The sequence below is a fragment of the Microscilla marina ATCC 23134 genome (assembly GCF_000169175.1).
Lineage (GTDB): Bacteria > Bacteroidota > Bacteroidia > Cytophagales > Microscillaceae > Microscilla > Microscilla marina.
In genome coordinates, this window is record NZ_AAWS01000047.1 from 1 (window position 1) to 57671 (window position 57671).

Below are 57671 nucleotides of genomic sequence, written 5' to 3' on the forward strand. Positions count from 1 at the left end.
CGAGTATTTACTAAGGCGTTTGGCACGTACCCGATAATAATACCTTGTTTTGAAGTCCAACCCAGTAACTTTATGTGAGTTGCCTAATACCTCCTTACTTTGATAGCCTACCACAAAGTTGCTAAAGCTGGCGTCGGTAGCCACATCCAGCACATATATATTAATGTCTGGTTGTGCTTGCCAGTGGGCGGTAAACTCAAATGCTTTGTGGTCGCTCATAGCGTTGGCAATGGGAGCAGGCAATAAGCCAGTCACTGTAGCAATGGTATTGGAATACTCAGATATTGCTCCCAGCCCTTGGGCTCTTACCCGGTAATAATAAGTAGTGCTGGCGTTAAGCGACTGTAGGTCTACAAAGTTGTCGATAACTGCCAGGTTGTTGTAAGTGGGCAAAATTTGACTAAAGCCCGGATCAAGTGCCACATCTACCAAATACGAGGCAGCATTGGCTACTGGTTGCCAATTGGCCTTAAACCCCCCACTTTCTACATTAGTGGCTACCGTGGCTACTGGAGCCGCCAGATTAATTGTATTGACAATGACCACTTTAGAATAGTTAGACCTGGTTTCGTTGTTGAGTGCCCTTATCCTGTAATAATATTTTTTGTTAGCATCGAGATTGACCACTACTAAACGATTGGCACTTACGTTTAAGTTGTTGTATTTGGGCAATATACGCTCAAAGAAAGGGTCAGTTGACACGTCTATTTGGTAGGAACTTGCCTCAGGCATTGCTTTCCAGTTGGCTATAAAGCTCGTATACCCTATCTCGGTAGCGGGTAGCGATTCGGGGCTGGGCAAAACAGTGGTAAACACTGATAAAGTATTTGAGTATTCCGACAATGAGTTGGATTGTTTCACCCTTACTCTGTAAAAATATTGTTTGTTTACAGTGACATTGCTGATGAGTAAATGAGTGTCTGCCACTATTTCGTGCAGGGCTTTCTTATAAAAACCCAATGGTCTTCAACCAGTTTAATAATAAGTTAAAATCATCCTGAAAAAGCTCTATTTGGGCGATATAACTTTTCATTGTTTTCTTTTTTAAAATTTTGATAGCCAGTGTCCTAAGCTCAGCCAAGGTCATTTGAACTGTCTTTTTTTTGACTTTAGTTGATCTTCGTTCAATGTCACATCTCTGATGTGGTTATTGACCTCGACACTCCAATGATTTCTTACTGCATCAAATATTCCCTCTTTTGCTGTTTCATTAGAGATGTAATAACTCACTTCTCTACTTATTTTCGCGTTTTTTTGATTGATGCGGGTTCTTTGAACTTTTACTAGTCTTTTAAAAGCTGTATTATCCCAACGTGGATCAAAACCCTGCTTACTTACATCATACAACCAATATTTTCTTTGCTCAACTCTCCCATGGTTGAAGTCAAAAGTCGTTTTTTGGTCAATAGGAGGCAATGCACAGTCAGTCATGTGAGCAAGCAATGTTGGCTGGTTTTCTTTAAGCCCAATCAAAAAAACACCTCCCGCCTTGGTAATCATCTCAGTAGTGCTAGGACAAAGGTGTAAAGCGTCCAAAGTGATTTTTTGACTCGCCAGGTCATCCTTGGAAAGTAAAGCACGTAAAGTAGGTATTTCACTTTCTTTTTGCCCATCGTAGTAATTTTGGGCAATCGCTTCTCCTGAATGATGGTGCACTATTTGAACCACGGCTTGTCCTCGTTTTTTGCCTGACTCAATGCTTCCACGCAACTCCTTGCCATCACCACTAAACCATTGCTTTTCCTGAGAGTCCAAACGAAAACCATAATGCGTAAATAACAAGTAATCAAAGACTTCCACATCTACCTTTTGTAGTAAAACAGGTAGGTGAGAACGAGAAACTACTGTGGTTTCTGGTATATCTAAAAAAGCACATAGTGCCGAGTTGGTATTGACCATGCTACGATGAATACTTGAGAGAACGCCATCTCGTTTGCGGAGTATACCTAATAACACGCCTAATAAAACAAAAGCTAGATTATGTATTTTGCCACGAGTATCTCTAAGATCTAATGCTGCACAATTTTGCATTTCTTCGTAAAAACTTCGTCCTTTGAATAACATGAGAGTAAGGGTTGGTTGTAATTGAGGTTGTGTCGTAACTCCAATTTTACAACTTTTTTCTTTACTCTCATTTTTTATAAGAAAGCCCTACTATTTCGTGCCCTTGGTAACCTTCTACAAACCTGGTAAAGCTTTCGTCGGTAGCCACATCCAATACATAAGCAGTTACAATAGGCATTTTTTTCCAGTGCAGGCGAAAACCAGTGGCTGAGATTTCGGTGGCTGGGTATACCAGTGGGCGACCTAATGCCTTGGTGGTAACAGTGATCACGTTAGAGTTTTGAGAGGTTTGATTAGATATATTTGCTCTCACCCGGTAGTAATAAGTGGTATTGGCTTCCAGGTTATTGAGTTGAACAGCTAGTTCGGAAACTCTTTTGGCGTGGTAACCAGGGGCAAACTGAGTAAAATCCTTATCAAGTGCCAGGTCTATTTCATAGCTTCCTGCCCCTGTTACTTTTTTCCAGTGTGCTGTAAAGCTCACTACCTCTACTTTACTGGCTTCTGTAGCCATTGGCGATGGCAGAATAAACTCTTTCTCAAACAAAGAACAACTATAGAATAAGCTACTAATGATAAGTATTAATAAATTTACTTTGATACCTTGATGCATTTGATCTTATATTTTATAAAAAACAGACAGACACTAAGCGTAGCTATTTGCAGGGTTTGAATTGGCTTGCCCAGAAAACTGAAGGTAGATGGATAGCTTTGTGTGGGCTGGTCAAAAGATCGGCGCAAATTTACAGTGTTCTCAGGTTTTTTTTCCCATACTTGTTTGCCACCAGCCTAATAGCAAATAAGTGTGGGTGTTTTTTTTGTAATATATCAATAGAATTGTAAAGTAATGAAAGGGAGAACCTTAAAAAATAGCCAAATATATGCTACCTCAGGCTGGGCTTTGTAACCTTTAGGGTGATTTCATCGCTTAGCCAAAACAGGTTGAAGTCTGATTGTGAGTTGATTAAAATGTTTTTTGATAGAAGCACGGCGCCCACTTTTATCTCTCAAAACTTTTTTATTGATGAATCAGGCATGTTAGTAATATTTATGAGTGAAAAAATCAGGTGTTGCCCACTAGTACTCTAGCTTCTAAGTAGGTAAAGTAACAATTTGGCTAAATTTTGTTCTTTGACGATCTTTAAAAATTGAGCATAGCCATAGCTACGCGATATTTTTTAAGAGAAGTCAAAGGGCAAAGGAAGCGAAATAGTGCTTTACATATTTAGTGTCTGGAGTACTAGAAACCTGAGTTGCAAATGATTGTCTGATAGCAAAATGTTACAATTTAACTTTTTACAATGAACTATTTGATGGGGGTGAGGGGCAAGTATGGCTAGTTTGCTAAAGACAGGGTAGCTTTGCAAGACAACCAGTTTTTAGGCGATTGCCTAACAAAACTTAAGTGGCAGTTTATTGGTTAGGCTAACAAATAATATACTTAATTATGTAAGCTTGCTATTTAAATATTAAGTAATGAGGTGTTTTAGATTGTTTTTATTTTGAAAAAAGCCTTGTGTGCGTGTTTGATACTATGCTGACTATTTTTTGTCTGTAGGTATAAAGCCCTTTTGCAAAGCTGTGAAAACTAAAATCTCTGATTATATTTGATTTTAAGGAAGTGTTATGCGTGCTTTCAAAGTGCATTTGTAACCTTCCCGCATTCTTTAATAATACTAACACGAATATCAATGCAAGATAACTCAGAACACTTTGAAACCAACGCTATTCGTACCCAGGTCACGCGTTCGGGAGAGCGCGAACACTCTGCGCCCATTTATGCTACCTCAAGCTTTGTGTTTAACGATGCCGAACACGCCCGTGCTTTGTTTGCCAACGAACAAGAAGGCAATATTTATTCGCGCTACTCAAACCCCAATAACGACGAGTTTGTCCAGAAAATGTGTTTGCTGGAGGGCACCGAAGACGGAATCGCGCTTGCCTCTGGTATGGCGGCTATGTTTTTGAGCATGGCGTCTTTTCTTAAGGCGGGCGACCACGTGCTGGCTTGTCGCTCGTTGTTTGGGTCTACTCACCAAATCATTACTCAGGTTTTTCCACGTTGGGGCATTAGCCATACATATGTAGACATAGACAAACCCGATAGCTGGGAAACTGCCGTACAAGACAACACCAAGGTATTATTTATAGAAACTCCTTCAAACCCTGCCTTAGATATTATAGACCTGGAGTGGGCAGGTAAACTTGCCAAAAAACATGAGTTGTTGTATATAGTAGACAATTGTTTTGCTACCCCTTATTTACAAACCCCAGTTCAGTTTGGAGCAGACGTAGTAACGCATTCTGCTACTAAGTTTATAGATGGGCAAGGACGCACCATTGGGGGCATTGTATTGGGTACAAAAGCAGCCATAGAAGAAGTACGTTTTATGGCACGCCACACTGGACCAGCCCTGTCGCCTTTCAATGGTTGGATATTGTCTAAAAGTTTGGAGACGCTGTCTATCAGAATGGAAAAACATTGCGATAACGCCCTGAAACTGGCGCAATATTTAGAAAAACACGAAGAAGTAAGTTTTGTGAAATACCCATTTTTACCTTCTCACCCTCAGTATGACCTGGCCAAAAAGCAAATGCGTTTGGGAGGTGGTTTGGTGAGTTTTGAGGTAAAAGGAGGCGTAAATCGAGGGCGTGACTTTCTCAATGCTTTGCAAATGATTTCGTTTACGGCCAACCTGGGCGATACGCGTACTATAGCCACTCACCCGGCGTCTACTACCCACTCTAAGCTCAGCGACGAAGAAAGAATGGCAGTAGGTATTAGCCCTGGTCTTATTCGCATTTCTACCGGGCTTGAGCACATTGACGACATTATTGCCGATATCGAACAGGCCATTCGTGCATCGGTGCCAGCCACACAAATACAGGGGTAGGCAAGCAACAAGTGCTTGGTACATTCTTAGCGTTTGTTGCCTGTTTGGGTTTTTGTCTAAACACATTGTTGGTTTCAATCATAAGCACTGGAAAGTACTACTCGAAGCCTTTATGTTGCATTTGAGTATTTATTGATTTTTGGGTGCAGGTGCTGGTGAATAGCTACCCCCAGTACCTAGCCCCTAGTACCTTATACCTTATATGAAGATTGCCAAGTTTAACGGAAAAGGAGAGATATTTTACACCATACAAGGCGAGGGTAAAAGCTTGGGTAAACCCACGGTTTTTATCAGAAGCTCATTGTGCAACCTGCATTGTATTTGGTGCGATACTGACTATACCTGGAACTGGAAAAACACACCCTACCCGCATGTGTTTGACCAAACGCCGGGTTATGAAAAATACGATAAAAAAGAGCAGATTGTAGAGCTAAGTACGGCACAAATTATTGAAGAGATAGCGCCGTATGCTTGCAAAAACCTGGTGCTGACCGGCGGAGAACCGTTGCTGCAGCAAAAAGCGTGGGTAGAGTTAATGGCTCAATTACGCAAGAAAGACGCAGGGTATTGGTTTGAGGTAGAAACTAACGGTACTTTGTTGCCTTCCAGCGAATTTGACGCTTTGATTGATCAATACAACGTATCACCAAAGTTGGAAAACTCTAATAACTCAATGAAAATCAGGGAAAAACCTGAGGCATACGCTTTTTTTAGGCAAAGCCCCAAGGCTTGGTTTAAGTTTGTGATTGCCCAACAAGCTGACCTTGAGGAGGTGTTAGAATTGATAAAAAAGTATGATTTGCCCTCCCACAAGGTATACCTGATGCCTGAAGGCACTACCCCCGAACAGCTCAAGAGCAAACAATCGTGGTTAGTAGAACAGTGCAAGCAATATGGGTTTCATTACACCGATCGGCTGCACATTCATATTTATGGCAGCAAACGTGGCGTGTAGAGTTATTTAACGAAAGCGCACATAAGTATTGGGTAAATGACGGTTTATTTTTTTAATTTCTTCGTGAGAGAAGTAATTCCCATAAAGGGTTATTTTTTTGAGGCGGGGCAGGCTGTATATTTCCTGAGGGAGTTGCGTAAGCTCATTATTGCTAAAACCCAGGTATTCAAGGCTTTGTAATTGAGCAAACTCCTGAGGAAGCGAAGTAATACGGTTGTTGCTTAAGCCAATGTATTGCAACTTGGTGAGATTGCCTATTTCGGGTGGCAACGTAGTTAATTGGTTGCCACTGAGTTTAAGCTCTTCGAGCTGGGTTAGCTTGCCTATAGTAGCAGGTAGCGAAGCAAATAAGTTTTCGCTTACATTGATCTCGCGGAGCTGGGTAAGTTGGGCTATTTCAGGCGGAAAGTCAGTTAACTGATTGTACTCAAGGTAAAGTTCACGTAGATTTTTGAGGTGTACAATGCTTGCCGGAATCTCTTTGAGTTCACAGTCCTCCCAGTCCAGACTTGGGATGTTAGCAACAATATCTAAAAAGCCATGCTCCAGGCATAATAATACTTTTTTTCCGGTCGATAGCATTTTATAAAGCTCAGGTGGCACCCCATTGCCCTTCAGTATAAAAAAGGCTAGTTCTATGTTTGCCTCGTCACGACTGTTGAGAAACTGTTTGATGCGCTGGATATAAACTTCAGAATATTGACTCCCTTGTTTAACTTCCATTCTTTTATGATAATTTAATGTTTTTTTTGAGCGTATAGTTGAATTTTACTGTCAGAGGGCACCTTTTAAACTCCAATTATAAATACTTAGGAACGTGTTCAAAATAGGTGTCCAGATTTTGGTTAAAGGCTCAAAGCTGACTGCGGCATTTAGCCTTTGGCAGAGCTCGGCAAAGCGAAGCTTTAGCCATCGGTTTTTGCGGGCAAGGCAACATCCGGGGGATGTTGAGCCAGACCGTGGGACGGTACCACGGACAATAAAAATAACAAAAGGCAGTAATGAGAACCACAGAACGAAGTTCAAGCTCTGCGAAGCTAATTTATTCTAAACCGGACAGCTTCAAAGTCCCGATTTCTTATCGGGGTTATTGTTGAGGGCTATGCCCGAAATCCCGTTTACGGGGCGAACATGTTCCTTAATACTAAGGCAGAACAAATTAATCAGTTTACACACACTCTCTTATATAATAAAAACCAAATAAAACGGTGGATAGTATACCTGTACAGGGAATAGGGTGTACCTAGAACCTATTTTCTAGAACCTTGTACTTGTAATAGGGTAAAACCTAACTCCTAGCCCCCATAACCCCTATACTATCAATATAGGCTTTATGGTCAAATATCCAATTTATTTTTGTGATTGTCAGTTCAAAGGGTTTTAAAAAATTGTTATTTTGGAAAAACTGTGTCATTACTTGCTCAAACTTTTTTTGTGAACGATCTGGTTGTTAGAATTAATCTGTTAATTTTACCAGAGAAGCAATATTGATCAGCAAGCATACACAATCGCGTGTATTTATAATGATTACCAATTTTATGGACAAAGACTTTATCGAAAACATCAAAGGACATCTCGAAAGCAGTGAAAGGTTTAATAATGAGCTTGCCTTTCAGATTTTATCGGGAATGGAACCAATGCCTGGAGAATTAAAAACTTATTTGACTGGTACCAGCGACAAATTGCTGCTTTGTCTTGAGCATGGGTTTATGGAAGTGCTGGAAGACATCAAAGAGATTGAGTTGGCAGGGCAGGACTTTACAGAAAAACCTGAGGTATTGCAAAATATTGAGCGGATGTTTGGGCTCGAAAAAATAAATCTGAGCAGTAATTTTTTGAGCACTATCCCTTTTGGACTTACCCACCTGCGCAACCTTAAGGTACTCAACCTTTACCAAAACCGCCTGGGCAAATTGCCCGATGCAGTGCTCAACTTGCGTAACCTTGAGGTGCTTAACCTTGGTAAAAACGGGTTTCATCGTTTCCCTGATCACTTCGATAAGCTCACAAGTCTTAAGTCTTTGGATTTGGGCGATAATTTTTTGACTGAAATTCCCCCAGAAGTAGGCAACTTGACCCTGCTCGAAGAACTCAATGTAAGTGTGAATCAGATCAAACACTTGCCGCCCGAACTGGGCAGGCTTTCGGCGCTTAAGTGGCTCAAAATACAGCAAAACCAAATAGTAGAACTGCCCGAAACTTTTGATCAGCTCGAAAACCTGGAAGAACTGCGCCTGGAGCGTAATAAGTTTACTCAATTTCCGGCAGCATTGCTTAAGCTACCCAAGCTCAAAAAGCTGTATATCTTTGACAACGAAATAGAGGCATTGCCCCCTGAAGTTAGCCAAATGACCACCCTGGAGCATTTGCAAATGTCGGGCAACCAGCTCAAAAGCCTGCCCTCAGAAATAGGCAGCCTGCCCCAACTAAAAATTGCGTACCTGGAGTACAACGAAATTGCCGAGCTGCCCCCTGAAATTAGCCAGCTGGAAAACCTGGAATACCTCTCGCTGGAGCACAATAAGCTCACTGGTTTGCCCCAAGGCTTAGAAAAGCTTGAAAAACTAGAATTTTTGCATTTACATCACAACAACTTGACAGAGTTGCCCGCCTCTATAGCACAAATGAAAGGGCTCAAAGAATTGGATGTACGCAATAACGAAGGGCTTGACCTGGCAAATGTGTTTAAAAGTCTGGAGCATATAGAAACGGTACACGTACAAGCCAAGCAATTTAGCAGTATTCCTGTGGACGCTGATCACTGGCAGTATTTGCCGTTTTTGACTTTAGATCAGCAGGGGCTGACCCAACTACCCAAAGCCCTGGAGCAAACGGTGTTGTTGACTGACTTAAGCATGGGTGATAATGAACTCACTACTTTACCCGAAACCCTGGGCAATCTTGTAAAACTGGAAAGATTTAATGTGCAAAAGAATAAGTTGGGTAAACTGCCCGATGCCTTGGGCAATTGCAAGGCGATGAAGTGGTTGCACGTGGGTAGCAATGCATTGACTGAATTGCCAACGGTGATAGGAGAGTTAGAAGACTTGCAAGAGGTGTATTTAGACAACAACCAGTTGATGGCATTGCCCAAAGAGATAAAAGATTTAAAGAAATTGATGGTAGTTAACCTTGCCAATAATCAACTGACAACCTTGCCTACCGAGATAACCGAGATACCCTATATTCAGTATTTGTACCTCAACAACAACCAATTGACCGATTTGCCAGAGGGGATAGAAAATTGGGTAGTATTACAGGAACTTAACCTGAAGGGCAACCCTATGTCAGAAGCTACTCAACAAAAAATACGTGAAAAGCTGCCCCGAACCCGGATTGCTTTTGGTGAAGGAACAGACCAAAAATAACTTTTAGTTGAGAATTAGGGAATATCATACAAACAAGCCCGTCTTTACTTGAAAGCATTGATGGGTTTTTTAATGGTCTATACGTCCAGTGTGCTTTAGAGGTTATTTTTCATTCGTCGACTTACTTTTTGTTGTATTTTCTCTATACATCGGTCAAGCATCGACTCAACTGAAATGGTACCAGTACTATATACAGGACAATCGGAGTAAGGGGAGTAGTCTTCGTAGATGCTTTCTTTGGCTACATTACAAAAATCCCATTTTTTGATCAATTGCCCGTTTTTGTGAAGAGCAAACGCTACATCAAGTCTTACTTTTTCGCGTGATACGGTAACAATGCCGCAGTCTTCGGGGCAGCGAATGGCAGTACCTGTTTTTTGTTCAAAGCGTATGCTGCGAATTGTTAACTTAAATGGAGTATTGACAAAAAGCCCTCCTTGTACCTCTACCCGGTTTTCTTGCATAAGTGTGGTGAGCTTACTTTCAACATAAGTCTTGGTATCGACCCGGTTCCAGTTGTTGAGGTAGTTGCCACTGTCAAAAGAAACAGCCACAGATGTTTGATCTAAAAAAAGAGGGGTTTCAACAGGTAGTTGTACTTTGCCACAACTGCTCACTAGAGGAAACAAAAGGCATAGCCATACCATTGATAAAAAAGAGTGGTTTTTCATTTTATCGAGAGGTTAGTAAAACGGAAAAAATAAAATGAGCCAAATATGGTGCAATATTTTAGTTTCAGGCGATTGAAAAAATATTTGCATAGCCAAAGCTATGGACATATTTTTTCAAGAAGTCTGGGGCTATAAGATTAGTCAAATGGCTCAGGTTATTTTAGTAGTTTTACTTATTTCACAAAAAAATTGATAAAAAAGTGGGCTACCCAGAACTTGTCAGCCTATACGCCATATCATTAGTTCTGTGTTTCAATAGGGCAAAAAAAACACCTGATGTGTTGAGTATCAGGTGCCATAGAAATGGAGATAATAATGTATGTGATAGTGAGGGTTGCACTACAACTGGTTTTAGTACCCGTTGTTGTAGCCTCCGCCTCGGTTATAGCCACCACCGTAGCCTCCGCCCCGGTTGTAGCCACCACCACCACCGCTAAATGCGCGATTGTTGTGCTGCTCACGAGGGCGAGCTTTTTTTACTACAATGTTTCTTCCTTCAAAATCACTTTCGTTCAAAGCATTGATTGCTTCAACTCCTTCTTCTTCGTTAGGCATTTCTACGAACCCAAAACGGCGAGACATCCCCGTATCGCGGTCATAAATTACTTTAGCTGATTCAACTTCTCCAAAGGGTTGAAATAGAGAATGTAAGGATTCGTTGGTGGTTTCGTCACTCAACTTAGCCACAAAAATATTCATGATAAAAAAAATTAAAAAAAAATAATAAACGTAAGAAATTGGTAAATGATTATCAGGTGTAGATATAAATAGCTAAAGGCAAGATATATTCATTGGTTGATAGTTAAGTACCAATATTTGACAAATATAACAAAAAACCAGACCTCTGCAAGAAAAGTGAAGATTTATTGTTTTTTTGTAATAGCTGAAAAAACCTCTTATAAGTATTTGATAATCAGGGTTGAGCCAAATATTCAGCTGTAGATAGTTTTCTTAAAGCATTTACTATTATACTGAGCAAATAACAAGCGATGAATAAAGGCTCTTTTTATAATGTGAGTAGCAAAAAATATAAAAGTTAGATGTAATAAAATGCCTTCGATGTGTATAAAAATAGGAATTATAATACTATTATCTTTATTTTAATACAATATACTGGCCTGCTATTTGATTCAGCTAGAACAATCAATGTAAAGCATATAAAATACTTTTCTTACACCCCTCAAAATAGTCAACGCACTGATTGTCCAGCCATTTAAGCTACATTAAATACACCCGTATTTATACGTGTTTTTAGTGATAAGTCCCAATTGTTTTTAGGTATAAATACTCATTTGAATTTGGGTTGATTTAGGTAAACTCCTAAAGGCGCTTGCCGTTGAACCTACTATGCAAACCTCAACTTGCATACCTTTTTCCAACTTTGATCAATTATGACTATGACAGCTAAAACAATCAGCCGTAAATCCCTTGTTGAAAATTTATTACCCGAAATTATTGTACAAAGAACATTGAGTCAATTGCCCTTAGAACTAAAAAATCTATACCTCGCCAAACAAGCAGAAGGCGTAGAAGTAAGCATTGGACTTGATATGCAACTTGGCTTTTATATGTTAGAACAAGCCAACCTGTTTCAAGCAGATTTGCTTTGGTGTGAAAACCAAAGTCGCAAAGTAGTGGCAGCTTAAGCCCTACTTGTTACAAATACTATCAAAATATTCACCTTGTAAATAGCTATACTATATTTTTTAAATGATAGTACCTCCTCAAAGCAACTTGGGGAGGTTTTTTTATATGTACTAGAGTGGTTTAATACCTTGGAATTTCGTTCAGGCGATTCCTTATGTTTTTGATGTTGACCTTTTTCTGGTAATCTTTTTTTACCTGTTCAAACTGTTGATTGAGTTTCTTTATTTTGGTTTGAATTTTTGCGGGGTTTTTACTCAATTTATATGCATTGGTCAATATAATCACGATGTTTTTGTGGTACTCTTCCAGGGCAGTCAAATATTCCGATGAAATCTGCTCTATTTCTCCTGTAATAAACTCTATTTTGTTGCGGGCAAGTATCGAATAGCCCACCCGGTCATCTCTTACAATGATGTGATAGCTTATTTGATTTGAGTTTGAACTGACATAGCTCTTTTCAATCTTTTCTATATGTCGCATCACCTGACTATAGGTGTAGTATTGATCTATAATATCATTGAGTGATTTATCTTTGAGCGTATTCATGTTTTGTGCATTGTACAACGTAGCCACCATCTCTTTGACAAACTCATTGGTAAGCTTGCGCAAAGCTTCTGTTTTTACTTTCAGATTTTCGTTGGTTACTGCCAACACCTTGTTCAAAGCCGAGAGGTTGTCATAGTGTTCTACATATTTACGCAAACCTTCATGAAAGCTTTTCAAATCTCCTGCACTTACTCCTTTGTGGTTTACCACGGTATTATTTACCAGGTTGGCTACCGAATAAATAGAGTTTACGGCAGGCACCGAAGATACCAATGATTGGGTGATGGGGTTACGTAAAATAGTGGAAACAACTCCTAAAAAGCGGTTCTTTTTGCGGCGCCTAAACCTTCTAAGTTTGCCTACCACTTGCTGGTTAATCAAGCCTACAATCTCGGTTTCCAGCGAAAACCCCAGTTCATTGTTTTGAGGATTATTCAGGCTGTTAATGGCATTGGCGTAGTCGGTAAACACCAGCGAAGCTTCCAGCCCATTGAGCCCGTTATTGAAGGCATAAATAAAATTTGCCGTAGTTTTTATACTTCTTATATTGGTTGTATAGCGGTTTTTGGCATCCAGCAAATCTTTTATTTTAATATCTTTGATCGCTTTTACCCCTACATTTACCTCTTGCCGCAAGGTATTGTGTCTTTTATAAATGCTGTTCAGCGAATCTCTCAATTCTTTACTCATTTGTTGGGTTTGGGCAAGGCCTTCTTTGCTTTTTTTGATGTTTACATTTACATTATTTAGTCTTTGCGCATTTTGTTGCGAGGTTTTTTGAATATTTAAAAATTGTTGATAAAGCAAGGCCAACGAATCTGACAAGACTTTGATGCGTGCCTGATCGGAGGTTGTTTTTTTTACATCAGGTGGGAAGGGGTTACCTCCTCCAGCCTTGATAGAGTCTCCCTTGGTGGGGAGAGGTGCTTGCTTTTTTGTAGAATCCTGTTGCGCCTGGGCTATAGTTCCGCATAATATCAAGGCAACAAATAAGAAGATTTTGACCATGTTCATTCCTGAGATTTAGTTGTGTGATTGCTACAGCAAATTATGCCAGAAATACCATATATACAAATAGCGCTTTCTTATAAAACCAGAGAATATAAAAACGGCAGGTTATTTTTGGAATACTACAGAGCAAAGCCCAGATACAATGCTGCGCCTGGATACTTGAGGGCTTGCCTGCTTGAGTTTTCAATAGTTCAACCATAAAGCATGGGCGCAACCACCCTTTGAGCCAATGACAAGGATAAAAGGCCTACTTCCAAGACTAAAAAAGCTAATGTGGCAATTTGTTGCGGAACAAGCCGTAAACATAAGTACCCAATAGTGCACTTGCCAACACCACTAGTATTACCCCAAAACCGTGTCCAATGAGCACATACAATGGTCCGGGGCAGGCACCAGTCATCGCCCAGCCCAATCCAAACAAAACTCCTCCAATAAGGTAACGGGGAATTGATTTTTTCTTGTCATTGAAGGCAATAGGCTGCCCTTGAATAGAGCGTAGGCGGAACCTCTTGATCAGAAAAGTAGCCAACATACCCAGTGCTACCGCTGAGCCTATGATACCATACATGTGGAATGATTGAAAACGGAACATTTCCTGGATACGATACCACGAAATTACTTCCGCCTTAGTCATGATAATACCAAACAGTATTCCGGCAAAAATATACTTAATCGTTTTCATTTTAATCAAACATTTGTTTGTATGTTCATTATTTCATTTATAAAGGCAAAAAAAATCAAAGTTGCAAAATAAGTGGCAAGAGGTAATGTGTCATGAGTAACCCTCCAACAAAAAAACCAATGACCGCAATGAGCGAAGGAAGCTGTAGGTTTGATAAGCCACTGATGGCGTGCCCCGATGTACAACCCCCTGCATAGCGAGCCCCAAAACCGATGAGAAAGCCTCCAAGTACCAATACCACCATTCCTTTGAGTGAAAAGAGTGCCTGCCAGCCAAACAAATCTGCGGGTGCTAACCCGGAGACATCTTGTACCCCCATTTTTTGCAAATCTTGTACTGTGTCTGGTGACACACTCACGGTAGGGTGCATCAAAAACTGGCTGGCAATCATACCACCCACTATCGCCCCTATTACAAACAATATATTCCAGCGGTCGGCTTTCCAGTTATAATGAAAAAAACTCGTCTTTTTTCCAGCACCCAATGCAGCACAGGTAGTGCGCAAAGTAGCCGATACGCCAAACGATTTGCCAAAAAACAGCAGCGCAATGGCCACCAATGCGAGCAGTGGTCCGGCAATGTACCACGCCCAGGGTTGTTTAATTAGTTCTAACACAATTTGGTTGTTTTGATTGTAAAACCACGAATTTTTCAATTATAAACTGACTGTTTCGTACAATACTCCGCAGTGATTTTAGTCAAGGTTGATAGCTGATTAACTTTGTTAAGCTCGCCAGAGGCTTGTTTATTAGTTGATGATGAATTTAACAACTATTTAACTGCGTGTTTAGGCATACAACCTGAACCCTTTTAAAAATAAAGCAAGCACAAAAATTTATATAATTCACTGACTTACAGATATTAACAGGGTAAACATTTACTCGAATCCGCTATGGACTATGGACTAAATGCTACGGACTATTGTTCGTACACTTGTAATTGAAAAATTCGTAATTACTTAGTTTAATTTAAAAGTCAATATGGGCTTGTACATATGGTTTACCAGGTTTTCAGAAATACTCCCCTTGATCAAATGATCCCAACCAGTACGCCCATGGGTACCCATCGTAATTAAGTCTATAGAATGCTCGTGGGCAAAATAAAATACCCCTTCTTCAATTTTGCTGCTGCTCTCTACGTGAAACTCTACATTTTCCAGCTGATTAAGTTCGGTAAACTTTTCCATCTGTTGAAACACCTCACGGTTAGTTTCTTTCCCCTTTTCTATTTTTAATAAGTGAATTTGCGCCTCAAATGCTTTTTGTAAGGTTTTTAATGCGGTTAAGTTTTCTATCTTTGGCTCTTTAAAATCATTGACCAGCAAAATCTTCTCAACCTCCCAATCGGGTTTATCACATTTGATCGTAAGTACCGGAACAGGAGAGTACCTTACTACCTTTTCGGCGTTAGAGCCCACAAACATTTCTTTCCAACCTGACGCCCCACTGGTGCCCATTACCACCAAGTCCATAGCATTGACGTTAACATACTCCACTATGTCGTCTATCATATTGCCAAACTTTACCACTACATGTACTTTTACTTTAGCGTCTTTGAGCCATTCTTTAATTTTAGCTTCATTCTCCATACGCTCCTTCTCAAACTTGGTCATGTCATAATCCTGGCAATTGAGCATGTTGCCTTTGTCGTCAAAATAAGCATCGCCAGGAGCAGGCAATACCTTCAAGGCGTGTATTTCGGCACCAAGCGAAGTTGCTATTTTTTCAGCCGTATGAAGGGCGTACTCCGATAATTCAGAAAAGTCAGTAGGTATCAATATCTTTTTCATACTATATAAGATTCAGTTCACTAAAATTTTTCTTCAAATTTGCCTGATCCTTCCATTTTTTGCTATGATTATTGTCATAAATGGACACTTGAAACTACGAATGATCTGGAAAAAATAAGATGTGCCAATTCAAGAAAATATATTGTTCTCAGACGATTCAAAAAAAACGGTGCATAGCCAAAGCTATGAAGCTTTTTTTTTGAGAAGAATGAGGGCAATAGATACACTTTAATGGCTCAAATTATTTATGAAAGATCACGAGCATTATTTTGTTTATATCCATAAAAAAACACAACCTTATCTTACTATGCCCTATACACTCTTTGCCAGGTAAAAACCCTTGAAAAAAGTGTGTGACTTGTGGGTTTTCAGTTTAGGAACATGTTCAAAATACGTGTCGAGATTGAGGGCGTATACTCGAGGCTGGCTGAGGCATTTTTTGCAGGCGTAGCCATAGCTACGGCGAAAACCGATGGCTGCAGCCCTGCTGCGCCGAACTCTGCCAAAGGCTAAAAGTAACGAAAGTCAGTAAAGAGAACCGCAGAACGAAGTTCAAGCTCTGCGAAGCTAATATGTTCTAAACCGGACAGCTTCAAAGTCCCGATTTCTTATCGGGGTTATTGTTGAGGGCTACGCCCGAAATCCCGTTTACGGGGCGATCACGTTCCTTAGTGCTAAATATTCGTGCTCACGCAATGGACGTATCTGGAGGCTATGCTGACATCCCGCTTGCGGGGCGCCTAGTGCACTGGAAACTAAATTCCTACTACATTAGCTTCGCAGAGCTCGCCACAGCAGAGCTGCCCCGATGAAATGAATCGGGATTTAGAAATAGGCTCGGTTATTCGGAGTCTTTAGCCCACTGACTTTACTTAAAAAAAACTTGCGTAGCTCCGGTTCCGATATGCATCGGAATTGTAAACTAACTCTGCGCGATTTTTTAAGTGCGTCAGAAAACAAAACTCATCCCAAATAATAGCGCATTTACTTAATGTTTAAGGTACTAGTCCCTAAAACCCTACCCCTGTCGTTTAGTAAAACAAAACACTATTTTTTATACTCTTCTAAAGAGCTTCATTCCAAGCCATTATACCACCAGCAAGATTATACAACTTGGTAAAACCCATTTCAGCCATCAGTGCGCAAGCCTTGCCGCTTCGGTTACCACTTCGGCAATACACCAAATAGGTTTTCTCCTTGTCGAGTTCAGCTATTTTGCTGGCAAAGTCAGGTTGCATAATGTCAATTAGTTGGTGGTTGGGCACACTGCCATCTTCCAATTCTATGGGCGAGCGTACGTCTAGTATGACAGCGTCAGGCTCTTGAGCTATTTTGTGTTTAAATTCAGCAACGTCGATGTTTTGAAAACTCATAATTTGTATAACTAAAAAAGCTTTTTTTTAAAAATCAATAAATTTGAAAACCTCGCTTATCTTGCCCCTTCAAAGCTGTCTCATAATTACTGGTGAAACAGCCTTAAAAGAACAATGAGGTAAATAAAACTCCTTTACCCAAATTTTGGTAAACACGTGCTTATGACAGGGTAGAAGGACAAACATATTCAGTTTTGGCAATGTCTGTTTTGGCAATTTCTCTAAATCCACCTTTTACTTCTATTACATTGGGGTAACCATGCTTCTTTAAAATAGATGAAGTAATCATAGAGCGGTACCCCCCGGCACAATGTATATAATAGGTAGCTTCTTTGTCAAGATCGTTTAAGTGCCCATTGATAAAGTCTAAAGGAAAGTTTTGTGCATCTACAATACGTTCCGATTGGTACTCAGTAGGTTTGCGTACATCCAAAATATTGATATTCCCACTTTTATTCAATGTGGCCAGTTCTGTTGCTTCAATAGATTTGATCTGGTCTACTGGCTTATTGGCAGTCTGCCAGGCGTCAAACCCTCCTTTAAGGTAGCCAATGGCGTTGTCATACCCCACCCTTGCCAGGCGTAATACGGTTTCTTTCTCTTTACCTTTGGGTGCCACCAGCATGATGGGTTCATTGAGGTTTTTGATGAGTGTACCCACCCATACCGCAAAAGTACCTTCCAGTCCTATGTTGATGGCACCTGGTACAAAACCTTTGTTAAATATTTGCTCGTGGCGTGTATCCAAAATCACCACTCCTTCACTTTTTTTGGTTTCAAACTCTTCAATACTCAATGCTTTCATACCTCGTCCGAGCACCTCGTCTACCTCTTCATACCCTTGTTTGTTCAACATTACATTTTTGGCAAAGTATTGAGGAGGAGGCAATATACCATCGGTTACCTCTTTCACAAACTCCTCCTTGGTCATATCAGCGCGTAAGGCGTAGTTGGTCTTCTTTTGATTGCCCAGAGAGTCAAAAGTTTCATCGCTCATGTTTTTGCCACAGGCCGAACCTGCCCCGTGTCCAGGGTAAACAATTACATCATCTGCCAAAGGCATAATCTTGTGGCGTAGTGAATTAAACAGCATGCCCGCCAAATCTTCTTTGGTCAAATCAGACTTTACGGCAAGATCGGGGCGTCCTACGTCGCCAATAAACAAGGTGTCGCCCGAAAAAATAGCGTGGTGCTTGCCTTCCTCATCAATGAGCAAATAAGTAGTAGACTCCAGCGTATGGCCAGGGGTATGTAAAGCCTTTATTTTTACTTTACCTATTTCAAACACATCTCCGTCCTGAGCAGAGTATATGTCATAGCTTGTTTTTGCTTCTGGTCCAAACACAATCGTAGCCCCTGTTTTTTTGGCAAGATCTACATGCCCCGACACAAAATCGGCGTGAAAGTGGGTTTCAAAAATATATTTAAGAGTAGCACCATGTTGAGCCACTTTGCGGGTATAAGGTTCAGTTTCGCGCAAGGGGTCAATAATAGCTGCTTCTCCGTTAGACTCAATGTAGTAGGCAGCTTCTGCCAAACAACCTGTATATATTTGTTCTACCTTCATGTTGTTACTTTTTTAATAATGTTAGTTAAAATACTTTTAAATTATAGGCTGGGTAACAAGCGCTTAAAAAACGTGACTGATAACTAATTGATTGATGTAGGACAAGGATTTACTAGCCATTGTCTAAAAATATCATCGTTACAAAAATACGGTGTAATTCAGTGTTACTTCAAAAAAACAATGATAAATCTAATTTTGCCTCATCAAATGAATATATGTTAATTTATTGTTTTGTTTTTCTAAAAAAAACTCGGATATAGGGTGAGCAAAAGCTTGCAACGCTTTATCCGAAAGTTTTTGCAAAAAGTAGGGGAGCTTTTATATAAAACTACACTTCTCCATACAATCAAAAATATTGGTAATGTGATCATCAACCAGTGCATAGTAAATATTTTTACCTTCCCGATTGGCTCTCAGCACTCCTTTATCCTTCATTTTAATCAAATGATGTGACAGTAACGATTGTTCAGTTTGGGTTTTTTCCTTTAAGTCTGAAACTGTTAACCTGCCGTGGTTTTGTAATACTTCCAAAATGCTTAACCTTACCGGGTGGGCAATTGTTTTGAGCACTTCGGCTACTCGTTCCAGTTTTTCTGCGCTGATGTTACGTTTAGTTGTTGTCATACTTTTTCTAAATTTAATTACCTTACTATAGATGCCTTGATATTGTAACGCAAATATATGAACATATTTTCATATAATCAAATCCTAACCTTTAACTTTTGGCAAGCTATGAAAAATCAATGAATTTGATGCCTTACAAGCGAGTATATCCTTATAATATTTACATTTCAGCATTTTTTTGTTACAAAAACTTACATCAAAATCAGTAGTTAAATATTTTGACTATTTATGTTTAATTGGGGTAAAATGGCGTGATAATAACTTAAAAGCCAATTTTGAACTGTTTTGGCACGAAAAAATATGTTTTTCCCTGTTAAAACACAGCTTCGGTTTTGAAAATAGGCTTAAACCTTTCACGTGTGATATTACCATTTTGAATACATTTTGGCTGAAAACCGTATACAGTAACAAACACTACCCTACCTACAACTTATTAATCACGCATTTATAAATAATTATATAAACACTGGATGTTTATATAATACCATATAAAATACTAACCACGCCTGTACAAATTAACATACTACTACTACATTTTACATAAGTTTAAATATAGGATACTTTAACTATTATTAATTTCATGTCAAAAATTACGAACGTACTTCTTGTAAGCTGGGTGTTTGTACTGGCTTGTGCATTGACTACCCAAGCACAAACTGTTGCTACCTGGAACCCACCCTCTGCTGGGTCAACATCAGGAGGTTTTTATTCTGACCTCAAAGAGTTTAATTGGCTTGATCCTGCTAACTGGTCTTGGACTGTGGGTGGAGCAGGAGCCGACCCTACAAATCCTGCGGTACCTGATAATGGGATACCAGACGAAAACACCGAGGTGATAATTCCGGCTGGAACACCTGTGTGTTGGATTCCGGAAGACTACACCAATTATTGTATCGACAAAACTACTACCCCGGCAAGCCCTACCGTGGGCAATGCCCCATGCGCAGGCAACTTTGAAGCTGTTACCCGCCCTACTTGTAAAAAAATCACTTTGAACGGTGGATTATACAATCAAGCTAGTTTGAACAACAACAACGATACTAAATCGCTGTATGTAAAAGACGTAAATGGTACTTCCGACGGAGACTTTATTATTGCTAGTGGAGGGGTTTACCTTTCCGAAGCTTTTGTTACTCAAGTAGAAGGCAACTTTGACCTTCAGGCAGGGGGGCATTTGGTAGTGTATAACAGTGACAACAGCATTCAGGTAAGTCGGGACCTCACCATCAATGGTAACATTACCAAGCAAGCCCTAATCACTGGGCGAACCCTTACTTTTGACTTCAGAGGTAAAGAAAGTTCCATCATTAATGGAAACCACCTCACCAACCGCATATCTACTGCTCAGGCGAATGTAGCACCTTACATGAACTTTACTCATTATTATACTTATGGAGCTATAGACAACCTCATCATTAGCAAAATAAAAAATGACCCTTTGAATACGGCTGCGGCTGATCCTACGGTGAGTAACCACGCCAGCTTTCCTATTTTGGTAGGAGTAATGGACAACGCGGGTACTGGGTTAACAATTGGTGGTTCGGGAAATGTAACCATTAATGGAGGTGCCTTGATAGTAAAAAACGTGACCGCCGGAGGGTTCAATCTGGGGGCAAGCACCTTTAACGGAGTAGATAACTGGAATTGGGATATTCCGGCTTCAGACATTAACGTAAGAGGTAAAATATTTATTGCCAATGCCAATGTAGGTACAGGTACTTATACGGGGTCTAGCCTTGACCTGACTGGAGGTTCGAGCGACCCCCGGTCTATTTGTATGCATTTGGGGGGCAACTTTGAGGACTTAAACATTGTAGAGCCATCGGGTAGCAATGGGGTTCGCAATGGTTTTTATATCAATGGATCGAGAGTGAGCTCTCGTCAAGACAGAAGACCTACTGTAGTGTTTAATGGGGTAGGAGATCAAGACATTCGTGGAATCAACGGAGTAGGGACTACTTTCTGGCTTCGTGACTATAACGACAACCCTACCGAGGGCATAGGCATTGCTTTTCCAGAAGTAATTATTAATAAAGCTGCTGATAAAAAAGTATCCATCAACGCCAGTTCTAACTTGCGTATTTTTGGCGATTTACGTTTGTTGTCAGGTATTTTTGATGTCAATGGGCGTACCTTTCTTTTTGGCGACCGTTCGGAAGCTAACCAATATCATGGGCAAACCAATGCCAATGGTGACGAAATTAATATTTATGGAACATTGAATGCGCCTGCCGGATCGGTGATAAAAATGAACACAGGTAAGCAACACCGAGGTACTATTATGCGGGTGCGTGAAGGTGGTTTACTCAAAATCATGGGTACTGCCAATAATACCAATATCTTAATTCGTGATGGTAGGGTAGGTACCTATTACAGAGTAGGTGTATATGGAGGAGGCAAGGCGGCAGTAGTCAATACATTTATTCAACAGCAAGCTGGGCGTTCCAACGACTTTGGGTTAAGTGGCACCAACTATGCCACAGATGCCAGCGGCAGTGCGGGAGGTAATAATAGTGTAGGGGGATTTAAAACTTACTTTAACGCGTCATTGCTTCATTTCAAAGAAAACGTACTTACAGGAGAACTTGAGTTGGTAGACATGAACAACCCTACCTTCTCTAACGAAAACCCTACTACTTACGATGCTGACTATAGTAGCTTTAGCTATTGTGGCTTTGCCGGAATGGGGGGAAGTGGCGCCCACCTGACCATTAATACCGGGCAGAAAATGAGGATTTTAAACACAGGTTTTGGAGGTAATGGAGGGAATACTGCCAGAAATATTGTCAACAACAATACCAGTGGATTGGTTATCACAGTACAAAACTCTTCGGGACAAGCCGGAGGAGTAAATGGAGAAAGCAAAGATGGTGGATCGGCTGATGATAAGGTAGTATGGGTAAGCCCTACGCCTGTGTATTGGTGGGGACCACCTGTAGCCAGAGGTTATGACCAACAATGGGATACTGGCTCTAAAGGAAAATCGGGTAGTTATGGTGCATCGGGAGCAGGTAGTGCCACTTATATTAGTAATGACCCTTATGACAGTTATTATGGAAGCAACCCTACTTTGCCCAATGGCTCAAACACTTATCTATACCACGCGGCACTTTGGTCGTCTGCTGATGCCTTAGGTGTATCCAATGTGTGGTCGCTCAACGACCTTGTATGGGAACCTTTACCTACTGGGGTAGTGCCCGGAACCGCCGGAAACGAAGATTATACTGCTTATATTTTGGCAAGAGCTACCCGAAGTTGTTATGTAGATGGAGACTATACTTTGGATGGAAGTATTTATGTACATCATAATGGAGCCAACAATGGGGTGACCCGCCAAAGTAGAAGGGTATTATACTTTGACAATACCACCCCCCACACAATGATAGTAAAAGGAGAAATTCAAAACTCTTCTTATAGTCGCGATGGACGCATTTATGGAGGACAAGCAACTGTACAAGTGGGTAGAGACCTTTTTACTCAGTTTGCTTATTTTTACCCACAAACTTCGCATTTTATTTTCAATGGAACTTCATCGCAGGAAATACGCATAGGAACCAACTCTTTTTATAACCTGACCATCAATAAAGCCTCTGGTAGTGCCCGTATACAGGGAATTGGAGGGATAAGTGGTGCCAACAAAAACACCTTGGTAGTACGCAAAGATTTTGTGTTACAATCGGGTGAAGTAGCCTTGGTATCGTCTACACCTATGTTGGTGATGGGTGATTTTATTCAAACGAGTGGGCATTTCAAGTTTATCAAGTCTCCGGTAAACATTCAGGGAAACCTGAACATATCTGGTGGAACCAACGACGATGGTGGTACAAGTACAGCAGCATTGATTTTTACGCCCAGCGATAATACTACCCGTACGATCAAAACCAGTGGGTTGAAGTTTAGCAACATCTACTTTAACAAGAAAATTTACAAAAGTGGTAAAGTGGGACATGGCAGTGATACCAACCCCTTTGGAACCACCTCAAACAAAGATATCAAAGGCGAAAAAGCCAAAAACGAACCCAGTGATGTGGTATACCAGGTCACAGATGACCTGGAGTCACTCAACGGCATAGAAATAGATGAAAACCGTATTTTAGAGGTTGTAGGAGGTAAAAAAATCATCAGTGCCGATATGATCATCCGCAACAAAGGGCAGTTGATTACAGGAACCGCCACTCAGATTCAGGTAAAATCAGGCGGAAAGTTGCACATACAAGACGGAGGTTTTATGCAATTGATGGGGTCTTTCTCAGAGTATACCAAGCTTACTCATGACCCTTCTAGTTCTGGTACTTATAAGTTTGATGTAGATGGTACCCTCAAAGCCCGTTACTTTTTGCTGGAGTACATGGACAAAGACGGGGTAAACATAGATGCCAACGCCAAAATATTGAGCCCTGGTACTATAGTACAAGGTGGAGGAGGAGAAAACTACTCTAATTCGCCAGATGTAACTATAGCTGGAGGTGGTGGTTTGGGGGCTACCGCCAGTGCCACAGTAGCCACTAGTATTACTAAAATAGACTTGGCCGATGGTGGATTGGGCTACTTGACCAACCCCACGGTAACCATTACTGGAGCAGCTACTACCCCGGCTACTGCTACAGCAAGCATTGCAGGTGGTGTAACAGGCATATATATTACCAACCCTGGCGGTGGTTATAGCGAAATGCCCACCGTGGCTTTTACAAATGGTGCAGGCGTAAGTGCAGTAGGCAAAGTGACCGGAAGTTTGGATGTGCTAAATATTACCAATGCGGGTAGTGGATATACTACTGCACCTGAAGTATCTTTGGTAGATGTTTCGGGGGCTACCTTGGTAGCAGGTACTGCTACAGCCACCATTACCGGGTCGGTCACGGCAATAAGCATAGACAATGCAGGAGCAGGTTATGCCACTTTTCCTACGGCTACTATAGACAATACCGCCACCAATGGCACCGGATTGGCAGTAACTCTGAAAGGAAGTGTTACTGGTATTACAAACCTGGTAGGAGGGTCGGGTTATTCTTCGGCCACGGCTACTATCAGTGCCCCAGGCGGAGGAGGAACTACTGCTACTGCCACTGTAAATATATCGGCAGGCTCGCTTACCGAAATGACAGTAACCGCAGGAGGAACCAGTTATCTGTCAAGCGGCAATGGTACCTTTGAGGTATTGATTAGCGGAGGATCAGGTACAGGTGCTACTGCCACTGCCAGTGTATTGAATGGAGAAATTTATGAAATAGAAATTACCAATGAAGGAACAGGGTATGCCAGTGCCGATGTATTAACCCTTGATTTTGCTACCAATGGAGGGGGAGGGTCAGGTGCCACTGCTACCTATACTATAATAAGTGCCGGAAGCATTACCGGGCTTACGTTTACCAATAGTGGTTCAGGTTATACCTCTATACCCACGATTACCCTTTCGGGTGATGGCAGCGGTGCCAGTGCAGACGCTACATTGAGCATAACCGAGGTAGACATTACCAGCGGAGGGTCAGGGTATAACAGCACGCCTACCATTGCTCTTGATGATCCTACTACTATAGAAGGGGTAACTACTGAGCTGACCCCCGTAATCTCAGGAACAGTTACTGCCCTTACTATAGGTTCTGAGGGGTCGGGTTACGAAAAAGCTCCTTTGGTATACATTGCTTCTCCTGCTGCCAACGCTGACGCAACAGTGGCGGGGGGTACTATTACCGGGGTGACCATTACTTCGGGTGGCTCAGGTTATACTTCGGCTCCTTCGGTTACTTTTGTAGACCCTAATGGTACCGGAACTGGCGCTACCGGAACCGCCACTATAGTCAATGGAGTGGTGACTGCAATTAACATTACCAGTACTGGTAACAATACTTACTCTGACTTGACCAGGGTAATCATAGGCACCCCGGCTGGTCTGACCAACGCCATTGGCGAAGCCAAACTAAAGGTGACTCGTGGAATAATGTCGAACCCTGGTACTAACTACACGGGTGGTTTTGACTTGATTTTTACAGGGGGAACCCCTACCGTAGCTGCTACGGCAAAAGCTACGCTAAGTGTAACTTCTATTAGCTTGACCAATCCTGGTGATGGTTACACTGCTGCACCTACAATTACACTGGGTGCACCCGATGCGCCAGTAAGCTTTCCAGGAGGAGTGGGCGATGCAGTTACAGCTACTGCAAGCGCAGCTACCATTGGTAGTATCAGTAGTTTTACTGTAACTAACAATGGCACTGGATATACAAATACCCCTTTTGTGATTATAAAAGATGCTACTGGACGTGGTGCCGAAGGGCAAGCAATACTTGGAGCTACTACCATTGATAGGGTGCTGGTATTGGATGGGGGTAAAAACTATACAGCAACCCCCACAGTAACCATTACTGGTGGAGGCGGTACCGGAGCCACGGCTACGGCTGCTATTTCAAGTGGTGAAGTAACCAATGTGGTCATTAACAATGGAGGCTCGGGTTATGGAGCTCCGCCTACTATTACCTTTACAGGAGGAGGCGGTACTGGTGCTACTGCCGAGGCAGTAGTAATTGGAGGCAAAGTAGTAAGTATAGGAATGGTAAACTATGGGTCGGGTTATACCTCAGCCCCTACCATTACCATCTCTGGTGGAGGTGGTACCGGAGCCACGGCTACTGCCGAAATAGGCGGAAGGGTGATCAGTGTGACACTAACGAATCCTGGATCAGGCTATACCGGAACTCCTGCTGTGGAGTTTAGTGGGGGAGGAGCTACCGCTATCAGTGCCATAGCCGCTGCTTATCTTACGCCTACCACATTGGTTGATATAGTACCTACTACTTCTAAGGTGTACCCAGTAGCAACTTTTAGTGACGCAATTTTTACCAATGCTACCGAAGATGGTAGTACGTTTATTACTTTTCCGCAAGAGTACAGTGTATACCGCAATGGGTCAAATGACTATAGTACCACAGATGCCTTACCCGCCAATGTGACCCATGACTATAGTACTTCACCAGCAGTAGATACGATTTATAATGCGGTGTTCCCAAGTAATCCTGACCCTATTCTGACTTTTACCAACGCACCAAGTAATGTAAAGCGGACTGGAACCTCTAATGACCCCCGAAACCGAGTGGTATTTAAAGACGCCATTGGTACTTTTTCAGGGGAGGATTTTGACAGTGAAAACACCATTGCTGATAACAATGACAATAGTTTAGGTATCAATCCTTTTGGGATAAAAACTGACAGTATGATATTGTGGAGAGAGCCTAATGTAGTGCGTTGGGATGGAGGATTGACTGGCGCCGGAACGGCCTGGAATGACCCGACCAACTGGCGCCCTGACCGGGTACCCGGACCAGGTGACTTTGTGATTATCGACCACCGATTGTTGTTCTTGCAGTGGAACTTGCTCAAAGGACCACCCGATGTGATTTCGCCTTCAAACTTTGTGGTAGATATGAACCTAAGCTCTAATACCAACCCTATTACCTGTAGAAGTTTGACGATAGAGACCTTGTTGCCCGAACCCAATGATGGCTCACAACGCAACCCGATTACTATTGAGGTAAATCAACCGCTGACGGTGTTGGAAAACCTGACCATTTCGAAAGATGCCACGGTAAAAGTAATGAACAATACCGCTACCATCAGCGTAGGAGGAAGCTGGAGTAATGAGGGGACTTTTGAACATGGCAATGGTACAGTAAAGTTTAATCAACCTTTTACAAGGGTAATCAAGGCAATTACCTCGTCGGTAAGTTTTGACCCTAACACTCAGATAGGGATACCAGCTGCCAACCTGAATGCTTTTTATAACTTAGAGATTGAGGACGGTACCACTGACTTGAACTCTTATATAAGGGTAGAAAACGACTTGACAATTAAGAATACCAATACCAAGTTGAGGTCGTCAAACAACCCGATTGAGCTATGGGGTAACTGGCAAAACGAAGGAACGTTTTCGCCTGACAATGGTACCGTGTACTTTGGGTCTAACCTTACTCAAACTATAGGCACAGGGTACCGTACGGAGGCCACCGCTACCGCAGCGCTCACTGGCGATGCGGTAAGTAGTACATTTACCATTACCAACCCTGGCGATAAATATGCCCAGACTCCTATAGTAATGATAGAAGGAGGGGGAGGCACCGGAGCCACTGCTACAGCTACTATTAATGGCGATGGGCAACTCACTGGCATTACTTTAGACACGCCAGGCTCAGGGTATACCTCAGCACCTACGGTAAGGCTGGTAGCTCCCGAAACTGAGAAGTTTTTTAATATGACGGTGAGTAAGATTGTTAACAATGTGGTGACCAAAAACCGGATTGAAATTCAAGATGCAGGAGCACTGTCTTTGAGGGAGCAAAAAGTGATTTCGAGCGAAAATGCCGAAGTAATACTGGGGCTAAATGCTACCTGGACCAGAGTAAATGGCTATGTAGACGGACCAGTAGGGAGTGTATACAACTCCGCCTCTTCTTTGACGTCTAAGTCATATCCAGTAGGCAAGGGTGATGTATACCCTGGTGATAATAACGGGGTAAGGCTTGATATTCAATTGACGGCTACCCCAGATGCGCCTACTTCATCGGTGATGTACATAGTAGAGCAGTTTGAGAGCGCGGCAGTAGATGGACGAACGTTTCCGCCTGATCCGAGCGATAATATAAACTACTTGTCACGCAGTAGACATTGGAAAGTCCGTCAGGCACGTTACCCAAATATCAACTCGGCTTTCCCTACCGTTTTAGGAGCAGAAGTAAACTTTAGCAAGGCTGTCATTGGTTTGCCCTTTAGTGGCGCCAACGAACGGGCTGACGATCAAATAGCAGCTTTGTTGGCGGCGAACCCTGGTTTGCCATTGGGTACCATGGTCAATGACTTGTTATTGTCGCAGCTAGATGAACTCAGGATATTGAAAGATCCTGGTTTGACTGGACCAGCCAATGCTACTAACAATGCGAAGGGTTTGTTGGCCGAAACCCCTACTTTGGACACTAACGGAGAGCGCTGGAGCAATATAGGTGGTGGAGTAAACGACATTACCAATTTTAGTATAGGAGCTGCTACCCTGGTGTCTAATGAGTTTACCAGCTTGGGTACCGGAACTTTTACCCTTGGTTGGAACTATACCGCATTGCCCATTAACTTGTTGTCGTTTGAGGCCAAATTGATCAAAAACAATCAAGTAAAACTTGATTGGGTGGCTCAAAATGAAGAAGAAGTCAAGCAATACAATGTAGAGCGAAGTACAGATGGGGTAAATTTTAAAACCATAGGTACAATCAAAGCAAGCGAGAGTGAGCAAAGTACCCAGAAGTACGAAATGATAGACCCATCGCCCGAAATAGGGCTTAACTATTATCGCATTCGTCAGGTGCAAGCGCACGAGTCTTCGCGTCGTTCGCGGATGGTAGAGGTAAAAGTAGCCGTGGCACGCAAGATGGAGGTATACCCCAACCCTGCCACCAAAACTGAAGATCTACAGGTGTTGGTGCCTGCCGATGCTGGCGACAAGGTAGCGGTGAGTATACTGGATATTCAAGGAACCCAAATGTACAATAAAGTCTATGCTGACTTTGCCGGGGCTCCGGTTACCTTTCCTCATTTGCAATTGCCCAAAGGCATATACATTATCAAGGTGACCATCAACGATGGGGCTGGAGGAGTGAAAGAGCAACGGATTGTGATTCAGTAAAAAAACTGATTTTTGGAATGAAAACGCGTCTTCTTCTTGATAAGAGGGCGCGTTTTTCTTTGGTAGTACCGTCATCGCCTCAGATCGTGTCTCGACGAGCTGATCGAAGCTTTGAAAAAGCATTGTTCCCAGGCTCTGTGACGGGGCGATTTAGCTTTGCTGAGCACCGACATTCATCGGTATCTAAGGACTCGTAAACTCGGTTGTAGAGATACAAACCAAGGCGAAAAAAAAAGTAGTTAGTCCAACCTGATAGGATTCTAAAAAATCTGATCAGGTTTTCAGGGACAACTCAAGCCAAAAATAGCCTCCTCGTGTTGGCATTAAGGCTTCAGTCTGATCATTCCAAGCCACATACCTACCCAAAAACTTGTACACCAGTCGTTTTTCAAAGTCTTAGGTTAGCATTGCTCAGGTCACCCTGCGGTAAGACCTTCGCGGGAGGTAATTGTTTAAGTTGAATTTGGAGATACAAACCAAGGCGAAAAAAAAAGTAGTTAGTCCAACCTGATAGGATTCTAAAAAATCTGATCAGGTTTTCAGGGACAACTCAAGCCAAAAATAGCCTCCTCGTGTTGGCATTAAGGCTTCAGTCTGATCATTCCAAGCCACATACCTACCCAAAAACTTGTACACCAGTCGTTTTTCAAAGTCTTAGGTTAGCATTGCTCAGGTCACCCTGCGGTAAGACCTTCGCGGGAGGTAATTGTTTAAGTTGAATTTGGAGATACAAACCGAGGCGAAAAAAAAAGTAGTTAGTCCAACCTGATAGGATTCTAAAAAATCTGATCAGGTTTTCAGGGACAACTCAAGCCAAAAATAGCCTCCTCGTGTTGGCATTAAGGCTTCAGTCTGATCATTCCAAGCCACATACCTACCCAAAAACTTGTACACCAGTCGTTTTTCAAAGTCTTAGGTTAGCATTGCTCAGGTCACCCTGCGGTAAGACCTTCGCGGGAGGTAATTGTTTAAGTTGAATTTGGAGATACAAACCGAGGCGAAAAAAAAAAGTAGTTAGTCCAACCTGATAGGATTCTAAAAAATCTGATCAGGTTTTCAGGGACAACTCAAGCCAAAAATAGCCTCCTCGTGTTGGCATTAAGGCTTCAGTCTGATCATTCCAAGCCACATACCTACCCAAAAACTTGTACACCAGTCGTTTTTCAAAGTCTTAGGTTAGCATTGCTCAGGTCACCCTGCGGTAAGACCTTCGCGGGAGGTAATTGTTTAAGTTGAATTTGGAGATACAAACCGAGGCGAAAAAAAAAGTAGTTAGTCCAACCTGACAGGATTCTAAAAAACCTGATCAGGTTTTCAGGGACAACTCAAGCCAAAAATAGCCTCCTCGTGTTGGCATTAAGGCTTCAGTCTGATCATTCCAAGCCACATACCTACCCAAAAACTTGTACACCAGTCGTTTTTCAAAGTCTTAGGTTAGCATTGCTCAGGTCACCCTGCGGTAAGACCTTCGCGGGAGGTAATTGTTTAAGTTGAATTTGGAGATACAAACCGAGGCGAAAAAAAAAGTAGTTAGTCCAACCTGACAGGATTCTAAAAAACCTGATCAGGTTTTCAGGGACAACGCAAGCCAAAAATAGCCTCCTCGTGTTGGTATTAAGGCTTCAGTCTGATCATTCCAAGTCACATACCTACCCAAAAACTTGTACACCAGTCGTTTTTCAAAGTTTTAGGTTAACATTGCTCAGGTCACCCTGCGGTAAGACCTTCGCGGGAGGTAATTGTTTAAGTTGAATTTGGAGATACAAACCGAGGCGAAAAAAAAAGTAGTTAGTCCAACCTGACAGGATTCTAAAAAACCTGATCAGGTTTTCAGGGACAACGCAAGCCAAAAATAGCCTCCTCGTGTTGGTATTAAGGCTTCAGTCTGATCATTCCAAGTCACATACCTACCCAAAAACTTGTACACCAGTCGTTTTTCAAAGTTTTAGGTTAACATTGCTCAGGTCACCCTGCGGTAAGACCTTCGCGGGAGGTAATTGTTTAAGTTGAATTTGCTTGGATGGACACACACCAGTTTCAACCTGGCAGGATTCTATGACAACGCTAAAAAATCTGGTCAGGTTTTCAGAGAGTTGTCGACCTACAAAGTTGTCGTCCAAAGTGTTGCTATTAAAGCACTAACCAAACCAACACTTGCCTTTTAAGTTTCGAACTAAATTACTCAGGTCATTATTCGGTAAAAATCCTCGTTAGGGGACAGACTCGGTGTAAGGACCGACGACTTGTCGCTTGAAGCTTTTTGCTCCTATGAGGGCACTTAACTAAAAATCTTTATTTTTTTGAATTTAGAGACTGCTTTACGTAATTTTGTAGGTTATACCAGGGCATTCACCCTAAGTTTTGCGCCGAACCCTTTTTGACAAAAAACACAGGATCAGAAAAATACTACATGATAGAATTTATATTAAACGACACCTCTATAGCTACCCCCGCAGCTGTAGGGATTCCATTGCTCGATTTTATCCGTTACCAGCAGCACCTGTCGGGTACCAAGATAGGCTGCCGCGAAGGTGATTGCGGGGCTTGTACAGTGTTGGTAGGCACCCTGCACAACGATGGTATGCACTACCAGTCTATGACCTCCTGCATTACACCATTGGGCAACGCTCAAGGCAAACACATAGTAACTGTAGAAGGGCTCAATCTACCCCAGGGACAGCTCAATCAGGTGCAACAGGCAATGGTAGACGAAGGGGGCACCCAGTGTGGTTTTTGTACTGCGGGTTTTGTGGTTTCTCTGGGTGGCCATTGCCTGAGCCATCAATCTTCAGATTATTCAAAGGCGTTGGCAGCAGTAGATGGCAATATATGCCGTTGTACTGGTTATAAATCTATCGAGAGGGCTATTCATACCATTGACGAAAAGCTTCAGGCAAAAACAGCGGGTCAGTCTTTGGGCTGGTTGGTGGCGCAAGGTTTTCTGCCTGCCTATTTTACCGACATTGCCAACCGCATGCAAGGCTTAAGTTTGCCTGAACCCCCTATCACACAATCTACCGATCTTGATGGGCACTACATAGGTGGGGGCACCGATTTGTATGTGCAAAAGCCTGAAGAAATGATGCGTTCAAACTTATATTTGATGTTTGACCAAGAGGCATTAAACAAGATTGAGGTCAAGCATGAACGCTGCTATATAGGGGCGGCAAGCTCGGTTTCAGATGTTTGGCAGTCAGAGATAATGCAAGCCCACTTTCCACGGCTAAGCCAATACCTTAAGCTGGTATCGTCTACCCAAATACGCAACATGGGCACCATAGCGGGCAACTTGGTCAATGCCTCACCCATTGGCGATTTGAGCATTTTTTTGCTTGCCCTCAATGCTACTCTGGTGTTAAAACACCAAGACCAAACCCGCGAAGTGCCATTGCGCGATTTTTATAAAGGGTACAAAATCCTGGACAAGCAACCCACAGAGTATGTCATAAGTATTTATTTTGACTTGCCCACTGCCCATACAGCTTTCAATTTTGAGAAAGTAAGCAAGCGTACTCACCTTGACATTGCCAGTGTAAACGCGGCAATACAGCTCAAAACCGAAGGAATGTTGATCAAAGAAGCCCACTTGTCGGCAGGAGGGGTAGCCCCTGTTCCTCTTTATTTGGCGAAAGCCGCCCAATACCTGAAGGGCAAAACCCTGAGTGCTGAAGTAGTAAAAGAAGCAGCTAGAATAGCCAATGATGAGGTAGCCCCTATCAGCGATGTGCGTGGTACGGCTACCTACAAACGCTTATTGTTGCGCCAACTGATTTATGCGCATTTTATCACCATTTTTGAAGGTACTTTAACCCTGGAGGATTTAGTATGAAGCAGGAACAAACCCACAAAAGCTTGAAAAACATTGACTCGCACGGCCATGTAAGGGGAGAGTCGATATATGTAGACGACATTGCTGTACAACAAGGTACTTTGTATGGGGCAGTGTATGATGCCCCAGTAGCCCACGGACACCTCAAGCATATAAACGTGCGCAAAGCCAAAGCCTTGCCGGGGGTAGTAGCGGTGTTTACAGCTGCCGATGTACCAGGCGAAAACCAGATTGGAGGCATCATTCCCGATGAGCCCTTGTTTGCCGATAAGGAGGTACACTTTTGGGGGCAACCCATTGCTTTTGTCGTGGCACAAACCGAAGACATTGCCCGCGAAGCCGCCCAATTGATTGAAGCCGAAATAACCCCCCTTCCGGTAATCACTGATCCGCGTGAAGCAAAAGAAAAGGGAGAATTGATCGCCCCTCCGCGTACTTTTGTGCTGGGCGATACTGCCACTGCCTGGCAAGCTTGCCCACATGTGTACAGCGGGCAGGCAAGCACCAATGGACAAGAACATTTGTACATAGAAACCCAAGGGGCGTATGCTTGCCCTGCGGAGAATGGTAATATTAAAATTCATTCGTCGACCCAGGGACCCACTGCGGTGCAAAAAACAGCCGCCAGAGTGCTGGGTTTGCCTATGCATGCTATAGAGGTAGATGTAACCCGACTGGGGGGCGGTTTTGGGGGCAAAGAAGACCAGGCTACGCCGTGGGCGGTAATGGTGGCGTTGGCGGTATACCACCTTAAGCGTCCGGTAAAATATATATTACACCGCATGGACGACATGCGTATGACGGGCAAGCGCAATCCTTATACCTCTGATTTTAAGATAGGACTAGATGCAAACCTGAAGATCATCGCGTATGAAGCTACTTTTTACCAAAATGCCGGGGCTGCCGCCGATTTGTCGCCCGCAGTGCTGGAGCGCACCCTTTTTCATTGCACCAATAGCTACTATGTGCCCAATGTAACTGCTACTGCCTATAGTTGTCGCACCAATTTGCCGCCCAATACTGCTTTTAGGGGCTTTGGCGGACCACAGGGGATGTTTGTGATAGAAGCCGCTATAGCCAAAGCTGCCCAGGCATTGGGGGTGCCTGCGGCCGATATTCAACAAAAAAACTTGCTACAAGCAGGAGATAGCTTCCCTTACGGGCAAAAAGCAGAAAACCCTGAAGCAGTAAGTTCGTGGAGTGCGGCTACCCGCAAGTATGCTTTAGATCATATTGCCCAACAAACAAATGCGTTTAACGCTGTCAACGCTCACTATAAAAAAGGTTATGCGTTGATGCCTATCTGTTTTGGTATTTCTTTTACCAAAACCTTGATGAATCAGGCGCGGGCTTTGGTACACATCTACCACGACGGCAGCGTAGGCGTAAGCACTGGCGCAGTAGAAATGGGGCAGGGAGTAAACACCAAAATGCTACAGGTAGCCGCCCAGGTTTTTTCTATTGCCAACGAGCGCATCAAACTCGAAACTACCAATACCACCCGTGTGGCAAATACATCGCCTTCGGCAGCCAGTGCTACCGCCGACTTGAACGGGAAAGCATTAGAGATTGCTTGTCGCAAATTGCTGGAGCGCCTAAAAGTAGTAGCCGCAGAAGAGCTGGCCATTGCCAATGTCACAGATGTTACAATTAACAATGGTTGGGTGCACGCCAAAGGGCAAAAAACCGAACTTGATTGGAACACATTGGTACTGCAGGCGTTTCTGAAAAGGGTAAGCCTGAGCGAGGTAGGACACTACGCTACGCCACGCATTCATTTTGACCAAAGCAAAGAAAAAGGACACCCCTTTGCTTACCATGTATACGGCACGGCAATAACTGAAGTAACTGTAGACTGTATAAGAGGCACTTATGAGTTTGACGCTGTGAAAATTGTACACGACTTTGGGGCAAGCATGAACACCATTGTTGACAAAGGACAAATTGAGGGTGGTTTGGTACAGGGCATTGGTTGGATGACCCTGGAAGAGCTGGAATACAACAAGCAGGGCAAACTGTTGTCCAATGCTTTGTCTACTTACAAAGTACCCGATATTTACTCAGTGCCCAAAGATATACAGGTGGAGTTTTTGGCAGCTGAAGGCAGCAATTTGGCCATTTTTAAATCCAAGGCGGTGGGGGAGCCTCCGTTGATGTATGGCATTGGCGCTTACTTTGCTATTTTGAATGCAGTAAGGGCTTTTAACCCGCAGGTAACCCCTGCATTTGATGCGCCTTTTACACCCGAAAAAGTGTTAACTGCCTTGTATGAATAACTTGCAAAAAAGATTTGAATATACCCCTCAAAACATTGCACGAGGGGCAATAGTGTATGCCTTGGGCGATTGTATAGCGGCATTTATTTTAGGAGAGTTTGCCTGGCTACGCCTGTTGGGGATGATGCTGGTGGGGGCAACTTTGTATGCTTTTGAAATTCCTAATTATTTTCGTTGGATCGCCCGCAAGGTAGGCAACGATTCCAGCCTGAAGGCGTCGTTTCAACGCACCGCGCTCGCTTTGCTCTACTTTAACCCCTTGTGGATTGCCCGACACCTGGTGCTTATCAAGCTGGTGAGCGGGAATGCTCACTTGGTAGGGGGGCATTTGCTTGGCATTGCTTTTTGGTCGTTCATAGTCAATATACCCGTATCGATAGTGGCCAATTATGTGATCCAAAACAAAATACCGTTGCAGTGGCGTTTTTTGGCAAGTGCTATATTTTCGGGGCTTATGGCAGTATATTATGCTTTGAGCGAGCTGTTTTTTCAATAAGTGACCCAAAACTCCTACGGCAGGGTTTGTGTTTTTATTATATTTGCAAATATGATATTAAACAGGAAATATTCAATTAACCCCGACAACCGGGCAAAAACACTGGTCGCTGAGTAACGGTTGAAATTAAATGACACCCCATGAACATTTGGCAGTTTATCAATACACAACTAGAGCAATACACCCCAGTAATGCTGCTGTATGTAGTAGAAAGCAAGGGAAGTAGCCCAGGCAGGCAAGGGTTTAGCATTGCGGTAACGCAAAAAGCCCTGCAAGGCTCTATAGGTGGGGGCATTATGGAGCACAAGCTTGTAGAGTGGGCGCGTGATTTGCTGCAAAAGCAGCCATACGAGGTACAGCTCAAGCGGCAGGTACACCGCAAAAGCGAACAAAAAGACCAGTCGGGGATGATATGCTCAGGCGAACAAACAATTGCTTTTATCCCCTTGGTGTCTAAAGATTTGCCAGTGGTCCAACAAGTGCTCAATGCAGCCTCAGGGCTGTTGAAACTGTCGCCCCAGGGATTGGGGTTTCAGACGAAAGCCCCCGCCTTGCCACGTTATCAGTACTTTGAGGCTACTCACCAGGAGTGGAGCTTTGCAGAACAAATTGGGGTGCAAAACAATGTATACATAGTAGGAGGGGGGCATGTAGGGCTGGCGTTTTCTCAGGTAATGGCAAACCTCGATTTTCGTATTCATATTTACGACAATCGCCCCGGTTTGAATACAATGGAGGCAAATCATTATGCTCATTACAAGCGGGTACTACCTTACGACCAATTGGGCGAAGCTATTCCAGCCGGAGCAAACCACTATGCAGTGGTCATGACCTTTGGCTACCGCAGCGATGATATAGCTATTCGGCAGTTGTTGGGCAAGCCCCTGAAGTACCTGGGGCTGATGGGTAGCCAGGCTAAGATAGACCAGTTGTTGGCAAATTTGAGAAAAGATGGTTTCCCCGAAGAGCAAATCAAAAAAGTACACACGCCTATAGGCATACCTATTCGCAGCAAAACCCCCGCAGAGATTGCCATTAGCATTGCTGCTGAAATTATTGCCGTAAAAAATACTGAGTAAGGGAAGGGTACTGGACCGAAAGGAACAAAAAGGGATGGCTAAGAAACAAAAAATGGAAGCAAGGTGAGTTGCTTCCATTTTTTGTTAATATTGATAGGGTCAATGTTCATTAGAAACCACAACCCTGCATAGTATAAGTTGCCGAGAAATACCCTTGTTGGTTTTCTGCTACATCTTTGCTATTGAGGCTAAATATAAATACTTCGGTACTACTATAGATGGATTCGCTTTGGATATTATGAATCGGTAAAAAACCTCTAAATTCATTGTCTTCCGGCCATGATGCTTCATTGGTCCATTGGTCACGATTGGTACCTATAAAAAAGCATAAGTCAGGGTTAAACAAAGCCAACGGGCTTAAGCCACCTATATAATTGTATGTTCTAAATGAACTCCCAAACCTGTTTACGGTAATTACATTACCTTCGGCATCCCTTATATAAGTAAAATTAGCTTCTACCGAAGTTTTTGTCGGGTTGCCATAGATAATCCATGAGTTACGTTGTCCTTGTGCATCATACCCAAATTCCCATAATTCCATAAATGTCCCAGCGCTATTTTGTTGCTCTATAGATTGAAGCAGCCCACCACTGTATGTATAAATATGCTGTGTAAGCAGGCTACCATTATAATGCTGGTTTACGCTTTTGATGGTGCCGTCTGCGTTATAATCAACCCGAAACCTGACATCAGCGCTTCTGTTATGGTAGTGAATCTCTGACAAGCGGTTTTGTGCATCATAACTAAAAGTTTGACTTCGGTTGCTGGTAGAACTACCCGTAAAGTAGTCTATCTTGGCAAGCTTACAAGTATTGCCAATGCACGGGCTTACTTCTACCACATTGGAGTAAGCCGATTCTTTGCCAAAACGTTGAGCGCGTAAGCGGTAATAGTAGGTCGTTTTAAAATCTAAACCTCCTATTGTATGCGAGGTGCCAGTCACCTCTTTGTTTTGATATCCTGCTACAAAATTAGTAAAAGAAGCATCAGTGGCTACGTCTAATAAGTATACCGTAATATCGGCCTGTGCTGCCCAGTTGGCGGTAAACTCAAATGCCTTTTGGCTGCTGGCGGCATTGGCTACAGGGGCGGGCAATAAACCAGTGTTGGCTGTAATCACATTTGAGTTGTCAGACACTGCGTTGAGCCCTTGTGCCCTTACCCGGTAATAATATGTAGTACTGGCGTTGAGCGAAGTTACGTCTATATAATTGTCGATCACCGCCAGGTTGTTGTACGCTGGCAATATTTGGCTAAATCCTGGATCAAGTGCCACATCCAACAAGTACGACGAAGCATTGGTCACTGTTTGCCAGTTGGCTCTAAACCCTCCGCTTTCTATATTGTTGGCAGCAGTGGCCACCGGAGCAGCCAGGTTGCTGGTATTTACTGTAATTACCTTTGAGTAATTAGACCTGGTTTCGCTGTTAAGCGCCCTTACCCGGTAATAGTATGTTTGGTTGGCGTCAAGGTTAATGATCACTAAGCGATTGGCGGTCAAGTTCAAGTTGTTGTATTTGGGCAAGATGCTTTCAAACAATGGGTCAGTGGCTACATCTAATTGATAAGAATCAGCTTCAGGCATTGCCTTCCAATTGGCTACAAAACTTGTATATTCTATCTCGGAGGCAGGCAAAGATTCGGGACTGGGCAAAGTAGTAGTAAACACTGATGTAGTATTAGAATAATCAGACAATGAATTAGATTGTTTCACCCTTACTCTATAAAAATATTGCTTGTTTACAGTGACATTGCTTATCAGTAAATGAGTATCAGCTGCTACTTCGTGCCCTTGGTAGCCATCAATAAATTTTGTAAAAGCTTCGTCAAGTGCTACATCCAGCAAATAAGCGGTTACAATGGGCATTTTTTTCCAGTGTACCCTAAAGCCAGTGGCCGAAACCTCAGTAGCAGGGTATACTGTGGGGTGGTCTAATGCCTCGGTAGTGACGGCTATTGCATTGGAGTTTTGAGAGATTTGACTGGATATGTTGGCCCTTACCCGGTAATAATAAGTAGTGTTGGCTTCTAAATTATCAATGGTGAGTCCTGCTTCTACAATTTTTTTTGCCTGATAGCCGTCTACAAACTGACTGAAATCTTCGTCAAGTGCCAGGTCTATTTCGTAACTGCCTGCACCAGTAACTTTGTTCCATTGTGCTGTAAACCCAATCACCCCTATATTTTCTGCTTCGGCAGCTATAGGTACGGGGAGAATAAACTCTTTTTCGAATAAAGAACAACTATAGAGTAAGCTACTTGTGATAAATAATAATAAACTAAGTTTAGCGATTTTAAACATATTTGACTTTGTAGTTTTTGTACACTGAATAGAAAGGAACTTTGTTAGGAATTGCCCTTGCTTTTGAATTGATGTATTATTGTATTTGAAACCTGATAAAATAGTTCGTTGAAGCTGGTTTGACTGAAGGCATGAAAGTGCTTATTTGTATAAAATACATACAAATTTACACTCTTCATGGGTTTTTATCAGGATATGTGACCTTCTATTTACTACTTGAGAATTGGACAAAAAGACTTTTTCTTGTAATATATAAACCAAATTATTACACAATGGCTGGCTGAAGTTCAATATAAACAAGGGGTTTATCCGAGTGGGTAAAACAATGATGGGCTTGCCACTGGTCGCGTAAGGCAAATATTAGAGTAAGTGTATACAGTTGATTATGAAGAGCTTATAGGGGTATAACGCCTTTGGTGATATTTAAATAAACCTTGAGCTATTTGTTGTCGGGCTCGCTCAAAAGCTGATTATGCCCTCTTCAGGCATGCTCGTAATATTTATACTAAAAAAAATGCAAGTCGTATACGTAAAAAAGCTGAATTAGGATGATTTTTAAACCACTTTCACGATTTTTTCATGAAAAAATACTAAAAGAGCCTAAAGTGAGGCTTTTTCAACCCTCGATACTTGGGCAGATGTAGGCAACCAGATAACGGCTTTCTGGGTTAAACATTCTGCTTAAAGGCTAATCCCCAGCACGGTAATATCGTCCCGTTGGGGTTCGGTACCCATGTGCTCATACATATCGCTTTGGAGTGCCTCTTGTTGCTCTAGCATTGTTTTTTCTTTGTGGCTATCTATTACCTTCACAAAACGTTTTTTAGTGTATTTTTTACGTGCCTGGTTGTGTTGGTCAAGCAAACCATCGGTAGTAAAATAAAGATTGGTTCCTGGTTCAAGCAATAGTTCGTGGTCTTGAAAAGCATCTTTATGCAAAGGCTTGCGTCCTCCTATAGAGCGCCGGGTTCCTTTAATTTCGCGTAGTTCATTCTCCTGGACATAAAAAAGCGAGTTTTTGGCACCAGCAAAAGTAACCTTAAAAGAGTTTTGGGGAAGGTTTTGCTGTACTTGCTCTAGCAATACCGCCATATTTTCCAGGTTTTCGGGCAAATCTTTGTCAGCCTCTTCCGCTGCCTTTTCTATCATCAACAGGCTCAAGTCCATGCCGTCGTTGTTTAGGTTTTGGTCTTGACGCAAGGCGAGGTGTATTTCTTTGTCGAGTTGTTCCAGTACTTGTGCTGGAGCAAAGGTTTTGTGTTGAATAATGATTTCGTTGAGTAAAATAGTACCAATCATACTCATAAAACCACCTGGCACCCCGTGCCCAGTGCAATCTACTACCGCCAAAAACAACTTTTTCTTGCGTTTGCCTATCCAGTAAAAATCGCCCGAAACCACGTGCATAGGTGAGTAAATGACAAAGTTTTCGGGAAAATAGGCTTGTATTTCCTCTTCGGTGGGCAAAATAGCTCCCTGAATTTTGCGGGCGTAGTTAATGCTGTTCAACAACAAGTCGCGCTTACGCTTAATTTCTTCCGAACTTTTTTTGACCTTATCAATGCTGGAATGCATCTTTTTTAGCATCAAGTGAAAGTCTTTCGACAAACGCCCTATCTCGTCGTTGGTTTTTACCTTCTCAAAGGCTACCTCTTTCGAGAAATCATTTTGAATAATGGTATGGATAGAGCGCGACAAACGATGAATGGGGCGGCTCAAAATGCGGGTAAGAAAGAACGCCAAAAACACCATCACTCCCACGCCCAGCATCATTACTGTAGACAGCAACCACTTATTTTGGCTTTTGAGCACCTTGGCACGGGCGCGAATGTGTTGGTTAAAATTCAATATCACCTGATCCAACGCTCCCGAAACCTCTATCAACCTTACTTTAATGCCTGTTTTGTCATTTAAACCAATGACCTGATCGGTTTTTACCAATTCTTCAAAAGTATGGGCGTAATTGTTGAGCGCCACCAATAACTCCTGGCGCTGGTTACGTTGTGCGATGTTTTGCTCAATATCTGCCTTGAGCAGTTGCACAGCAGTATCCATTTTTGTGGTATAACGCAGGTCACGCCTAATGATAAAATCCTTTTCATGACGGCGTATCATCAATATTTTGGCAAGGTCGAGCGGTTGTTGGTGGGCTTCTATATAATGAATGTGTTTGCGCATTTTGCCTACCAGTCCGTAGTCTTTAAACCCCCGATACTTGGTTTCCTTCACTATTTTTTCAAACAATACCTCATATTGATTAAACAAGCGAGTGAGCGAGTCAACCCTGCTTCCAGCGTATAAGCCTTGGGTGCGCTTGAGGGTGTCAAGGTTGTGGCGAATATGTTCAATGGTTTTGCGGTGACCAGCCAGGTAGGTGCTTTGTCCTGTTTTGTAGAACAGGGGGTTGATGGTTTCGTTTTCATAAAACCCTTTTTCCAACTTATTAGTCGCTTGCATGTCTCTATTTACCTCGGCAAGCTTATCCAGCAGGGCGTTTATTCGTGCTTCTTTTATATCAAACCATATATTTATTAAAGAAATAAACAGGATAATGACCAAAAAGAAAAAGAAAGAGGCAAGCATCTTGGCTCTTATAGTATTGAAGTGTGACAACATTGGTCAATTAATTTATATACTTTATGTATCAGTTTTTCGTTCTTCTGTGCCACAAAAATACAACCTTATTTTGGCTAAATCTGCACAATCTCCCATTCTTCATATTATCTTAATACTATACATGGTCAAAACGCTATGTCCCCTTGCCAAAGTACTATTTAAAACCGAGTGTTTTTGCTCTCTTTCTGTGGGTGATTTATTAAATTAACAAGGCTAAAAAAACGTATCGCCTAAATTCTACAGCGGTTTATCAAACACAATAAACTTGTGATGAGGCGGTGTTGAGTTTTCTCAAGCTAGATGGAAACAAAACACCCCGTTCATTCATTTTTCAAAGCTTCTGAAATCTGGAATAAATCAAAAGCTATGGATTTAGAGGGAGACAAGGAAATAGAATACAATACCATCAACTTGCCCATAATGGATGTCAAAGTATTGAATCAAAATAACGTAAGACTAATGAGCAATCTAAAAAAAAGAGGAGCTTCGCTTTTGGCTACTCTTGATAAGGGTACCCGTTTCAGGATTTTAAATCATAGTAACTTTTTCAAAAGAAAATACAGTAGAAATCCAAATGTTAATCCAAATCAAATGCGCGTTGAAATAGTAGATGGGGAACACACAGGTAAAAGTAGATTTATTAATGCAACCACATTATTACTAGATGAGCGTACTGCTTGGCGCAATCAACAAAAGAAAAAATGATGCAACGACAATTAATTTTATTTTTAGTTCTTGTAAACCTTGGGGCTTTCTCTACTATAGCTACTGCTCAATACAATAGTAAAAAAATAGCAGGCTATATAAAAGAATATAAAGATCATGGCTTTGTTTTTTCTCCTGATAGTATTTGGAATGGATATTCTATAAATCGTGATTTATTAAAAATTATTGTACATCCTAAAATTAGCGATCAGGCTAAATTGTACATTGACTTAAAAATCTCAAACAAACTGCATGGCACATCATACCTTACAAAAAAAATGAAGGAGATACTCTCTGAACTCTATGCTAAAGCATTACATAGAGCTTGTCAAGAGCCTTGGGTTATGATTAACAACTATGAATTTGGGTCTTGGGGATATATTAATGAGCGCTTTCTATGGCCTGGCCCAGGAGCGCGAATTGGGCAACTTGGTAAAACAATGATAAAAGCATTATATCCTTTGTTAGACAATGATTGCCTGATTCAATTGAACTCTTCTTATACCCGCAGAAATTTAAAGGTACGAGTCAAAGACTATGCAGCATATTATATAAGCCATCTACAAGGAAATCCACTTCTTTTAGGAAAGTACAAATCTTTTGCAAAGAGGGATTTATTAATTCTTCAACTAAAAAAAACACTGCCAAAAATACTTCTAAAGTCAAAAGAAGAGCTATTGGCTGACTTTATTATTAAAAAAAAACATGAGAATGATTTGTCAAAGTCAATAAAGGATAGCTTGTGGAAAAAACATAATAAAACTCTATTAACAATTATTACTCACCCAGAAATTGATGATCAAATAAAACTTTATGTAGACTTAATCATCGAAAATCGTCAACTTAAGCTTACTGCCTTTGACAAACAAGCGAAACGAGAACTTGCTCGCTTATATGCCAAAGCATTGAAAATGACAGGTTATTATCCTCAATGGTTTTACAGTTCTGGCAATTCTTGGGCATTCATTGCCAGTGGTCATGTTGGACTTGGTCCTGGCGCACGAGTGATGCAACTAGGAAAAATCATCATCCCAGAACTCACTGGTTTGTTAGATGATAATTGTATTATTTATTCTCGTCGAGATGCTTACTATTTCAGGTTTAGAGTAAAAGATTATGCTGCATTCCTTATCGCTCGGATCAAAAAAATCCCATTGTTTTTAAATAAGTATAAATCTCCAAAAAAACGAGATGAATTGATAAAAAAACTGAAGGATCAATTAAGTAGGTAACTTCTCTAGACTAAAATTGATGAATACTGGAAAGTTCACTTTCTCTTAAAAAAAACTGTACTGGGCATCTTTGTGTTTAATTTTTCTTTCAGATAGTAACTTTCACGTGAGAGTATCTATTGTTTACAATTTGCCTCCCGAAGTACAACGCCTAGTAGACAAAGGGCTGTTAATAATAGTAAGGTGACCAACTAAAAACACCCCGCTCAAAATAAAATTGAACGGGGTATTTTGCTATCGGCTAAAGCGCGCCAATGCTGTTTCTTAAGTAAGTATGTAACTTATAAACCCCACTAAAAATCAACGTGCTATAAAACTGGTAACAGGCTTTAAAGGCTAACAGTTGTAGAAGCTACTGACTCCCGACTAACCTACTTCTTCTTCGTTTGCTTCGCCTCTTTTTTAGTGGCTTTTGCCAAATCTTTTTGTCGTTCTTTCCAGAGTTGGTTAAATGACTTAGGGGCTACTTCTATGTCTTCGCGACGCTTGCCCCAGGTCTTTTTGAAAAAGCGCCTAAAAAAGGCATTTTTCATGTGAGCACTGCCCAGGTTCATCCGACTGCGTTTTTTCATTCCTATCTTCCAAAGCCTAAAGCTAATACGCTCGCTGCGGGGCGCTAGTTTTTGCTTGGTACTTTCGTGCCTATTGAGTAACAACTGTTTGGGAATGTCTATTTTTACCGGGCACACTGAAGCACAAGCCCCGCACAACGAACTGGCATAACTCAAATGTTTGAATTTTTCCATTCCGGCAAGGTTAGGCGTGATGATTGACCCAATAGGGCCACTGTAAGTAGTATTATAGGTGTGCCCTCCAATGTTTTTGTATACCGGGCAAGCGTTCAGGCAAGCCCCACAGCGGATACAATTTAAGCCCTGGCGTTTCTCGGCGTCAGCCAGCAGTTTGGTTCGTCCATTGTCCAGCAATACCACATACATTTCGTCCGGGCCGTCGGTTTCATCTTCTTGACGAGGTCCGCTCACAATGCTATTATACACCGTCAGGCGTTGCCCAGTACCACTCGTAGAGAGCAACGACCAAAACAAGTCGAGGTCTTGCATAGTAGGTATCACTTTCTCTATGCCCACAATGGCTATGTGCACCTTAGGAAAAGTAACCGATAAACGAGCGTTGCCTTCGTTTTCGGTAATGGCTACTCCACCCACATCAGCCACCAGGAAATTGCCCCCAGTAATACCAATCTCTGCCTCGGTGTACTTTTCGCGCAACAGTCGTCGGGCTGTGAGGGTAAGTTCTACCGCGTCATCGGTTTTGGGGGTGTGCAGTTTGGCGTGAAATATATCAGAAATATCTTCTTTGGACAGGTGCATGGCAGGCGTTACAATATGATAAGGTTTTTGCCCGGCAAGTTGTACAATGTATTCGCCCAGATCAGTTTCTACTACTTCTACATGGTTTTTTTCCAAAAACTCATTCAAATGAATTTCTTCGGTAGTCATCGACTTAGACTTTACCACCATTTTGGCCTCGTTTGCCTTAAAAATCTTGTCGATTTCCTGCAGGGCTTGTTGGTGGTTTTCTGCCCAAATTACCTTTCCTCCTTTGGCAGTAAAGTTTTTTTCAAACTCAAGCAAGTGAGTATCCAGACTGTCTATGGTCTGGGTTTTTATGTAAGCAGCCCGGCTGCGTGCCAGGTCGTGATCGTCGTATTGAGTCAACCCTTTGTCTACCGAGGTATGGTAGCGACCCATATTAAAACTAATCGTGTTTCTATGTCGTATATCGAAAGCCTTTTTTTCGGCTGCGTCTTTAAAATCTTGTTCCAGACTCATAATTTTAGTGGCAATGTATGAATACAATAGTCCACGGCTCTCCGTCGATGGTCGATAGCCGTTTTGCGAGTATAAGCACCTGTAAGTACATTGAAAAATAGTAAGTTATATACTTCAGGGTAGTACTATTCATTTTTTAGCTTGTTTGCCCAAAAGCCCCAAACCCCTCTTTCATGAGGTAAGAATGCATATTGTTTGGCTCATTTGACCTAATAGACATAAAAAGCGTTGGAGTATTGTGAATAACAAACTTACTACTAAAAAGTTATAAATGCCAATGGTAGGGAGCTCTGTGAAGCTAAAAGCTAATTATGAGTTAAACAATTACGAACCGACCGAAGGGAGCTCTGCGTAAGCTAATTACGAGTTTTTCAATTACGAATGGGCGCGAAGCGCAGTCAAAACTATGGGTTGCCAACTTCTAACTAATTCGCAAATATGATAATTTAAGGCTAAAGGCTCCATACAAACAGTTAAACAAAGGCTAAAAGCTAAAGGCTCATCGTAGCTAAAGGCTAAAGCTCATCATAGCTCAAGAAAAAGCTAAAAGCTCCCTAAAAACAGCCAAAAAAAAGCTAAAGGCTAAAAGCTCATCATAGCTCAAGAAAAGGCTAAAGGCTAAAAGCTCCCTACAAACAGCCAAAAAAAAGCTAAAGGCTAAAAGCCAATCAAAGCTCAAAGAAAAAGCAAATCTGAGTATTGACTGATAACTTCCAGGCTTTTTGCTTATGTTGTGTAGGTGGCTTAATTTTACACCATGGAAAAGTACAGAGAAATATTGCTGGTATTGAGCAGTTTGGGAGTGTTAGAAAGTGTTTTTTTTGGGTTATACCTACTTACTATCCAAGGCGAACGCAAACTAGCCAACCGACTCTTATCTATCCTTATTTTTGCCCTTGCCCTACGCATTGGCAAGTCTGTTTTGCTCTACTTTTCCGACGATTTGCCCGATCATATCCGCAACTTTGGGCTGGGCGCCAAACTTGCCATAGGTCCTGCCTTGTATCTATACGTAAGGTCATTTATCGAACAACAGGGCTTTCGCTGGAGGAGTGTTTATTTACTACATTTTGTGCCTTTTTTTATCTATGCCCTCATTGCTGCTTACGTTTCCAATCATACTGCTTTTGCCCCTTATCGTTTTATACTGCTCCAGTTTTTTATATACCTTGTTCTTTCATTTGGACGTTGGCATCAAGCCCTCCAATCATCGTCACTGCATCCACATGAGCTTCGTTGGGTCCGTAACCTTGCCTTGGGTATATTCTTGGTTTGGTTGTCTTATACTTTGCATTATATCAGGGTATTGCCCTATTATATCACGGGTGCTTTGATGTACTCCATAGTGGTATATGGGCTTATTTATGTGGCGCTCAAGCGCAATAGCCTGTTTGTAGCAATACCTGCTCCGGAAAAATATAAAAACTCTAAAATTGCTCAAGACAAATCGCAAGACTTGCTGGAACAGATTCTTGCGTTTTTCGATTCTGAACAACCCTTTTTAGACCCAGGGCTTACCCTCGATAAGGTAGCAAAGAAACTCCATTTGGCTCCTCGTACCGTATCACAGGTAATCAACGAACAACGTCAACAAAACTTTTCTGACTTTATCAACACCTATCGTATTGGTCAAGCCCAGGTACTGCTTCGCGATGCCCAATACCACCAACATACCATTGCCAGCATAGCCTACGAGAGCGGTTTCAATTCCTTGTCAGCATTTAATACCGCCTTCAAAAAAAACACCCAAACCACTCCTTCAGTTTTTCGGAAATTAGCAAAAAATGGCTAAGTACCATCAATTTAGTTTAGGCTGCTTGCCCATGGTAAATACAATTTTCCCCCCGTTTACAATATCACTATGGGTCAGGTAGTTGCGCTTGATCTTTTGATCATTCACTTTTACCCCTTGTACATATACATTCTCGGCACTTTGGTTTTCGGCCACAATGACCAGTTGCTTCCCATTTTCCAGTTGTAAAGTAGCTTTTTTTACTAAGGGACTACCAATAGCGTATTGGTCAGATCCCGGACATACCGGATAAAACCCCAGCGAGCTAAATACATACCAGGCAGACATTTGCCCGGCATCGTCGTTGCCACATAAGCCATCTACTTCATTGCTATACATGGTACGCATAATATTACGCACCCTTGCCTGTGTTTTCCAAGGCTGATTAGTCCAGTTATACAAATAAGGAATATGGTGTCCGGGCTCGTTGCCGTGTACATAGTTGCCAATGATTCCGTCGCGGGTAATGTCTTCATTTTTTGCAATGTACTTGTCATCTATGGGCATAGTAAACAACGAATCAAGTCGTTGGCTGAATTTGTCTTTGCCACCCATCATTTCTATCATCTGGTCAATTTTATGAGGTACATACAACCCATAGTTCCAGGCGTTGCCCTCAATAAAACCTTGCCCGTGAGTGTCCATTGGGTCAAACGCTGATTTCCATTCGCCGTTGGCCAGTTTGGGACGCATAAAACCCACCTTAGGATCATATACGTTTTGGTAGTTTTTCGAACGTTGCAGGTAACGTACAGCCGTAGCGGTATCTTTTGCTGCTTGCGCTACCTGAGCTATGCACCAGTCGTTGTAGGCATACTCCAGAGTTTTCGACACCGACGAACTACTTTTATCTTCAGGAACATAATGGAGCTTCATATAGTCACCTATTCCATCAAAATATGTGCGGGTAGAGGTGCTTATACAAGCTTCCAAGGCAAGTTTTTTGTCAAAGTCGCCCACCTTTTTAGCTATAGCGTCTGCTATGACCGAGGTAGCATGGTAGCCAATCATACACCAGTTTTCATTGCCATAATGGCTCCAGATGGGCAGCATTCGGTGTACACTTTGCTCATAATGCGCCAACATTGACTTGATCATGTCATTGTTGCGTTGAGGGTGCAAAATATTAAACAAAGGGTGCAAAGCCCGGTAGGTGTCCCACAGCGAAAAAATGGTATAATTGGTAAAATCTCTCGATCGGTGTATTTCCTGGTCGAGCCCCATATAAGCCCCATCTATATCTTCAAAAACCACTGGACTAAGCATGGTGTGGTACATCGCCGTATAAAAAGTTTCTTTATCGGCAGGAGTCAGCATTTCTACTTGAACCTTGCCCAATTCCTCGTTCCATTTTTCCTGAGTTTCGGCTTTAGCTTTGTCAAAATCCCAGTGAAGCAATTCCACTTTGATGTTTTTGAGTGCCCCTTGGGTACCTGTTGCTGACAAAGCAAACTTTACCTTGATTTTTTCGTTGGCTTGGGTTTCAAAGTTAAAGTATGCCCTTAGGTTGCGCCCTGCCATTTCCGGAAAATTCTCTTCTTCGTTAAACCTGCGATAAAAACCTCCATATTGTTTACGATCATATTTTTTGTGTCCATAGCTCTTAAAAGGCTTAGAAAACTGCATAGCAAAATACAACTTCTTGTTGCGTGCCCAGCCCGTAGTTTGGCGGTAGCCTGTCACAGTAGAATCGTTTTCTACCCGCACAAAAGTCCACACATTTTTATCGGGAAAGTTGTAAATATTGTACACCAAGTCAAGAATAATATGTGCACTGTCGCTCTTAGGGAAAGTATATTGGTGAAAACCCACCCGCTCACTTGCCGTGAGTTCTGCCTTGATGTTGTAATTGTCTAATTGCACCGTATAATAGCCTGGTTCGGCTTTTTCGGTAGCGTGTGAAAACCGCGAGTGCCAACCTGGTGTTACCTTGCCGCTGTCTGTTTTGCCTGGCTCTAGGTGCAATGCTCCAGTAGTAGGCATCACCAAAAAATCGCCCAAATCTGAGTGACCTGTGCCGCTGAAATGCGTATGAGCAAAGCCAAAAATGGTAGAGTCTGCGTACTGATAACCAGAGCAATAACGATAAGCCTCGCGGTTGTACTTACCATCAGGCTGTAGGTAAGGCTGTATGTTGGTTTCAGGGCTCAACTGTACCATGCCAAAAGGTGCAGTAGCTCCTGGAAAGGTATGCCCCATGTTTTTGGTGCCCACCAAAGGGCGAACATACTGTAGCAATCCAGTTGCTTGGTCTTTATTTGATTGGGGTGTTTGAGTGTCCGGCGTGCCTGGTTTATTGGCAGGTTGGCAAGCTGTAAATGCAGTGATTATTCCCCAAAGCAGGCATATAAAAGTGTAATTGAAGTGTTTCATTGATTTTTTGATGGTCATTCAAGTTGCAATTGTGTAAATACCAGCACCCAATATAGAGAAGACACAGGTAAGTTCAAAAAAGAATAGGTGAGTTAGCTTATGGTAAACAACATATTGTGAGGCTAAGTAAAGCTACAAAACTTCTTTAGTCGCAGGTTACTGATAGAAAAAAATGTCATTTTATTAATTAGCCTCCGTTATCCATAATCATCGCCTTGATTTGCTCAAAATCTTTGGGGGTATCAGCGTCAAAAGCAGCCATTGGTAAATCAAAATAAGTCAATTGATCTAAGTGCTGCTTCATCACCTTTTTTGCTCCAGTTTTTCCTTTTAGCTGTAACAAGTGTTTAAACATGGCGCGTTCAAATATGGCAGGTACCCCAAACGTACCGCTATAAGCGCTTGTGATTATAGGAGGAGCTTTTTGCTGGTATAAGTCAAGCATCTCATGCAGTTTTTCTGCACTCACCAAAGGTTGGTCGGCAAGTAAAACCATGGTGGCTTTCGCCGAAGGGTTTATCTCCAGTATTTTGTTCATGCCTGTGGCAATAGAGCTTCCCATGCCACTTTCCCAATCTTTGTTTACTACCGCGTGTACCCCTTTACCAAAAGTACTCACCAACGGCTGGGTTTGGGCAAGGTATGCTCCCAATACCACTACTACCGAGGCGGTGGGCAAGGTAGTAGCTTTTGCCAAACAAATCTCCAGTAAACTTTGTCCCTGGAGTTTAAGCAACTGCTTGGCTTGTCCCATACGGCTTGCTTTACCCGCGGCCAATATCATAATATCTAATTGAGGCTTTGTTTTCATGATAAGTTTTTTTGTTTAAAGTGCCCAAAGGTTGTAGCTGCTCTTATACTGATCCATATTGGTACTTTCTTGTGTTTGTAGCTGCTGTGGCTCGAAAAATGGTTTTGTTCTAAAGTACTGTTGACCAAGACTCAGCTAAGCTATTCGAACATTGGCAAAAGTTTATAGACTCAAAAACTACTCATTCTGCCAGTGAGTCGCGAACAATTTACGCACAAAAGCTTTTTTCTGCTTTAAAAAATCCTACTTTAGTAAATTTGACAGAAATAAGAATTTTGATTAACATTGAAAAACAAAAATGCATAGTTCAATGAGCACTACCATTCTTACTGCAGAAAGTTTTCACGAGACTCAATGGGCAGGGGGTACTACCACCGAGTTTTTTATTTACCCCAGAACAGCGGTTTACAATCAACTCAACTTTAGCTTTAGGCTAAGTGCAGCTACTGTACAAGCAGAAACCTCTGAGTTTACCTCGTTGCCTGATGTTTCGCGGACACTAATGGTGCTCGATGGCACTATGACCCTTACCCACGAAGGTCAACACACCAGTCAGTTAAATAAATTTGACACTGATGTTTTTGAGGGAGGTTGGAAAACTACTTCAACGGGGCAATGTACCGATTTTAATTTAATGACAATGGGCGATGCTCAAGGTACGCTTGAGGGGTGGGCAATTGATAAAAGTCAAATCATAGATTACCCTCTTAAGACCTCCTCCAGTTGGTTTTTTATGTATGTATATGTGGGCAAGGTGAGTATTTACATCAACAACGAAAAGCATACAGTAAACCAAGGCGATGTATTGGTGCTCGAAACCCCCAGCCTGATCAGTTTGCAGGTAAAGGGTCGCCAGGACAGCGAAGTAGTTTTCTGTCATATTCAGGCTTAATATTTGTCTTTACAGGTAAGCCATAACCCCACTATATATGAACAACGAACAAGTTGCTATCAAAACCATTTATTTAAGCATAGCAGGCAACACTTTGTTGGCAATTGTTAAGTGGGTAACCGGGTATTTTGGGCACTCTTATGCACTCATTGCCGATGGTATTGAGTCTACCAGCGATATTTTTGCTTCGTTGCTGGTTTTATTTGGTCTGCAATACGCCAATCGTCCAGCCGACGAGAATCACCCTTATGGGCATGGACGTGCCGAGCCACTCATTACTTTTGTTGTAGTGCTGTTTCTGGTAGGCTCTGCCGTGGTCATTGCCTATAGCAGTATTCGCAATATTTATACTCCCCACCAACTCCCCAGCCCTTACACCCTCATTGTATTGGGTGCCATCATTGCTTTCAAAGAAACCCTCTACCGCATCGCCAGTCGCAAGGCAAAAGAAGTTAACAGCTCCTCGCTCAGGGCAGATGCCTGGCATCATCGCAGCGATGCCATTACCTCAGTGGCCGCTTTCATTGGTATTTCGGTGGCTTTGTTGTTGGGTAAAAACTACGAAACTGCTGACGACTGGGCAGCTCTATTTGCTTCTGGGCTTATTTTGTACAATAGTTACCTTATATTTAGACCTGCCCTGGGCGAAGTCATGGACGAACATTTGTACGATCCTGTGCTGCAGCAAGTAAGAGAAGTAGCGCAAGAAGTAGAAGGAGTGCTGGACACCGAGAAATGCCTGATAAGGAAAATGGGGCTGAAGTTTTATGTAGACTTACACACCATTGTAGACGCTGAAATTACGGTGAGGCAGGGGCACGAAATAGCCCATAAGCTCAAAGATACTCTCAAAGCAAAAATACCCGAACTTGCCGATGTACTCATTCATATTGAGCCTTATATAGAGGAGGTAAAACGTGCAAAAGAACAAGAAGAGTAGACTTAAGCAGTTATGAATGGTTTTGTCCGATTTGTAATTACTTAAGTTACTTCACCACTTTGTTTTACAAAAAAAGGCAACTATAGCGTTGTAAAGTGCTATAATTGCCTCTAGGCCTTGACAAGCTTCTGTAAGTCTTATCAACTTGCCACCGTTTCTTTTGGTTTTTCTTGTGCTTTGGTTACTTTTTCGGGCACCAGCCTGACAATATGCAAGGCATTGAGCACTTTGATGACCACAAAAGTAGGGTCTATCTCGTGCCATTTAACCCCAAAGTTGGCCCGACTACCGTTGGCATGGTGGTTGTTGTGGTAGCCTTCGCCCATCATAAATACATCAAGTGGCATAATATTATGGGCAGTGTCTTGTACCTCAAAGTTACGGTAGCCATGCTTATGCGCAATCCAGTTGATAATCACTCCATGAAAGGGGCCCATAATAAAGTGGATAGGTAAGAATAAGTACATCCACCAATACTCAGCAAATACTACGTAGAAAGCAATATAAGACAGTCCCCATAAAACACGACTGATCCAATTGTTGCCCCAACTGTCGAACCAATGCCATTTAGGCAAGTCTTTCACAAATCGATCTTCCAGATCAACGCGTTTCTGGTAAATGTCCATGTATACATTTTTGCTCCGCCACATCATTGCAAAAGGGTTGGCATCGTAAGCTGGTGAGTGAGGGTCGTTTTCAGTATCTGCATAAGCATGGTGCAAACGGTGCATAGCGCCGTAGGCATAAGGGCTCATATAAGACGATCCCTGCGTAATGTAGGCAAAAATGTAAAAATACTTTTCCCAGAAATTAGACATCGTAAACATCTTGTGAGCAGCATAACGATGGAGGAAAAAGGTTTGTGAAAACAAGGATAAGTACCAATGGGTAGCTAAAAAAATAAAAATAATCATTCCTATAAAGTTTTTCTTGACTTGTAATTTAAGGTAGTTTTTTGATAATTGTTGCAACAGGCATCATTAAAAAAATAACTATCTTAATTATTTGCCATCTAATTGATTATCAAAAGTAGGCTATTTTTTAGTATATAGATACAAACCAACCTTAAAAATATTGAAAAAGTACGTTATTTTATGTTGAGCAATTTGCCTACCTCCAAACCAAACTGCAAAGACTTTTGTTCTATTTCTTCTAAAGAAAGTTGGGGAAATTTTAGTCGCAAAATGTTTTTCAGGTAATCATTCTGAGGGTGCGAAAACCGAACAAGGGTTGTGTGATATTTTCGTTTTATAAAATTGTTTACCCAGGCATAAGCAGTGGGCTGTTTGCGTTGTAGTTTTCTCAAATACCTTACTACCTGCTTGTAAGGCACATTTGCCACCCTTAAGTTACCAAAAGCGGCTTCGGTAGTAGCGCCTTGGGGTATCATCAGGGTAAGCACCTGCACTTGCCTTTTTACTTTGTTTTTGCGGGTATATTGCGTATAAAATCCGTGCATTCCTACCAAATACAAACTGTCAATATTTACCTTGAGCGTGTCATTTTCTTGTATATAAGTCAGGTGTTGTTCAAAGTCTTTTACCTGCATCTTATTGGCCTTTCGGCGAATAAAAGGCGCACTGGTGTGGTAATAAGCTTGTATTTTCTTTGCTCTAATCCCCTTGATCAAGGCTGCGCTCAAAGAGTATGCCCCTTGATTGTATGCTTTATTGGGGGCTTGCCTTAAGTCTAGAGCCTGCCATAGTGTAGTGCGCACTTTTCGTTTGCCCACCGGCATAAAATAGGGCTTAAGCCGCAAAGCAGTGTCAGGGTTAAATTGAGGTACTCGCTTGCCATATACTTGAGCGTACATTAGATGGTTAAGCGGCAAGGCTACCCGCTGACTACTACCCGGTCCAGCATTACTATACATCAGTTTGCCCGCATACCAATGCCGTTCAAGTGCCTCATGCATGCCTATTAACTGGCGTTTTTTTAGGGCAGGGTACCAAACAGCCTCCAGTGCTTCAAAGTAATGGGCACGGAGCGACTTTCTAAATCTTCTTTTGAGGTATTTGCGTACCTGGGTATATTCAAAAGTAGCCATAGGCAGGCTTTTGTTTTGGATAGGGTTGAGATAAAAAATACTCAAATACTCAATTTTTTCATCGAGTTTACTTCGTGATTCATCAGTATCAATCATCAGTTGCAATTCAACTAAATGCATATCAGCAGGGCTTACCTCTACCGAGTCACCCACTGCACTGTCATAGTACTTGAGTCGTTGTCGAAAAGCCCCTGGTGTCATTGTGCGGACAGTATGCTTTGGGGTAGCGCGCGCATAGTAATAAGGGGTGATTTTTTTTGCCAAAACACCCGCTATGAGCCAGCGCCCCAGCTCTTGCTGGGGCAGCAAGTATGCCTGGTTGCGTGCATCGTTGAGCTGTATTTGATAGTGTGCGCTAATCTTTACTTTGTGAGCACTTACAGGGCTAATAATGGGGGTGTTTTGTGCTTTAGCCCAAGTAACTAATAGCATAAGTAGGCTCACTGTCAGTAGTTTTTTCATAGTATAATGTTTAAAAAAGTGCTACCACCAGAATATAAGGAATGGTGAGAAATTAAATTACCATTCTTGAGGTAGAGGTTTTGTTTTGAGACGAGGCTATTTTTTGCGCCCATAGCAGCGCTACGGGCAATCACCGATGGCTACAGCTATGCTGTGCCGAGCTCTGCCAACGGCTAAAAATAACGAAGTATCAAGGCGAAAAATCACCTCTCAGAGTGTAAATTTATTTTTGAACAATTCCTAAGAGCTTGTTTAAATTTTCGGTAGGTTCGGTTGAACAACATAAAAGGGCAAAATCGCGTAAAGTGCCTATTAGGTAACGTTTAACCAAGCGCTAAGCCAAGTTATTCTACCATGGTTATATTTCATAGTTTTTATGCATAAAAAATCCTGCCTGGCTACTTCGCCAAACAGGATTCTAATATGTTGGTTATTCAGCACATACCATTTATCGGACGTGAATAATGACTCGCTTGGTCAATACATCGTCACCCCATTTTATTTGCAAAATATACACGCCTGGGGGCAAGTGAGGCTGGTTGACTTGTATTGTTTGTGCTCCTTTGTGCTGGGTTTGTTGGTAGTACAACAACTGCCCATGTACATTGGTCAGGCGTACCAGGGCTTTGGCAGGTAAGGCAGGCAAAGCTAGTCTAAACATTCCCTCTGAGGGGTTAGGATACAGCTTTATTTGTTTTTTGAGCCTCTCTGCTACTCCTACTGTAAAACTATTGATGACAGTGAGGTTTTTGGTAGAGATTGTTTTACATCCGTTGGAGTGGGTGGTAGTAAGATTTACCGTGTAATTGCCTACTGTAGTAAACAACTGGAGTGGGTTGGCTTCTGCCGAAGTATGGCCGTTGCCAAAGTCCCATTGGTAAGCCACTACCGCTGTATTTGTATTTTTAAAGCTCAACGTATCATTTACCCCACCTATGTCCAGAGTATCGGTACGGGTCACTATAGCGTCAGTATTGCCGCTACAATCTAGCACTACCAAAGGTTTAACAAGCGAATGAGTACAGCCAGCGGCAGAAGTTGTAGTAAGCTTGACCTGGTAAGTGCCTGCTGTGCTATAGGTTTGGGCTGAGGGTGCATTGCCATTAAAAGTTTGTCCATTGCCAAAGTCCCAGTTCCATTGGTTGGCGCCTGTACTTAAGTCATTCAGACCCACCGTTTCGTTCACCTCTATAGTGTCTTGCGATAGAGTAAAACTAGCGGTAGGCTGAACCACATTTACAATGACCTGTTTGGTGGCACTTGCTTCAAGAGAATCTTTGTTTACCACATAAAAAGTATCTGTCACACTTACATTGTTGACGTTGAGCGAACGCCCGGTATGCAGTGGTAAGCCAGGGGGAGGCGCCGCGTAAAACTCAAAGGTAGTGCCATTAGATGGAGTCAAAGAGATACTGCTGCCTTGGCATACCGTGGGGTTGCCAAGGTTGGGCAAGGGGGCGGTTTTGGCGATCAAAAACTGCTTTTTCGCGTTATAACTCACCGTTTTAAGGTCATTTAGGTTATCGGCTACCATCAAGGCAAAAGCCACGGTGCGGGTTTCATTGTGGGCAAGGTTGCTCAGTTGTGCCCCTACTACATGTGATACGTCAGCGTTATTGGCGGTATTGTTGGTACTCAAATCAGTGTTCGACAAGGCGGTAAACTTTTCGGAGGTAGTAAAGTCACCACTAATATTGAGCGCGGCAGATGAATTGCTGATGGCACGGTAGGTAGGCGTTTGGTTTTGGGTAGTAAGCAACTTTATCCCAGCATAAGTGCTGCCATTGTGCACATAACCAAAGCTACTATCGGCCTCCCAAGCCACCGAATTATCCTGAAAGTCGCCTATGTTCCAATCGGCAAATATGCCTGCATACAAATGGCCGATCATGGCGCCGCTTACATTCCGTAGTTTGTATTCTACAATAATAAAGTGGTTTTTATTGGTACCCCTCCAGGCGCGGGTGCGTTGTTGCACTTCTATATTTATGCGTTCTGTGTTGTTGGTGATGTCTTCATACACTGTGGTCACATCCTGCAAAGTATCATTATTTATCAAATACTGAATACTCGATTGCGCAGAAGTAAACTTGTCATCACGGGTAATACTAAAATTAGTTTCAGTGGTTTTTATCCGACTCGATACCTTGCTATTGCTTGTGCCCAACATCAAACCCGCTTCACTCAATATAATTTTCCCTTTGTAATTGAGCCCCAGGTTAAAAGTAGCCCCAGGATCATCGTAAATTCCGAGTCTGCCTACATCGTTTATACTAAGCTTTAGCTCATTGGCGGTGAGGTTGATCATACGATTACCCGAAGCAAAAGTAGGATTGAGGGTTTCGTAAAAAGACAAAGTGTGCAGGGTAGTAGCGCCATCTTTGAAGGTAAGCGTAAAAAACGCTTTGGTATTGGCAGGGGTGTTGGCCGCTATGCTCAAGCCAAAAGGAGTGGCAAAGTTATCGGTAGTGTTCAAGGTGCCTAATGCCCCTAGTGTAGCAGTGTTTTGATGAATGCTAACAAAAGCCGAAGTGGTGCTCAATTCTACCTGAAGGTTGGCAGTTGCCGTGAGTTGATTTTTGAAGCTACACACCAACTCGGCGTTTGTACCTGCTTTGGCAAGCGGATCTTTGAACGAATGGGTAGACAAAGTAACAAATTTGGGGTTTACCTCCGTCAGTGCCTTGTGTATGTCTACCATACCCGACCCCAACTTGCCTGTATAGCTACTATTGGCAGCCACATCGTATACCATACTGGCATTTGCTGTAGCGCGTAGGCGGGCTATCACCTGAGCTGCGTTTAGGCTGGGGTATTGTACCCTTACCAACGCTGCTGCACCAGTGACTATAGGAGCCGAAAACGAAGTGCCGGCAGCATCAATTACTGTATTGCCCTTGGTCAGTGTTCTTATACTTTGTCCGGGGGCAATCAGCCCTACTTTTTCGTTAAAATCAACCGAGCCCATTTTTTCGTCGGTCTGATTGGAGCCCGTCACGCTCAGTACGATGCCTTCATAAGAAGCTGGGTACCAATAACGTTCTGTTCCGGTGGTAAAGGTTTCAATATCTTGCCCGGCAGCGGCTACCAGTACCACATCATATTTTTCTACAACTGCGGTCAAAAAATCACGTTCAAAGCGACTGGCTTGCCCCGGGCGCCCCCAAGACATAT

At 42.3% G+C, this 57671-nt stretch carries 35 protein-coding genes (1 of these 35 running past the window's edge); 14 read left to right on the forward strand and 21 right to left on the reverse strand.

Translation table 11 applies throughout. From position 1 onward, the window contains the following. The 3 genes from M23134_RS29340 to M23134_RS29350 form a co-directional block, all read right to left on the reverse strand. Positions 1 to 960, reverse strand: a 960-nt coding sequence (locus M23134_RS29340) for a fibronectin type III domain-containing protein (protein WP_045114583.1), incomplete at its 3' end; no start/stop codon positions are given. Positions 961 to 1083: 123 nt separating this feature from the next. Then, positions 1084 to 2064 carry an ISAs1 family transposase gene (locus M23134_RS29345; protein ID WP_157558709.1) on the reverse strand — a complete coding sequence of 327 codons (981 nt, stop codon included), beginning with the start codon at positions 2062 to 2064 and terminating at the stop codon, positions 1084 to 1086. A gap of 67 nt (positions 2065 to 2131) precedes the next feature. Beyond that, positions 2132 to 2677, reverse strand: coding sequence for a fibronectin type III domain-containing protein (locus M23134_RS29350; protein ID WP_002702640.1), 546 nt, complete (start codon positions 2675 to 2677; stop codon positions 2132 to 2134). 1078 nt (positions 2678 to 3755) lie between these two features. On the opposite strand from M23134_RS29350, the gene M23134_RS29355 reads away from it, so the two are divergent. Further along, complete coding sequence (locus M23134_RS29355) at positions 3756 to 4958, forward strand: trans-sulfuration enzyme family protein (RefSeq protein ID WP_002702649.1); 1203 nt, start codon at positions 3756 to 3758, stop codon at positions 4956 to 4958. A 202-nt stretch (positions 4959 to 5160) separates the two neighbouring features. Next, a complete protein-coding gene (locus M23134_RS29360; RefSeq protein WP_002702657.1) occupies positions 5161 to 5913 on the forward strand; it encodes a 7-carboxy-7-deazaguanine synthase QueE in 753 nt (250 codons plus the stop codon). 6 nt (positions 5914 to 5919) lie between these two features. On the opposite strand, the gene M23134_RS29365 is transcribed toward M23134_RS29360, so the two are convergent. Continuing rightward, the gene (locus M23134_RS29365; RefSeq protein WP_002702659.1) at positions 5920 to 6636 is read right to left on the reverse strand and encodes a leucine-rich repeat domain-containing protein; all 717 of its coding nucleotides are present in this window, start codon (positions 6634 to 6636) and stop codon (positions 5920 to 5922) included. A gap of 815 nt (positions 6637 to 7451) precedes the next feature. Between M23134_RS29365 and M23134_RS29370 the strand changes: the two genes are divergently transcribed. Next, positions 7452 to 9281, forward strand: coding sequence for a leucine-rich repeat domain-containing protein (locus M23134_RS29370; RefSeq protein ID WP_198145111.1), 1830 nt, complete (start codon positions 7452 to 7454; stop codon positions 9279 to 9281). 95 nt (positions 9282 to 9376) lie between these two features. On the opposite strand, the gene M23134_RS29375 is transcribed toward M23134_RS29370, so the two are convergent. After that, on the reverse strand, positions 9377 to 9952 hold the full coding sequence (locus M23134_RS29375) for a hypothetical protein (RefSeq protein WP_002702661.1): 576 nt from the start codon (positions 9950 to 9952) through the stop codon (positions 9377 to 9379). Between the two features lie 351 nt (positions 9953 to 10303). Then, positions 10304 to 10651, reverse strand: coding sequence for an RNA recognition motif domain-containing protein (locus M23134_RS29380; RefSeq protein WP_002702664.1), 348 nt, complete (start codon positions 10649 to 10651; stop codon positions 10304 to 10306). Positions 10652 to 11349: 698 nt separating this feature from the next. On the opposite strand from M23134_RS29380, the gene M23134_RS29385 reads away from it, so the two are divergent. Continuing rightward, positions 11350 to 11598 (forward strand): hypothetical protein, encoded by a 249-nt coding sequence (locus tag M23134_RS29385; RefSeq protein WP_002702665.1) that lies wholly within the window; start codon positions 11350 to 11352, stop codon positions 11596 to 11598. Between the two features lie 121 nt (positions 11599 to 11719). On the opposite strand, the gene M23134_RS29390 is transcribed toward M23134_RS29385, so the two are convergent. From M23134_RS29390 to M23134_RS29420, 7 genes are all read right to left on the reverse strand, one after another. Beyond that, on the reverse strand, positions 11720 to 13159 hold the full coding sequence (locus M23134_RS29390) for a hypothetical protein (protein ID WP_045114586.1): 1440 nt from the start codon (positions 13157 to 13159) through the stop codon (positions 11720 to 11722). Positions 13160 to 13424: 265 nt separating this feature from the next. Continuing rightward, the gene (locus M23134_RS29395; protein WP_002702668.1) at positions 13425 to 13838 is read right to left on the reverse strand and encodes a DUF6691 family protein; all 414 of its coding nucleotides are present in this window, start codon (positions 13836 to 13838) and stop codon (positions 13425 to 13427) included. Positions 13839 to 13893: 55 nt separating this feature from the next. Continuing rightward, positions 13894 to 14454: a YeeE/YedE family protein gene (locus M23134_RS29400; protein WP_045114594.1), complete on the reverse strand. Its 561-nt coding sequence runs from the start codon at positions 14452 to 14454 to the stop codon at positions 13894 to 13896. A gap of 342 nt (positions 14455 to 14796) precedes the next feature. Beyond that, a complete protein-coding gene (locus tag M23134_RS29405) occupies positions 14797 to 15627 on the reverse strand; it encodes a universal stress protein (RefSeq protein ID WP_002702670.1) in 831 nt (276 codons plus the stop codon). Between the two features lie 1064 nt (positions 15628 to 16691). After that, the gene (locus tag M23134_RS29410) at positions 16692 to 17000 is read right to left on the reverse strand and encodes a rhodanese-like domain-containing protein (RefSeq protein ID WP_002702672.1); all 309 of its coding nucleotides are present in this window, start codon (positions 16998 to 17000) and stop codon (positions 16692 to 16694) included. A gap of 160 nt (positions 17001 to 17160) precedes the next feature. Beyond that, entirely contained in the window at positions 17161 to 18567 is a 1407-nt protein-coding gene (locus M23134_RS29415; RefSeq protein WP_002702674.1) for an MBL fold metallo-hydrolase, read from the reverse strand. A gap of 318 nt (positions 18568 to 18885) precedes the next feature. Further along, positions 18886 to 19191, reverse strand: a complete 306-nt coding sequence (locus tag M23134_RS29420; protein WP_002702678.1) for an ArsR/SmtB family transcription factor — start codon at positions 19189 to 19191, stop codon at positions 18886 to 18888. 580 nt (positions 19192 to 19771) lie between these two features. Between M23134_RS29420 and M23134_RS29425 the strand changes: the two genes are divergently transcribed. The 5 genes from M23134_RS29425 (at position 19772) to M23134_RS29445 (ending at position 36532) form a co-directional block, all read left to right on the forward strand. After that, entirely contained in the window at positions 19772 to 28852 is a 9081-nt protein-coding gene (locus M23134_RS29425) for a T9SS type A sorting domain-containing protein (protein ID WP_045114587.1), read from the forward strand. Positions 28853 to 31262: 2410 nt separating this feature from the next. After that, positions 31263 to 32681 (forward strand): FAD binding domain-containing protein, encoded by a 1419-nt coding sequence (locus tag M23134_RS29430; protein WP_002702682.1) that lies wholly within the window; start codon positions 31263 to 31265, stop codon positions 32679 to 32681. After that, the gene (locus M23134_RS29435) at positions 32678 to 34957 is read left to right on the forward strand and encodes a xanthine dehydrogenase molybdopterin binding subunit (protein WP_002702684.1); all 2280 of its coding nucleotides are present in this window, start codon (positions 32678 to 32680) and stop codon (positions 34955 to 34957) included. Before M23134_RS29430 ends, M23134_RS29435 begins: the two co-directional genes overlap by 4 nt. Continuing rightward, positions 34950 to 35453, forward strand: coding sequence for a hypothetical protein (locus tag M23134_RS29440; protein WP_002702686.1), 504 nt, complete (start codon positions 34950 to 34952; stop codon positions 35451 to 35453). Before M23134_RS29435 ends, M23134_RS29440 begins: the two co-directional genes overlap by 8 nt. A gap of 140 nt (positions 35454 to 35593) precedes the next feature. Further along, complete coding sequence (locus M23134_RS29445; protein WP_002702688.1) at positions 35594 to 36532, forward strand: XdhC family protein; 939 nt, start codon at positions 35594 to 35596, stop codon at positions 36530 to 36532. A 109-nt stretch (positions 36533 to 36641) separates the two neighbouring features. Here the strand turns inward: M23134_RS29445 and M23134_RS29450 are convergent, their stop codons facing one another. Beyond that, the gene (locus M23134_RS29450; RefSeq protein WP_002702690.1) at positions 36642 to 38834 is read right to left on the reverse strand and encodes a fibronectin type III domain-containing protein; all 2193 of its coding nucleotides are present in this window, start codon (positions 38832 to 38834) and stop codon (positions 36642 to 36644) included. A 681-nt stretch (positions 38835 to 39515) separates the two neighbouring features. Beyond that, on the reverse strand, positions 39516 to 41450 hold the full coding sequence (locus tag M23134_RS29455; protein WP_045114588.1) for a SpoIIE family protein phosphatase: 1935 nt from the start codon (positions 41448 to 41450) through the stop codon (positions 39516 to 39518). Positions 41451 to 41750: 300 nt separating this feature from the next. Between M23134_RS29455 and M23134_RS29460 the strand changes: the two genes are divergently transcribed. Next, positions 41751 to 42155, forward strand: coding sequence for a hypothetical protein (locus M23134_RS29460; protein WP_002702693.1), 405 nt, complete (start codon positions 41751 to 41753; stop codon positions 42153 to 42155). Then, on the forward strand, positions 42152 to 43387 hold the full coding sequence (locus M23134_RS39100; protein ID WP_053337411.1) for a hypothetical protein: 1236 nt from the start codon (positions 42152 to 42154) through the stop codon (positions 43385 to 43387). The genes M23134_RS29460 and M23134_RS39100 overlap by 4 nt, the downstream gene beginning before the upstream one ends. A 371-nt stretch (positions 43388 to 43758) precedes the next feature. Here the strand turns inward: M23134_RS39100 and M23134_RS29470 are convergent, their stop codons facing one another. Continuing rightward, entirely contained in the window at positions 43759 to 45180 is a 1422-nt protein-coding gene (locus M23134_RS29470) for a lactate utilization protein B (RefSeq protein ID WP_002702699.1), read from the reverse strand. A gap of 757 nt (positions 45181 to 45937) precedes the next feature. Here M23134_RS29470 and M23134_RS29475 point away from each other — a divergent pair. After that, positions 45938 to 46972: a helix-turn-helix domain-containing protein gene (locus M23134_RS29475; protein ID WP_002702701.1), complete on the forward strand. Its 1035-nt coding sequence runs from the start codon at positions 45938 to 45940 to the stop codon at positions 46970 to 46972. A 6-nt stretch (positions 46973 to 46978) separates the two neighbouring features. On the opposite strand, the gene M23134_RS29480 is transcribed toward M23134_RS29475, so the two are convergent. Continuing rightward, positions 46979 to 49345 carry a GH92 family glycosyl hydrolase gene (locus M23134_RS29480; RefSeq protein WP_157558710.1) on the reverse strand — a complete coding sequence of 789 codons (2367 nt, stop codon included), beginning with the start codon at positions 49343 to 49345 and terminating at the stop codon, positions 46979 to 46981. Positions 49346 to 49532: 187 nt separating this feature from the next. Further along, positions 49533 to 50156: a nucleotidyltransferase family protein gene (locus M23134_RS29485; RefSeq protein WP_002702705.1), complete on the reverse strand. Its 624-nt coding sequence runs from the start codon at positions 50154 to 50156 to the stop codon at positions 49533 to 49535. A gap of 310 nt (positions 50157 to 50466) precedes the next feature. Here M23134_RS29485 and M23134_RS39105 point away from each other — a divergent pair, with 310 nt between their 5' ends. Continuing rightward, complete coding sequence (locus M23134_RS39105) at positions 50467 to 51048, forward strand: HutD/Ves family protein (RefSeq protein ID WP_002702708.1); 582 nt, start codon at positions 50467 to 50469, stop codon at positions 51046 to 51048. Positions 51049 to 51085: 37 nt separating this feature from the next. Continuing rightward, a complete protein-coding gene (locus tag M23134_RS29495) occupies positions 51086 to 51988 on the forward strand; it encodes a cation diffusion facilitator family transporter (protein ID WP_002702713.1) in 903 nt (300 codons plus the stop codon). Positions 51989 to 52128: 140 nt separating this feature from the next. On the opposite strand, the gene M23134_RS29500 is transcribed toward M23134_RS29495, so the two are convergent. The 3 genes from M23134_RS29500 to M23134_RS29510 form a co-directional block, all read right to left on the reverse strand. Further along, a complete protein-coding gene (locus M23134_RS29500; protein WP_045114589.1) occupies positions 52129 to 52902 on the reverse strand; it encodes an acyl-CoA desaturase in 774 nt (257 codons plus the stop codon). Positions 52903 to 53075: 173 nt separating this feature from the next. Continuing rightward, positions 53076 to 54497, reverse strand: a complete 1422-nt coding sequence (locus tag M23134_RS29505) for a hypothetical protein (RefSeq protein WP_002702716.1) — start codon at positions 54495 to 54497, stop codon at positions 53076 to 53078. 448 nt (positions 54498 to 54945) lie between these two features. Next, positions 54946 to 57671: the 3' portion of a S8 family serine peptidase gene (locus M23134_RS29510; protein ID WP_002702718.1), read on the reverse strand. The gene runs 895 nt beyond the window's last position; the window shows 2726 of its 3621 coding nt (coding positions 896-3621); its start codon lies beyond the right edge, outside the window; its stop codon occupies positions 54946 to 54948.

Bases quoted from the DNA above. Each gene is read 5' to 3' on its own strand.
- M23134_RS29485 (WP_002702705.1), bottom strand. From the start codon at position 50,156: ATGAAAACAAAGCCTCAATTAGATATTATGATATTGGCCGCGGGTAAA.
- M23134_RS29480 (WP_157558710.1), bottom strand. From the start codon at position 49,345: ATGAAACACTTCAATTACACTTTTATATGCCTGCTTTGGGGAATAATC.
- M23134_RS29370 (WP_198145111.1), top strand. From the start codon at position 7,452: ATGGACAAAGACTTTATCGAAAACATCAAAGGACATCTCGAAAGCAGT.
- M23134_RS29420 (WP_002702678.1), bottom strand. From the start codon at position 19,191: ATGACAACAACTAAACGTAACATCAGCGCAGAAAAACTGGAACGAGTA.
- M23134_RS29375 (WP_002702661.1), bottom strand. From the start codon at position 9,952: ATGAAAAACCACTCTTTTTTATCAATGGTATGGCTATGCCTTTTGTTT.
- M23134_RS29435 (WP_002702684.1), top strand. From the start codon at position 32,678: ATGAAGCAGGAACAAACCCACAAAAGCTTGAAAAACATTGACTCGCAC.
- M23134_RS29460 (WP_002702693.1), top strand. From the start codon at position 41,751: ATGGAAACAAAACACCCCGTTCATTCATTTTTCAAAGCTTCTGAAATC.
- M23134_RS29345 (WP_157558709.1), bottom strand. From the start codon at position 2,064: ATGTTATTCAAAGGACGAAGTTTTTACGAAGAAATGCAAAATTGTGCA.
- M23134_RS29360 (WP_002702657.1), top strand. From the start codon at position 5,161: ATGAAGATTGCCAAGTTTAACGGAAAAGGAGAGATATTTTACACCATA.
- M23134_RS29405 (WP_002702670.1), bottom strand. From the start codon at position 15,627: ATGAAAAAGATATTGATACCTACTGACTTTTCTGAATTATCGGAGTAC.
- M23134_RS29385 (WP_002702665.1), top strand. From the start codon at position 11,350: ATGACAGCTAAAACAATCAGCCGTAAATCCCTTGTTGAAAATTTATTA.
- M23134_RS29475 (WP_002702701.1), top strand. From the start codon at position 45,938: ATGGAAAAGTACAGAGAAATATTGCTGGTATTGAGCAGTTTGGGAGTG.
- M23134_RS29380 (WP_002702664.1), bottom strand. From the start codon at position 10,651: ATGAATATTTTTGTGGCTAAGTTGAGTGACGAAACCACCAACGAATCC.
- M23134_RS29390 (WP_045114586.1), bottom strand. From the start codon at position 13,159: ATGAACATGGTCAAAATCTTCTTATTTGTTGCCTTGATATTATGCGGA.
- M23134_RS29455 (WP_045114588.1), bottom strand. From the start codon at position 41,450: ATGTTGTCACACTTCAATACTATAAGAGCCAAGATGCTTGCCTCTTTC.
- M23134_RS29395 (WP_002702668.1), bottom strand. From the start codon at position 13,838: ATGAAAACGATTAAGTATATTTTTGCCGGAATACTGTTTGGTATTATC.
- M23134_RS39105 (WP_002702708.1), top strand. From the start codon at position 50,467: ATGAGCACTACCATTCTTACTGCAGAAAGTTTTCACGAGACTCAATGG.
- M23134_RS29355 (WP_002702649.1), top strand. From the start codon at position 3,756: ATGCAAGATAACTCAGAACACTTTGAAACCAACGCTATTCGTACCCAG.
- M23134_RS29505 (WP_002702716.1), bottom strand. From the start codon at position 54,497: ATGAAAAAACTACTGACAGTGAGCCTACTTATGCTATTAGTTACTTGG.
- M23134_RS29495 (WP_002702713.1), top strand. From the start codon at position 51,086: ATGAACAACGAACAAGTTGCTATCAAAACCATTTATTTAAGCATAGCA.
- M23134_RS29430 (WP_002702682.1), top strand. From the start codon at position 31,263: ATGATAGAATTTATATTAAACGACACCTCTATAGCTACCCCCGCAGCT.
- M23134_RS29365 (WP_002702659.1), bottom strand. From the start codon at position 6,636: ATGGAAGTTAAACAAGGGAGTCAATATTCTGAAGTTTATATCCAGCGC.
- M23134_RS29350 (WP_002702640.1), bottom strand. From the start codon at position 2,677: ATGCATCAAGGTATCAAAGTAAATTTATTAATACTTATCATTAGTAGC.
- M23134_RS29450 (WP_002702690.1), bottom strand. From the start codon at position 38,834: ATGTTTAAAATCGCTAAACTTAGTTTATTATTATTTATCACAAGTAGC.
- M23134_RS29500 (WP_045114589.1), bottom strand. From the start codon at position 52,902: ATGATTATTTTTATTTTTTTAGCTACCCATTGGTACTTATCCTTGTTT.
- M23134_RS29440 (WP_002702686.1), top strand. From the start codon at position 34,950: ATGAATAACTTGCAAAAAAGATTTGAATATACCCCTCAAAACATTGCA.
- M23134_RS39100 (WP_053337411.1), top strand. From the start codon at position 42,152: ATGATGCAACGACAATTAATTTTATTTTTAGTTCTTGTAAACCTTGGG.
- M23134_RS29410 (WP_002702672.1), bottom strand. From the start codon at position 17,000: ATGAGTTTTCAAAACATCGACGTTGCTGAATTTAAACACAAAATAGCT.
- M23134_RS29445 (WP_002702688.1), top strand. From the start codon at position 35,594: ATGAACATTTGGCAGTTTATCAATACACAACTAGAGCAATACACCCCA.
- M23134_RS29425 (WP_045114587.1), top strand. From the start codon at position 19,772: ATGTCAAAAATTACGAACGTACTTCTTGTAAGCTGGGTGTTTGTACTG.
- M23134_RS29415 (WP_002702674.1), bottom strand. From the start codon at position 18,567: ATGAAGGTAGAACAAATATATACAGGTTGTTTGGCAGAAGCTGCCTAC.
- M23134_RS29470 (WP_002702699.1), bottom strand. From the start codon at position 45,180: ATGAGTCTGGAACAAGATTTTAAAGACGCAGCCGAAAAAAAGGCTTTC.